Consider the following 57,043-nt stretch of genomic DNA (forward strand, 5'->3'; position numbering starts at 1 on the left):
TTTTCAGGGATCCCACACCTACTATATATAAGTATTTATCCTTAATTTTTCTATATTTTGTGGTTTATAAAAAGATCTGCAAGCAGAGATTCTCACATCTTTGCTTGCAGATTTGTTTTAATTGAATATATGATAGGTACAATTCTGGTCTCACACAAAGCCACGCAGGACCCCTAGAACCATCAGATTTAAGAAATTATGGGTGTATATAAAGGACAGCCATTTACTCGCTTCAATCTGCCGGGTCAGCATCAGGCCCCACTCGGTTCCGGAGAACGCAGTGACCAGCAGACAGGCAATCCAAAGGAATACAAGTCCTTCCAAACCACCAAGCAGAGCGCCTGCTATCTTATTGATTCCTGATATAATAGGAAGTCTTGAGATAATATCCAGCCACCTCATAACCAGCCTTGAAAACAGATAGATTGCAGCAAACAGAAGAACGAATCCCACAGAATTAAGAATTACATCTGCAAGATAGTTACCAACATAGTCTGTAAAAGCCTGAACTCCAAGCATTTGATACACTTCACTGTTGTTATTTTCAATGAGTGCGTTCTTGACGCTTTGGGGCAGCTTAAGATTTTCAATAATCATACGCTGGGCAGATGGAGCTTCCAAGACTTCCCCGGAAGGATTTTCTTCCTGTTCCAAACCTACGGATTTTTTCATGCTCTCTGAAATAGTCTGCTGAAGACCTGTATTTTCCTTTAAATACCCCGTTACCGAAGGTAAAGCAACCCGGACAATGGTCAAAGACAGGACCACCGCCAGCATTGATACAATCAACCGTATAAATCCTCTGTGATGTCCATAAAGGACCATTCCCAAAAGATAAACTCCGGCTGCTACAGATAACCAGTTTTCCATATATAGCTTTGTCATAATTTGTCTCCTAATGAATCAACTGGATATGTGGACATATCCAGTTGATTCATAAACTCAAAGTTGAAGGATATCTTTCTTTCAACCTTTTGCTCCGAATATTAAACGGTTAATAGCTGATGCCACTCCATTTTCATCATTCGTATCCGTTATATAGTCAGCAGCCTCATGGAGCTCTTTGCTTCCATTTTTCATAGCCACTCCGATTCCTGCCTTTTGGATCATGGAAAAGTCATTTTCCCCATCTCCAATTGCCATTGTCTGATTTCCATTGAGCCCTAAATGAGAAGCGAGTCTTAAGATCGCCTCACCTTTTGTAGCTCCGATTGCATTGATCTCCAGATTGTTTGGTATGGAGGAGGTGACCAGAATATCCTCTCTTTTCTCCAATTCAGCCCTTAGTCTGGCGCGTTCTTCCATTTCAGGGAAAAACAGGTTGATTTTCTCTACTGGCTTATGACCCTTTTCCACAAACTCTATGATATTGGGATGGACATCCCTGGTCTGAAAGACCATTTCCTGTAATTCAGTCGACAGACCGTATTCTGATAAGTGTTCATAAAAGCGTGGTTCTGTTATCCCGCGTCTGTCTATGTAGGGATCGTACATAACATAGTAGGATTCCACCAGGTGCAAAAGCTCCAACGCTAATTCCCGGGATAACATCCGGGTGTCAATAACCGTTTTTTCTTCCATGTTCTCAATGACAGCTCCATTGGTGGTAATTGCATAACGGATTCCGGAAATGCCTTTTATTTCTTCAGGTATTCCATGCACGGTTCGTCCGGTACACGGAACAACCCATATTCCTTTTTGAACACATTGGATGAGGGCCTGACGGTTGACATCGGAAAGTCGCTTCTTACTGTCTAACAGGGTTCCATCCAAATCTATTGCAATGAGTTTAATATCCACTTTTAATACTCCAATTTAATAAATGAAATGTTCTTCTTTTAAAACAAGAAGGCCGTCTTTGTCATATTTTGAGGAAAACAGACCTTTAATCCGTTTTCCAATGGAAGGCTTTTCCGCACGGTCAGCCGCCTCTTCAATCAGACTTTCTGCATTGGCTCTGTTTAAAGGAAGTCCATCCTCTTCCATGATCTCAATTCTCTCATAGAGTGCCAGCATGCTTTTTCCGGTAATGCTGCAGTCGATCTCATTGGCATAACGACAGGCATATTGGGCGAATTCGTCAATATCCATTTCTTCTCCCTGAAAACCAGGGCCTTCCTCATCCCGGACAGATGAGTGGAATTCTTCACTCTCTTCATAGAAATCATTGTCTTCATAGACACCGTCTTCATAAGCATCGTTTCCATAGGAGCCATTTTCATAGGAGCCGTTTTCAAAGGTTCCATTTACATAGGCCCCGGTATGCCCATATTCATTCTCCTGCAAGGAATCAGATTCATAACTATATTCCTGATCTCCATAATCTTCGTAGGATTCTTCTCTTAAGTCTTTCTTATTAAAAGCAGGAGTCAAAGGTTTAAAAGCAGGCTTCTGAACGACTCTAACCGGTCTTTCCTTCTTCACCGTTTCTCTCACACAGAAAACCGGGGGTTCTTCCCCGCTTCCAATGCACTCAAATTTACTTGCAAGTGCCGGATGCTCCTGGTGAAGGGTTTCCATTTGCTTTGGGTTATCAATAAGAACCACGATCATCCCGCTTGTATCCTGGTCCATCAATTCATTTAATTCTTCCAACGCTTCTCTGGTAAGATCACCGGCTTCCTCGATGACCAGATCTTTTCCGGCCAGCCTGTCTGCGGATGCCAGTACTCCCCGGCTGGACAACTTGGACCCGGTGATTTTGGCCACCGGATTCTTTACGTTATTTTCATTGTGAATCTGTTTTAAGGCTTCAACAGCCATTTGAAGTCCTTTTTCAGGAGTCCTTGCCTCTATCATGAGGTGGTTTTGAACCGGTGTTTCCTCCAGTTCCTCTTCCTCTTCCTCATATAAGTCCTCGAACTCCAGATTATCATCATAGCCGTAAGGAGCGTTTTCCTCTTCTAAGGTTGAATTTAATGATCCATCAGGCTGGTTATAATCATTTTCTTCATATCCAAAATCTTCCTCCGGCTGATCACCGGATTCCTGAAAATCATCTTCTGCAGCGGCGAACTGTCCTCTGGCATCATCAGGCGCTTCATATTCAGCCTCTCCGTCATAGTATCCGCCGATGTCAGTCTCTTCCATTCCAGGACCTTCTGGTTCCTCTTCCTCAATAACCGGTTCCGAATGATACAAAAGAGACTCCTCTTCTACAGGTGCATAGATATTCCCTGGCCTTGGTATGGCAGTAACAGGGCGGCCCACTCTCCGGATGTCCTCCAGCACTCTGGTGCGTTCCATCTTAGGTTCATCCCGCATAACGGGTTCTTCATAGGAGATTTTTGACATTTCTCTTGCCAGCGTCTCCTGAACCGCAGCTTCCTGAAGCCTCGCCTCCAGATTATCCACTCCAGGATTCTCTTCAAATTCTATGACCGGCTCCTGGTAAAACTCCTGCTCTTCTTCATAGTATTCCTCTTCTGGTTCTGATTCTGGTACTGGCTCTGGTTCTGAGTTCGGTCTTCTTCCGATGCTGTATTCCTGTTCAACTGCCCGCAGCTTTGCTTCGTATTTATCCCGATTCTCTACAAGATCCATCTGGTAGTTGGTAAGCGGTGCATACTGTATTTTTAAGTCCATGGCCTTGTCCACATATTTTCCAAGGCCAAACATCAGCATGATCCTGTCGCATGTATCCACGCAGCGATCAGGCATGCCCGCAAGGCTATAAAGTTCAGCAAGCTCATACAGCCATTTCTCATCCAGCTCCACACTGGTATAGGATTCCAGGGAGTGAATGAGCTGCTGGGCCGGTGCTCCTTTTGCTTTTAAAATCATAAAGCGCAGAAGCTGCTGCCTGGGATCATCAGAGGCCAGATCACCAAATTCTTTATAATAGGCTTCTGCCTCTTCGATATTTCCTTCCTTGATCGCAAGCTCTGCAAGCTTATACAGCAGACGTTTTCCAATGGGAGCACGTTCAAAAGCCTGGAGAAGGATCTCCTTGGCTTCCTGATAATCTTCATTTTTCTCATAAATTGTGGCTACCATGGAAAGCAGATTGGTGTTGCGGACTCTCTTCCAGTCTATTGTGTCGGCTATTTTCATAGCCGTATCATAGTCGTTTTTGCCGACCAATTTTTTAATCTGTTCAACCTTTATATTAAACTCGTACTTATCCATTATTTGTCTCCTAATGAATCAGGCGGATATGCTTGCCTGTCCCGTTGATGCCCGGTAAAGCGGGGCATGCTATTCGTAAACTTAAGGCCAAAGGATGTTTTTCTTTCAACCTTATATCTCTAACAAGGCAAATGATCTACAATTCGACCCGGCCTTCCAGGGCCCGTAACAACGTTACCTCATCTATGTACTCTAAGTCTCCTCCAACGGGAACCCCGCTGGCTATACGGGTAACCCTGATTCCTGTCGGTTTGATCAGCTTGCTGATATACATGGCTGTCGTCTCTCCCTCAAGACTGGAATTGGTGGCAATGATCACCTCTTCCACATCCCCCTGCAGTCTCTGCATCAGCTCTTTCAACTTTATGTCACCAGGTCCAATTCCCAGCATGGGAGAGATAGCTCCATGCAGGACATGATAAACGCCATCGAATTTTCCTGTTTTCTCATAAGCAGCCAAGTCCCTGGTGTCTTCCACTACCATAATCATCTTATGATTGCGTTTTTCACTCTGGCAGATGGGGCATTTTTCCTGATCCGTCAGGGTAAAGCATTCCTTGCAATAACGTACATTCCGTTTTGCTTCTGTAATGGATGAAGCAAGACCTGCCACTTGTTCCTCCGGCATATTGATGATATGAAATGCCAGGCGCTGCGCAGATTTACTGCCGATACCCGGAAGCCTGGACAGTTCTTCTATTAATCTGGTTATCTGACTGCTATAGTAATTCATAATTTGTCTCCTAATGAATCAAACGGATATGCTTTCATATCCAGTTGGTTCACAAATTCATGGCTGAAAAATGCTTATTTTTCAACCTTTAGAACGGAAAACCGCCGCCTAAACCGCCAAGACCGCCGGTCAGCTTAGCCATGGCAGAGCTGTTGTCTTCTTCCATCTGGCGGAATGCTTCATTGGTAGCAGCCATGATCAGATCCTCAAGCATCTCGATATCATCTGGATCTACTACTTCCTGGGATAATTTAACCCCAGTCACTTCCTTTTTTCCTGAAACAGTGACTGACACGGCTCCGCCGCCTGCTGCAGCTGTATATTCCTTTTCCTCCAGCGCCTTTGTTGTCTCTTCCATCTGGCGCTGCATCTTCTGAGCCTGCTTCATTAAATTATTCATATTGCCAGGCATTGCGCCTGGAAAACCGCCACGTTTTGCCATGGTGTATGTCCTCCTGCTATTTTGATTATTTTTTAATCTTCTATTGTTATATCCATTAAAATATTTGCTTTTATTTCTTCATCGCTGACATAAACGGTATTAAGCCGTTCTCCTCCGCCCAGAAGCCTGGTCTTAAAGGTAATGGACTTTTGGTAATGGTCTTCCACATACCGCTCAATCGCCGCAACTGTTGTATCCCTGCTTCCGATCATGTAATTGCTTTGATCGGAAAAGACAACGCAAAGACAGCTCTCTCCTGCTGGTTCTACAACCGTATCCCGGAAGCTGGCCCGGATAGGCCCTCCCAGTTCCCGAATGATCTTTCCCCATTCACTTCGGATCAGATTTAAATCCTCCAGCTGGCCTTTGGGAAGAGCCACCCGCTCTGCAGGGGTTAATTCTGGGACAGTGGCATTACTGCCACCTTTTCCTTCCCCCGCGTTTAAGGTATCTGGGGAAGTATTTACTACAATACCGCTTTCCAGCTGTTTTTCTATATTGCTGATCCGCTGAAGTATGGAATCGAGATTCTGTTCCATCTGAGGGCGGGTCAGCTTGATTAAGGCTACCTCAATCAGAACTCTTTTCTGGAAAGCATAGCGAAGCTGATTGGAAAGATCTGAAAACACCCGGATATACCGCAAAAGTGTATCGTTGTCCGTAAGCTTGCTGTCCTCTTTTAACAGATTTTGGTTCTCTGTTGACATATCGAGCAGATTTTCTGCATTATCAACGGATTTTAATATTAAAAGGTTTCTTAAGTACCAGATAAAGTCAATAACAAACTGGCCCAGCTCTCTTCCCTGGATCACCAGCTCTTCAAGACTGGTTATACAGTCTTTTGTCCGGCTTTCCACGATTGCGCGGAACATCGTTCCAAACACGGTGATGTCTACGGCTCCCAGGACATCAAGGACATTGTCATAGGTAAGAAGCTCTCCGTAATGAAAAGCAATACACTGGTCCAGAAGACTTAAGGCATCACGCAACGCCCCGTCAGCTGCCTTGGCGATATAAGTAAGGGCCCGGTCTTCTACCTGGATATGTTCTGCGACGGTCAGCTCTTTTAAATGCTCTACAATGGTTTCCACCGTAATTCGTTTAAAATCATACCGCTGGCACCGTGACAGGACCGTCACCGGGATCTTCTGGACTTCCGTAGTCGCAAGAATAAATATAACATAGGATGGAGGTTCTTCCAATGTCTTTAACAGTGCATTAAATGCTCCTGTAGAAAGCATATGAACCTCATCGATGATATAAACCCGATATTTGCCTTCCGTGGGAGGATACTGGACTTCATCCCTTATCTCCCTGATATTCTCCACGCCATTGTTTGACGCAGCATCAATTTCAACCACGTTAAGGGATGCGCCGGCTGCGATGTTCTTACAGGTCTGGCATTCCCCGCAGGGACTTCCGTCTGCAGGATGTTCACAGTTAACCGCTTTTGCAAAGATCTTTGCAATACTGGTCTTACCGGTTCCTCTTGTTCCGCAAAACAGATACGCATGCCCGATACGCCCGGATACTATCTGGTTTTTCAATGTTTGTACGATATGGTCCTGACCCTTTACATCCGAGAAGGAAGGAGGGCGCCATTTCCGATACAATGCCGTATATGACATGCCTGTTAACTCCTTATTCGTCGCCGAAGCTAATGCCTATCATCTTGGCCTCCTTAACGATAGAGCCTTCCGGATCGACGGTTTTTAATTTTCCGGCTACATCGGCTAACGGAATCTTAACAATCTCATTGTTTTTCACCGCTACCATATATCCGTATTCTTTGTTATTTATGAGCTTTGCTGCCTCAGCCCCAAGGCGGGTGGAAAGCACTCTGTCGTAGGGGCATGGGTCGCCGCCTCTCTGCATATGACCCGGTACGGTAACCCGCACTTCCTGTCCGGTACGCTCCGTGATCTGAGCCCCGATTTCATATGCCACAGAGGGATATACCACTCCATTTTTCTTTTTTTCTTTTAATTCCTTTTTCGTCAGGCAGGCATCTTCCTTGGAAATTGCCCCTTCCGCCACAGCAAGAATGGAAAATTTCTTACCATTTTGGGCCCTGCTCTTTAATGCCTTTATTACGTTATCCAGATCATACGGGATCTCCGGCAGTAGGATGATGTCAGCCCCGCCTGCAATCCCTGCATGCAGGGTAAGCCATCCAACCTTGTGTCCCATGACCTCCACGATGAAGACTCGTCCATGGGAAGCTGCCGTTGTATGGATGCAATCAATGGCATTGGTAGCCACATTGACAGCGCTCTGGAAACCAAAGGTAATATCGGTTCCCCATAAATCATTATCAATGGTTTTGGGGAGGGATACTACATTCAGCCCCTCTTCCCGAAGGAGATTGGCTGTTTTCTGACTTCCATTGCCGCCTAATACCACCAGGCATTCCAGTTTCAGCTTTCTATAGGTGTGCTTCATAGCTTCTACTTTATTAAGACCATTCTCATCAGGTGTCCGCATAAGTTTAAATGGCTGTCTGGAAGTACCAAGGATTGTCCCACCCGTTGTAAGAATCCCTGAAAAATTTTCCGGTTTCATTACACGATACTCCTCATAAATCAACCCTTTGTAGCCATCCTCAAATCCAACAATCTCAATATCGCCGGGCATCCGGTACAGTGCCTTTGCTACGCCTCGCATGGTAGCGTTTAAGCTCTGGCAGTCGCCTCCGCTTGTAAGCATTCCAATTCTTATCATAAAAGCACACCTCTTTTTTTGATTAGATTTGTCATTAGGAAATAGGTAGTATTATACCCATTTTATAATTATAATACAAAGGGGAATATGGGGCAAGGGAAAACTTTATTTCATAAGAAATGTAAGAAAATATTAAAAATGGTAATCAAACATTGCAAAAGACACCGCAAAACAGTTTCCTGTTCTCCGGCGTCTGATAATTCTTTATATTTTTAATCCGTGCGTCTCACTTTGAACCGCTATCACAGGCGTTACCCTGGCAGTTAACTCGGTCCAGGCACCCTCACGGCACACAGAAGGTTTCACTTAGTGCTGCTGCATTCCTGCCCTGACACGGTTCATGAAGATCTGTTGCGTAAGACCCAAACGTCATCGCCACTTACCAGGGGCAGCCCTGCAATAGGCAGCCCGGGGTGAGACATCACCCCTGCTAGAGCGGATTGCAGGTACAGGGCACCGCTATCTCCCCGGCTGCACGGAAACTTTATGACATGTATTGGTTTAATCGCACTTTAGTATACATGGAAACGGGCAGGTTGTCAAGGAGTTGAGGGGGATTTGCATTTTATTGGAATTAGTTTGTTGGGAAGTTAACCTTGTACTACTCTTGGCCTATTGTTTCTAGCAATACACCTGCTGACATTATAAGCATCAAAGCCCAGACTTTCTGGGTCGAAAATAGAGCAGGAGATTTTACCATGGCTGGATTTTTTTGAAAAGAGGGGTTCAGCTTGTATCAGCAGAATTTTTCCTTGCTTTTCTGTGACAATTTTAAATGTCCTCTCCAAGTAATTTTCTAACCTGACCACATCTTCTTTCAGCCATTCATTCTCCTTAGCCCGTGTACGCTCGTGTCGCCCCAGTATGCCCTCAAAAAGACAGAGGTGGCATAGTTTCTCATATATAGGGACAAAGGCAAATGTGAGCCGATTTGTAGAAAGAATTGATAACAGTTTTGCTGATATGTTTTCCGTCAAAGAACATCGGACACCACTATGTGCATCATTTTCAGAATCCACTTTTCAGGAAAATTCCAAGCTTATTGACTGGGTCGAAAAAAGAACAGGATAAAGCCGGGTGGTCAAAAGCCCAGCAGTGCTGGGCATTTGATCTCCTTTGCGATAGGTGGTCGGATTTGTGGTTTGGCACGGTCGAGGTGGTCGTAATCTTGAGAATTGAGCATAAATTAAGGCTTTATTCCGTACCCCTAAACAGTTATTATTAGGCATAAAGGGATTTCACCACCAGGCTGGAGCCTTGTCTTCGTAATCTTTCCAAGAGCATCATACTCATACCTGCTCTCCAGTAGTGTTCAAACTATCAATTACTACTTTAAAAAATATACAAATCAAAATCAAATTCTGCACCTACAAAATCCGCAAATTCAATCACTCTCTTATCTAAATAAATAGCAGGTTTAATATTATCTTCAATTTTTATAACAACAAAAAATTTGCAAATTAAATCCATTTCCTTTTCTATTTCTAAAATTAGTTCCTTCTTGCTTGCCAATTTGTCTAACAATATATCTAGTACTTCACTAACAAACAAAGTTTCCAAATATCCTGTGTTAATACTCCAGCAAGATTCCTTCCTTTCAATATTTCGAGCATTTCTGCTACCTTTTAAGTACTGTTCACTGGGCTCAATCAACAATTTTGAAGTTATTTCTTCAGGGTTAAATTCGTCACCTAAGATACAAAATTCAACCATTATATTAGTTTTTTCCATTTTATTTAAACTCCTATTAAAATCCGGTAATTAATGTTTAAAATCCCATAATTTCAGTATTATTTATTCACATACATGTAGATAAGTAAGACCCTTTTTTTCTTAAAATCATATTTTCTACACTGGAGATTACAAGGATGTACGTGCACGGTTATCGTAACTACATCCTTGGTAATCTCCAGTTAGCCAAATAATCAAGAACAGACATTATAGAACGTGTGTTATATCATTGATAAACTTACTGTATCTCCTTAAAACAGTCCTCTAACTTCCTTTTTCTCTTGTTCAATTCCCATGGATACTATTAATTTTTATTTCAGATTATCTTACTTTATGTATTCTCCCGTAGGAATTGGGGGCTCTCCTGCCTTGTTATATTGTGGTTTTCTTTGGGTGTATAATTCTCCAGTTTTCTTATCTACATAAATATCATATTCTGCTACTTTTGCCTTTTTCCCATAAATATCTTTCTTAAGTTGATGTGCATCAACTCCTTTCTTTTTCAGGTATGAATCATCCACTTTATCCAAATCTAATTTAGCGTTTGAATCCCCCTTACCTCCAGTCATTCCCAGTATTGCTGCTCCAGCTCCCAGTTCTCCTGAAATACCACCCTCAATCACTGCCTGCGGAACCATCACGGAATAGGTATTTCCATATTGATCCATTACTAAGACACTCTTGTAATCTCCTCCACTTACAGATTGTTTTCCTTTAGAACTGAGAAATGACAAGAGCATTGTAAGCCCTAGTCCATATCCCACGTCAATCCCTGCTTCATATATCTTACGGAGTTTTTTTAGTTCATTTGCATCTTGAGTTCCCGGCCCATATATTTTTTCTATTATGTTCTTCCAAATTCTATCGCTGTCTTCCCAGAATTGTTTATCCGTATAATTATAACGGGATGTGTTTCCGAACAATACATATATTTTCCCTATCGTCTCTCTATCCAGGGTCTTCCAGAAAGTTGATCCCCCTAATTGCTTTCCTGCATTAAATATCTGACAATATTTTGCCATACTCGAATTCTTTGCAAGATTCATCAATCGGGTAAGATTATCTACCGCCTCCTCTTGCATACGGTTTATGTCTTTTAAAGTCGCATATTTTACACCCGTTGCTGCGTATTCACTCCCTACCTTTTGATTTCCATAAGTATCTTCTTTTTTCGAATCATAGGCCGCTGCTGATTTCGGCACCGAATACATTCCGCTTGGATCTACATAATTAGGCGCACTGCCTTTTACATAATTATAACGATTCAGGCTCAGTGGGTCTGTGATCTGTCCAAGGTAAGTATCTTCCGTCAAGAAATCTCCACGTTCCACATCATAGTAACGGCTTCTTAAATACTGGAACTCCAGATTCGGGTTGTAATCCTCTGCATTGTAGCTGTAAACATTATTATACTGCGGCTTTCCAAAGGTAATATCTCCGGTAGGGCTGTAGCGGTAGGACTTCCATAAGGTTCCCTCGCTGTCGGTTACTCCGGTGACGCTTCCTCTGGGATCGTTGGTATAATAACCTGTGAAACGCTCTAAGGGCCAGACGCTCATTTCCATAAGTATAAGCCGTATCCATTTCTCCGTCAATGTTCACTTCCATTAACACTTCTGTGTAATCCCGGTTGACATCATTGACATATTCAATCAGCTCATAGTTCTTATGCTTTCCTGTCGTTTTAATGAGATCAATTAGTCCTTGTTCCACATCGGAAATTGGCTTTTGGGGCATCAGGATTCCGCTTTGGTTCTGGCTTCCTCCTGTATTGTTGGTGTTTCCATTTCCGTTATTCCCGTTATTTCCGTTATTCCCACTAGAATTGTCTTTTCCGTTGCCATTCCCTTTTCCATTATTAGTGGCGTTCCCGTCATTGCCTTTGTCCTTGTTCTTATTCCCGTTGGACTTTGCTTCTGTCTCTGGCTCCGTTGCGGTTTCTACAGCTGATCCAGTAAAGAAATCCACAACGGAAGAAAGCGCTTCACTGATCACTCCGCTTATTCCACTGTTTCCATTATTCCTGCTTCCAGTGTTGTCCTTGTTATTTCCGTTTCCATTGCCAGAGTTTCCTTTCCAGTCATCATCCGTATGAAGGTTATAGTTTAACTGGAACAGGCGGTTTCCGTCTCCGTCATAGGCTGCCGCCACCAAAAGCTCATCTTGTACCGCTTGCATTCCCATCGGTATCTGCCGGACTGGTTTCCTCTTCATCCGTCCCTGCCGGGCTGGTTTCTGCCTCATGGCTCTCTTCCACTTCCGGCGTTTCTGCCGTGTTGGTTTCGTCCGAAGGATCTGTGGCAGCGGTCTCACTGGCGTCATCTTCCGCCACCGCCGCTTCTGTCTCATTCTGGTCAAACCCAAGTTCTTCCAGCGTCAATGCTTCCGGGCTTGCAAAGTCTACATACCTCGGCCTGTTGTTAATGTACTCCGCACCGAATGATACAATCGGTGTCATGCCCGGCGCTACCATACTCACACAAAGCAGATAGCTAAACACTTGTTTAACAAATCGTCTTTTTTTGCCCCTCATACTCATCTTTCTCCTTTAATTCATATTTTTACAGCATAGAGCCTGCAAGAATAATATATAATAAAAAGAAAATGTTGTATGATATCAGAAACGGCCATTTTTATGGCATAAACAGTTACTTAGGCAATAATCATCGCTTCAGTATCCTGAGGTTGGGAGCAATTTTAATTGTTTTTACATTTTCATCTATGCTTCTGATATTTTTAACTGTTGAAATCACGGTCTTAAATTACCTTATAGATATCCAGACAAAGCATCATTTTTATAACTCACTTCTTATTCCCCGAAAGAAATCCAGAAATTAAAAAAGCCTCCAAACTGAGATTTATTACTCAATTCAGAGACTTGAATGAAATCACTGTTCTGTTATAGAGGATTTGTCTTCCTGTTTTTTCTTGTTCCTTTCCCGCAGCTCTCTAAAAAAATCTTTCATCATTTGAGAACATTCTTCTCCCAAAACTCCTGTTTCTGTTAAAACCTGATGGTTAAAGCCCTCCTCATGAAGCATATCAAGCACCGATCCTGCACAACCGGCCTTTGCATTCATGCAGCCGATAACAACTCTGGGGATCCTGGCCTGAACAATAGCTCCGGCACACATGGGACAGGGTTCCAGGGTCACATACATGGTGCAGCCCTCAAGCCTCCAATCCCCTATTTTTCTGCACGCTTTGCGGATGGCATTGATCTCCGCATGGGACAGGACATTTTTATCAATGGTGCGGCGGTTATATCCACGTGCAATGATCTTATCTTCATAAACAATAATGCAGCCGATGGGGACTTCACCAATGGCGCCTGCCTTTTCAGCCTGTTTTATTGCTGTACGCATATATTTCTCATCTGTTGTCATATTTGTTCCTCTTTGCTATTAATATTACAGCCCATGTTTTCGGGGCATATTGGGACACCTTAAGGCATTTCAATATTACTGTACCCTCCAAGTGTTTAAATGTGATATACTTGGATAAGTATATCACGAAACAAAGGAATGGTGAAGGTATGAAACTATGCGGTCTTCAAAAAACAACGCTACTGGATTTTCCCGGCCACGTGGCAGCCACAATCTTTCTTGGCGGCTGCAATTTCCGCTGCCCCTACTGCCATAACAGCGGGCTGATCGGCAATGAGGCAGAATCCCTGCTCAGTGAAGAGGAGATTTTGGATTTTTTAAAGAAAAGAAAAGGGATTTTAGAGGGGGTCTGCATTACTGGGGGAGAACCCACCCTGTCAGAGGATTTAGAATCCTTTATCCGGAAAATTCGGGATCTGGGCTATCTTATTAAACTGGATACCAACGGCTATCGGCCTGAGGTCTTAAAAAAGCTGGCTTTTGACGGACTTTTGGATTATGTGGCAATGGATATTAAAGCTGGCAGGGAAAATTATCCCAAGGCAGCGGGAATCAGGGGGCTAAGGATGAAGGACATTGAGGAAAGTGCTGCATTTCTCCTTCATGGAACCATTCCTTTTGAATTCCGCACAACTGCGGTAAAAGGAATCCATAGCCTCCTTGATTTTATAGATATCGGTGAATGGCTGACGGGCTGTCCTAATTATTATCTGCAGAACTATGTGGACTCGGATCAGGTCCTGTGTCCCGGCTTCCAGCCTTTTTCCAGGGAAGAGCTGAATCAATTCTTAAACATCCTAAAGCCCCTGATTTCCAATGCCGTGCTTCGAGGTGTTGAGGACTAATCAGGGCAAGCCGATAAGGGGGCTTAAATTAGCCCCCTAAATTTACATCGGTATACCAGAACCCAAACCTGCCGTCTTCCATTGGCTGCTCTTTTGACAGAACGAAATTAGGAAAGCCGAACATGGAAGCCATGTATCGCTCATTGCTGTAATAATGCCCTGGAATTCCTAGAAGGTAACGGGGCATCCCGTTTGGGTTCAATAGTTTTGCCAGAATTAAGTAACGGTAATTGTAGTATCCATGCAGAAGGAAGCTGTTATTGCCATAAACCCAGGTATCCCTTGGAAGGACACCGATATCCTGGGGCTTAATGGTCAGTATTTCACAGCCATCCTCATAATCAAATGCAAGAATCCTTGTATGTTCACGTTTCAACTTTTCCCATATCATATGATGGGTATTATCTTCCTGGACCTCATTTTGGCGAAGGCGCTCTAATTCATCAGGATTTCCCAGCTTTGGCCGTACTTCCTGATTGCCCATGCTTTCTTTTTTCACTGCATCTGCCCGGAAGCAAGTGGTTTCACCAATTCCATCCTGGGCGCTGAAGGGATAAGGCTCACTGAATACAGCTTCCCTCTCCTGGACATCCACTGCTTTCGCGGCCTCTTGCTCATCTTCCTTCTCCTGCATCCCACTTGGTATGTCTTCCTGTCCGTCATTTTGCCAATCTCCGGATATTTGCTCCGAAGTCTGCATGGCACTCTGCCGGGGTTCCGGCTTCGGCTCCTCTGCTTTGGTCCAGGCTCCCTGCTGCTGTGATTCCACTGATGCAAACCATTCCGGTTCTCCGGCCACTACCGGTTCTCCGGCCACTACCGGCTCTCCATCCGGCTCTCCGATTTTAGCCGGCTCTACACCCGGTTCCTCCGTGTACTGGAGGTCTTCTTCTGATTCCTCCGTGTACTGGAGGTCTTCTTCTGATTCCTCCGTATACTGGAGGTCTTCTTCCGATTCCTCCATGTACGGAAGACCTTCTTCCGATTTTTCTATGTACGAATGGTCTTTTTCCGATTCCTCTGTGTACTGTAAGCCGTCTTCTTCCGCAACCGACTCGTCAGACATGATCCATTCCCGTTCACCATCTTCTGATTCTGCATTTACTGGTTCCTCATCGTCAGATACGACAACATCCATATCTGCACTAACTGATCTTTGATCATCTTCATCAAGGTGTTCTGCCTGCAAATCCTCCTCTTCCGGCAGTTCCTGTTCTTCGGCAACCAAAACATCCTCTTCTACCATTTGGTCATTAGAGGAAGCCTTAATCGTTTCATCCTGTAAATTCTCTGCCCGGGAAATCTCTCTGGGGGCATCAGGCTCCAGCGGGAATTCTTCCTCGATCTCACGTACCGCCCGTTTTATCTGTTCTTCTGAAATATCGGCCTGTTCCTTTTCCAAAACAACTTTGGCCGCATTCTCCAGATCGACTTCCGCCGCATGGGCAACAGCATCTTCCCAAATGGTCGTATAGGAACGCCATGTATTTTTCACATCATGGATGGTCAGTCCGTAGCACTGATCCATGTTAATTCCGGAGTGTTCTATATCGCTTGCCGATACCACAGTCCTGAATTCACCGGAACCACCGCGTATAAAAATATTTCCCAGGAATATTTCCTGGTCAGCAGCTAATAAGTATACTCCGATATCATTGCCGCCCACATATATTCTTTTGACACTGACCGTAATCTTGCACTGGACCCCTCTCGTCTCTATTTTGGCAAATCCGATGTTTTTTCCTTTGACTGCGCCTTCATAGGCGTAAATATATGAGATTAGTCTTCGATAATTAGGCATGCCATCACTCCTTTATAATTATTTTATGCAAAATGCCATTGCATCTATGACACAAAAATGATATCCTTATGAAAAGAATGTATAAAATTTTTTTTAAACGTATGGAGGGATAGAGAAATGAAGCTTTATCGCGCAAAGGACTACAATGATATGAGCCGTAAAGCGGCCAATATTATATCTGCCCAGATTATTATGAAACCGAGCTGTGTTCTTGGACTGGCTACCGGTTCCTCACCTATAGGCACCTACAAGCAGCTGATCGAGTGGTATAACAAAGGGGATTTGGATTTCTCCCAAGTTAAAACCGCAAACCTTGATGAATACAAGGGACTCACCAGGGATAATGATCAAAGCTATTACTATTTTATGCGTGAGAATCTGTTTCGCCACGTAAACATTGACGAAGCAAATACCAACATCCCCGATGGGATGGAAAGTGACGCCAACAAAGAAGCTGCCCGCTACGAGGAAATTATCAAAGGCCTGGGCGGTGTTGATTTACAGCTCTTAGGACTTGGGCACAATGGCCACATTGGCTTCAACGAGCCATCCGACATCTTCCCAAAGGATACGCACATTGTAGACCTTCAGGAAAGCACCATCGAAGCCAACAAGCGTTTCTTCGCATCAATTGACGAAGTTCCGCGCCAGGCCTATACCATGGGAATAGGCACTATAATGAGAGCCAGAAAGATCCTGCTGATCGTCAGCGGAGCTGAGAAAGCGGACATCCTTCATGATGTAATCTGCGGACCAGTTACATCTAAAGTTCCGGCTTCTATTTTACAGCTTCATCCGGATGTCACCATCGTTGCAGATGAAGCGGCTCTTTCCAGGATGGGAAATATTTAAATCCGGCTGCTTAATCTTCCGTTTCCAAATTTTATGATAGTATCTGCCCGGCTGCTCCTGCGCCGGGCTTTTTTATGCCCATTTTAAGGGTGAATATTACGAATAGGAAAACCAGGGTTCCCCCTGATGAGGCAGGAAAATAACGGTTGGAATTTATCTGGAAATAGTGTAGAATGAGTTTAAAACTTAAGATAAGGAGACAGTAATATGGCATATACATTTTCAAAGGATTTGGAAACCGGAAACCAGTTAATTGATTCTGAACATCGCCAGCTGATCGATGCAGTCAATAACCTGCTCACTGCCTGCTCCACAGGGAAAGGACGTGCGGAACTGGCCAATACCACCAAGTTTCTGCAGGACTATACTGCAAAGCATTTCGGCAATGAAGAAAAGCTCCAGATCCAGAATCAGTATCCAGATTATGTAAACCACAAACGTTATCACGAGGAATTTAAAAAGGTGGTGGCTGGAATCTGTGCCAAGCTGGAAAAGGAAGGCCCGACCATCATTCTGGTAGGGGAAGTCAACAGTGCCATTGCGGGCTGGCTGATCAACCATATAAAAAAAGAGGATGCCAAGGTAGCCGCTCATATTAGAAGCAGGGCTTAATCTTCCAGAGTGAAGTGTATCTCATGGAACCAATACTATGACAGAACAGCCGGAAAACTAAAACAAACTCCGGCAAAAGGAAGGAACATGATTATGAAAGATCCAAATTGCGCATACTGCATGAAGGGAGATCTTGTTGCAAAATTCGGCTATCCTATTTGCGAAATGGAGACAGGATTTTTATATTTATTTAAAGAGCAAAGTAAAAAGGGCAGAGTGATTCTGGCTTATAAGGATCACGTAAGTGAGCTGGTTGATATTGAGGATGAGGAAAGAAATGCCTTTTTTGCTGATGTAGCCAGAGTTTCTAAGGCTGTCCATAAAGTATTTAACCCGGATAAAGTAAATTACGGCGCTTATGGCGACACCGGATGCCACCTTCATATGCATATTGTTCCAAAATATAACGGCATGGACGAATGGGGCAGTACCTTTACCATGAATCCGGACAAGATATATCTGTCGGATAAAGAATATGAGGAAATGGCGGCTGCCATCCGTGCAGCATTATAAAAGAGAAAAAAGACTCATGAGGAGGATGCTGGATTATGTTGGATGAAATCAGAGTGCAGGCCGCAATGGCTGCAAAAGAACTGCTGGAAGTGGCACACTTAAATGAGAAGGACCTGGTCGTAATCGGATGCTCCTCCAGCGAGATATCCGACCACCGGATCGGTTCCCATTCCAGTGCGGAGATCGGACAGACTGTGTTTTCTGCTATTTATGAGGTTTTTAACGAGCAGGGGATTTATGTTGCAGCCCAGTGCTGTGAACATTTAAACCGGGCTTTGATTCTGGAAAAGGAGGCCGCCATACGCTATGGCTACGAACCGGTCAATGTGGTCCCGCAGTTAAAAGCCGGCAGTTCTTTTGCCACTGCGGCTTACCATACCCTGCAATGCCCTGTGGCGGTAGAATCTATTAAAGCCAATGCCGGAATTGATATCGGCGACACGTTAATCGGCATGCACTTAAAGGCCGTAGCCGTTCCAGTCCGCATTAAGACCAGGTATATCGGTGCCGCCCACGTGGTCACCGCCCGTACCAGGCCGAAATACATTGGCGGAGCCCGCGCCTGCTATGACGAATCCTTAGGTTAAACAGGGATCATAGAACCAGGTATCTGGGACAGCAGCTTGTATTACGTAAAAAGCGCGTCTTGAAGCTGTATTTACAGCCAGTCAAGACGCGTTTTTTTGCATTTTTTTATTATACTAATTTATAAGTTGCTTTAGCTCCAGTCATTATTCCATGGTAGCATGGGTAAAGAACCAGAAGCCATATGGAGAATGCCATGTACCCTTTAATTCCGGCTTCTGCAGATAGAAATCGCTGGAGTATACAAGCGGAGCAACCGCTGCATCTTCCATGATCAGCTTTTCTGCTGCATGAAGCTTCTCATAATGCTCTGTCTTATCAGCTGTATCACGGGCCTGCTTTAATAAGCTGTCCACCTCAGGATTGGAATACTTTCCGTCGTTGTTTCCGCTTTCAGTCGTGAATAAGTTCAGCATATTGGAAGGATCATCATAATCATATACCCAGCCTCCGCGGGCAATCTGGAAATCACCAGCACGTCGGGTTGGTGCGAAGGTAGACCATTCAACAATCTTAATATCCATTCTGATACCCAGTTCGCTCCAGGCGCTCTGTAAATATTCTGCAATGGCCTTATTGTAACCGGCATCATTGGTCATATATTCGATCACCGGGAATCCTTTTCCGTCCGGATAGCCTGCTTCTGCCAGAAGTTCTTTAGCCTTTATAAGATCTTCTTCGTAATTGTCTACATTAAAGTAATCACCGCCATTGTTTTTTCTTGTTACTTCTTCAAAGGAAGAACCACCTTCCACATCAGAAATACCAGGGCCAACGAAGTTGGTAGCCGGTAAAACGGTTCCAGCCATTACGGTACTGGCAACATATTCCCGGTCCGTTGCAAGGGACAATGCACGGCGTACCAGCGCATTGTCAAAAGGCGCTTTGTTAACGTTGAAAATCGTATAGGAAGTCGCCATACGTGGATCCAGGTGGTAATCAGGCGTGCCCTCAAGGCTTGGGATCTCGTCAGTAGGAACATCCTTGATCATGGAAACTTCTCCTGTCTGATATGCACTGTAAGCTGCGTTGGAATCTTCCATAAGGACAAATTTTAAGGTATTTAAGGTCACAGTATCTCCGGCCCAGTAATTTTCATTCTTTGCAAAGGTGATATGGGAACCTGGTACCCATTCGATCATCTTTAACGGTCCGTTGGATATATAAGAATCAGGAGTTAAGGACCACTGGTCACCCTTTGCCTCAACTACATCCTTTTTTACAGGAGCCATGCTGGCATGGGTCGTAATTTTGTCAAAATAAACGCAGGGAGACGCAAGCTCTACTACAAAGGTTTTCGCATCAGGTGCGGATACAGCCAGGGCATCAACATTTCCTGCTGTTGCCTCATCATAACCTTTTACCATAGAAAGCATGTCTGCTGCATAAGGGGCTGCTGTTGCAGGATCTGCCAGACGCTTCCAGGAATATACAAAGTCTTCTGATGTAAGCTCAGAGCCATCGCTCCATTTCAAACCCTCCCTTAAATGAAAGGTATAAGTGAGTCCGTCATCACTCACATCATAGGTTTCTGCCTGTCCGGGAATAATATTATTATCCTTATCAAAGGTCAAAAGTGTCTCAAACGCATGCAGGATCATATTGGCTGCATCAGCTGATGAATTTAAGGCAGGGTCAATGGTTTCCGGATCCGGACCAATCTGAACTGCCAGATCAAGACCCCCTGCAGTATTTCCTTCTGCTTCTGTTTTTTGTGTTTCATTGCCGGCCGTACCGGATTTTCCGGAACCCCCGCATGCTGTCAGGATCATCCCTGAAGCAAGGACTGCCGCTAATACAAGCGCCATTTTCTTCATATCTGTTCCTCCATATCTGCTATTTTTGCGTCCGCCCTTCAAAGACAGCGCAGGTTTTAGCATACCACAGAAAGATGGTTCTTGCAACGAGGAAATTTATGACACCCGCGTGTTAACACGGTAATTTGGTAAAGGGCCAGACATTTCCGAAAACGAAAGTGTCTGGCCCATAAAGACATTTTTATATTTTATTAACGGTATGAGGTCTGTACTGCCTTCATTAAAACCTTTGGATCCTTCACATAAGGGGTGACCGGACAAACCTTTTTATTTGATCCCATCAGCGTGTAAACTGCGATTCTGGCGGCCCTGACCGAATATTCCTCTGTAAATACCATGTCGTCCGGAATCTCCACAAACTGACTTATCATAGCGAAGTTGGTAGAGCCGGCCGGAACTACCTTCGGGCGGTCAGTCATTTTGCGTGGCTGGAACTGGGCATCTACATAAGGCATCATGCAGGGAATGACGTTGACCACATCTGCCAGGATTTCATCCTTACGATTTTCCATATGAAGATGATGAAGAAGCTCGATGAGCATTTCCTCTCCGGTACAATCTTTCATCGGTTTCTTTATGAAGTCTCCTTCACGGTCCGTATAAAGACCGTATCCCCAGAAGATCGTCTGGTCCATAGGCTGATTGATAAAATGTGGCTGGGCAGCTACAACAATGCTCATCAGCCAGTTGGAATCCTTAAAGGTCATAAGTGCCCCGCTTCCAGGTACATTGCCGGAGTAATCCTCAATCAATTTAAGAAGCTTATTTCCACGGCTTGTTACGGTAAAGCTTTCCCAATTGGTCTCATGAACATCGCCAAAGAATGGGTAAGGATTTCCAAGCCCAGGCTTCTTTGCAGATACCTTGGTCCATAATTCCCCTGAAATTGGCCTTAACACAGGCTCCGGAGCCGGAGTGTGGAGATCTCCCAGGGTTGCGCTGTCGGTCATACAGGCATTGGTCATGATACAGATATCGCCATCCTGAAGCTCTATCTGCCTTTCTATACCGTTATCCTTTAAGTGAAGCACCTTAGCCGTGATTCCGTCTCCATCTGCGAAATCAATATCAGTAACTGTACAGTTTTCCGCAAAGACAACTCCCTGCTTTCTTAAATAGTTTTCCAAAGGACGAATTACACTGTCATACTGGTTTAATGGGGTTCTTGTTACCCCTTCCAAAGTTTCAATCCTTGAAAATTCCAGGATCATCCGGCGCATGTAGCGGCGGAACTCAAAAAGGCTGCTCCATTTCTGGAATGCAAAGGTGGTCTGCCACATATACCAGAAATTTGTTGTAAAGAAATGAGGCATGTCAGCGAACCATTCCTCAATGGTCATATCATCAAGCTTTTCTTCCGATGTATTCATAAGCTTTAACATTGCCATACGTTCCTGCTGGGTAAATCCCATGCTCTTCACATCAAGAATGGTTCCATTCTTGTCCACAAGCCTGGCCTTTGCATGGGTTGGGTGTGCATGGTCAAAGCTTAAGATCTCTTCCGTTACGCTTCTGGCAGGGTTATTTAAAGACGGGATGGTACGGAACAGTTCCCAGAAGTTTTCATACGTCTCTTCATTAAGCATACGTCCGCCCCGGCATACAAAGCCTTTTTCCGGGGTTCCGATCCCATCGTTACTTCCTCCGAGAATATGCATTCCTTCAAAAATCGTGATCTGGTCTCCCGGCATGTTGCAGTCGCGTATGAGGTAAGCCGCTCCTGCCATGCTTCCAAGACCGCCGCCTACAAAATACGCTTTTCCAGGGGCCTGCCCATTTTCCATATGCCTTATGTTTTCTTCATTTTTTAAATCCATCTGTTTTTTTGAATAATCATAGGCTTTTTTTGCGGCTACTCCCGCCGCAGTTGCCGCAGCTCCCCATGCAAGCACTTTTCCAAAATTACTTTTTCCTTTCATATGCAACGCTCCATTCTATGAATTGTGTTAACTGATATGCTTATATTATCATACTTCATTTTATCCGTCACCATACATGGTTTTTCAGTTGTATAAAAAAACGACATCAGGGAAATGATGTCGTAAAACCAGACAAATTTACGTTTTTGTCTATAGAAGATTTTTTTACCTTATTTTAAAATTAATATAATGATAAAGGAGGACTTTTTATGTCGACCACTATACACAAACATATCCGGGAGTCCGTCCTTAAAACGGCGCTGCTCCACCAGCTAAGAAATGGGCAGAAATCTCCGGAGCGGACCGCCCGGAACTTAGAAGAGCTGTTGGAAAAATTCAGCCCTATAGCTGCAGAGCTTTTTTCTTATTCTGATCTGGTTGCGCTCATTAAAAGCTGTACCAGGGAAGAATGTCTGGATATCATCATGCATAAGCTTTCTTAAAGCCCTGCCTGGCTCCGGAGATATCCGGCCCGCTCCGAAGCCTTGGCCAGGCTTTTTAAGCGTTCCGCCACGAGACGCGGTTCTGTTCTCATTCCCTTCTCCACCCAGTCAACGATAATCCCGCAAATGCCATATGCATAAAATCCTGCGTCAAAATCTCTCTCCTCATCGGTGAGTTTCTTCTTTTCATCCAGTTTTATAATTGCTTCGGAAAACAGGGCCTTTGCCATATCAAACAGATAACTCTCAAAGGTATGTTCCTGTTCTTTAATGGTATTGATATAAAAGGCTTTTTCTTCTTTCATATTCTGAAGCAGTTCATAAATCTTCTGGTCCCAGTTCTCAAGGGTAATGTCTTCTGCTATTTTAGCAAAATTCTCATTGTAATAGATCCAGCTTAAAAGCTCATATTTATCCTGAAAATGATAATAGAAGGTCTGCCGGTTTAATCCCCATACAGATGTGATATTGGATATGGATATCTTATCAAAAGGTTTTTCCCTGCATACCTGTTTTAGGGCTTCCGCTATTGCGCGTTTTGTAATCAGCGAATCCGACATAATCCCTCCTGGTCTTATCCTTTCATTCCTGTAAAATAGTTGCTGAGGGAAGAAAACTGCTCCAGAGTCAATGCCTCTCCCCGTACGGATGGCCCAAGCCCCAGGCTTTCAACCGCTTCCGTGATCTGTTCCTTTGCAAAGGGTATTTCCGGCGAATTGTTTAATCCGTTTTGAAGCGTCTTTCTTCTCTGGTTAAATGAAGCACGGATCAGCTTGAACATAAGCCCTGGATCCACTGCTTTTACCGGCGGTTCCTTGTGGCGGGTCAGGCGGATGACCGCAGACCCTACGTTAGGACGGGGCATGAAGCAGTTAGGCGGGACGTTTGCCACAATATAGGGCTCCGCATAATATTGGACGGCCAGGGAAAGAGCACCGTAATCCTTGGAACCAGGCCCTACCTGCATGCGGTCTGCCACCTCCTTCTGAACCATGACCGTAATATTGTCGATTGGAACCATGTTTTCAAAAAGACCCATAATGATAGGGGTTGTGATGTAATACGGAAGATTTGCAACTACTTTGATGGGACGTCCGCCGTTATATTGTTCCGTTATCTGATTGATGTCAACTTTAAGAATATCCGCATGGATAATGGTCACATTCTCATAGTCTGCCAGGGTCTCGTTGAGAATGGGGATCAGGTTTGAATCGATCTCCACTGCCACTACATGTCTGGCATTTTCAGCCAGGTACTGGGTCATCGTACCGATCCCCGGCCCGATTTCCAGAACGCAATCATCCTTTGTTACGCCTGCCGCGGCTATGATCTTATCTAATACGTGAGTATCTATCAAAAAATTCTGACCGAATTTCTTCTGGAATGCGAATTCGTATTTCTTTATGATCTCGATTGTTTTTTGGGGATTTCCCAGTGTTGCCATGCCTGTCCTCCGTTTTCTTTTATGGCTGTTCCTTAAGCCTGTATAGCCTTTTGGCATTCTGATTGGTAATATCAATAACTGTTTCTTCCGGGATTCCCTTAATGGCACTGATCTCCTGCACCACATAAGGAAGATTTAAGGAGGAATTACGCTTTCCCCTGTTGGGAGCGGGAGCCAGATAAGGGCAGTCAGTCTCAAGGACCAGCTGTTCTATCGGCATATACTCCACTACTTCTTTAAGTTTTTTAGCATTCTTAAAGGTGAGGACGCCTCCGATCCCAAGATAATACCCCATAGTTAAGTATTCCCTGGCGATCTCCTTTCCATAAGAAAAGCAGTGAATCACTCCTCCAATGTCCTTTGCCCCCTCTGCCTTCATGATATCCAGAGTATCCTTTGCCGCGTCCCGGCTGTGGATGACCACAGGAAGCTTCACTTCCCTGGCCAGGCTAAGCTGGCGGACAAACCACTTCTTCTGGGTTTCATGATCCGGCTCATCCCAGTAATAATCAAGACCGATCTCACCGATTGCCACGACTTTTTTATGGGCGGAATGTTTCTTCAGCCAGGCTAAGTCCTCCTCGTTCAGTTCTCCGGTTTCATTGGGGTGAACACCGATGGCGCCATATATATATGGATATTTCTCTGCCAATTCCAAGGTATGTCTGGAAGTATCCATGCTGGCACCCACATTGGTGACAGCCTCAATTCCATGGTTAAAAAGGCTTGCCAGCAATTCCTCCCTGTCTTCATCAAATGCCTCATCATCATAATGGGCGTGTGTATCAAAAATCATAGAAATCTCCTTTAAAAAGCTGTTTCTTACTTTATAATAATCAAACGCAGGATATAAAGCAAAACTAAGTGAGCGGGATAAAACCAATAAAAAAAGTATTTTAAATTCCTTTTCCCCCTTGCCCCGCTGTACATTCGGATGGGGATGAAGGCCAGGATGGCGGCTCCAAAGCAGCTAAGGCTTTCAAAGGCAGCCAGGATTCCTGCAAATATGGTCTGTCTTTTCTTATCTTTATAGAACACATAAAAAAGCAGGATCATGGTAATCCCAATGATATCATAATCACATTTCAAAAAAACTGCCGCACCGCATCCGGCCAAAAATACCAGGGTCTGTCTGATTGGATTACCCAAAGCCCTATCATACCAGTAAAGGACCCATAGGCCAATGAACAGGGTAACATATACATTCTGATAGCCAGGATAAAACCATTGGTCAAAGAGAGCCAGATCAAAAGGAATTTCGGAAATAAGGGCGAATAATAAAAGTCTGGCACCATATTTCTTAATATCCCTGGTGTGGAAAAATCCTTCTACCAGCAGAAAACAAAAGATAGGGAATGCAATTCTTCCAATGGTGCGGAGCACCAGGTCCGCTATATTCCACATGCTTCCGCCCGAAAGGCTAAACATCCCCCAGGCCGGAAGGTTGTCCTGATATTTTAATATACCGTTTTCAACGACAGCCACTCCGATATGATCTATGAGCATGGTAATAATGGCGATCATCTTTAAGGTGTTTCCTGTTATTCCTCTCGTTCGGGCGCTCATTGATTCCTTCATGGAATCCTCCTTCTTAAAACAATAAGGCCGGATCTAATTACCCGGCCTTTCGTTGTTTCCATTTAAGTGTCTTCAGACATTCCCCTGTATCAGCAGATTTCCGCTCCAGCCGGCATTGCTTTCTCCGGTATCATAAGGGACAGATTGCCTTCTGCATCTTCCGCGCAGAGAAGCATGCCTTCAGACATGACTCCAGCCAGTTTTGCTGGTTTTAAGTTTACCACAACCATCACCTTTTTGCCAACCATTTCTTCTGGTGAATAGTGGGCTTTGATTCCGCTGACAATCTGTTTTACCTGGCTTCCGATCCTTACCTGGGAGCACAGAAGCTTCTTTGACTTTGGAACCACCTCGCAGGCGATGATCTCGCCTACCTGGAACTGCAGCTTGGCAAAATCGTCATATTCGATCTCTGCCTTTGCTTCTATATCAATTACAGCAGAAGAATCTGCTTTTTCAGTCTCTTTATTTTCTTCCTCTTTCGGCCCAAACATGACTTCCACCTTCTCCATGACTTCCTTGATATCCATACGGGCAAACAAGATCTCCGGCTTATCAGTTACTTTATCTCCAGAGGGATATAATCCGAATTCATTCATCTGGGACAAGTCTCTTTTGGTTGTATTAAGCTGGTTAAGAATCTTCTTGGATGTTTCAGGCATAAAGGAATCAAGGAGGGAGGCTCCGATAGCAATGGCTTCCGTCAGATTATAAAGAACGGTTTCCAGCCGGCTTTTTGAATCTTCATCCTTAGCAAGGGTCCACGGAGCCGTTTCATCAATGTATTTGTTGCTCCTTCTGAAAATATTAAAGATTGCTGTCATGGCATCAGCAACACGGAGCTTCTCCATCTTCTCCTGGACCTTTTTCACTTCTTCCAGCACCACTGCCTTTAAGTCCTCATCAACAGCCTCTGCTGCCTTCCCGTCAGATACGATTCCTCCAAAGTATTTATTGGACATGGAAATGGTACGGTTCACCAGATTGCCCAGGATGTTGGCGAGGTCAGAGTTCATGCGCTCTACCATAAGCTCCCAGGAGATAACTCCGTCATTGTCAAAAGGCATTTCATGAAGGACGAAATAGCGGACTGCATCCACGCCAAAGAAATCCACAAGCGTATCTGCATAGAGGACATTTCCCTTGGATTTGCTCATCTTGCCGTCCCCCTGGAGCAGCCATGGATGGCCAAATACCTGCTTGGGAAGGGGAATATCAAGAGCCATCAGGAAAATAGGCCAGTAAATCGTATGGAAGCGGATAATATCCTTTCCGATGAGGTGAAGGTCTGCCGGCCATAATCTGGCAAACTGCTCACTGCTATTGCCGTCACAATCGTAACCGATGCCGGTAATATAATTGGTCAGCGCATCAAGCCAGACATAGGTGACATGCTTCGGGTCAAAGGACACCGGAATTCCCCATTTAAAAGTAGTCCTGGATACACAAAGATCCTGAAGCCCCGGAAGGAGAAAATTGTTCATCATTTCATTTTTTCTGGACACAGGCTGGATAAAGTCTGGGTTCTCATTGATGTGGTTTATCAAACGGTCCGCATATTTGCTCATGCGGAAGAAATATGCCTCTTCTTTTGCCGGCTTCACCTCACGTCCGCAGTCAGGACATTTACCGTCTACAAGCTGGGATTCTGTGAAAAAGGATTCACATGGAGTACAATATAAGCCTTCATAATGTCCCTTATAGATATCACCCTGATCATAGAGCTTCTTAAAGATCTTCTGGACCTGTTCTTCGTGGTCTTTGTCTGTAGTACGGATGAATTTATCGTAAGAGGTATTCATTAAATCCCAGATGTTCTTAATTTCACCGGCCGCCCTGTCTACGAATTCCTTCGGTGTGATTCCTGCAGCCTCTGCCTTTTCCTCAATCTTCTGGCCGTGTTCATCAGTTCCTGTCTGGAAAAATACGTCATAGCCTTCCGCTCTTTTATAGCGGGCAATAGCATCCGCCAATACTGCCTCATAGGTATTGCCGATATGAGGCTTTCCTGATGCATAGGCAATGGCTGTAGTGATATAGTATGGTTTCTTGTTAGAATCTTTACACATTCTGTTTTCCTCCTGTTTATGAAATGGGATAGGTTGAAGGGACTTTTCCCTTCCCCCAAAGAAAAACCCGCCTAAAAAAATCCTTTCGGAAATTTAAAGACGGGGAACTGTCCCGTGTTACCACTTTAATTTATCCGTACCTTTCAGTACAGACCTTACCGGCTGCTTTTGTTCCATAAAATCTCCTTAAGATCTTATGGTCACTTAATAACAGTCTGACACGATAACGGGTGTAACCGTCGAAATTTAAAGGCGCGGCTTCGCCAATTCAATTCCGCTGCTCCAAGGCCATGTTGGGAAATACACTCAAGCTTCCTTTTCAGCTTCCGGAAGTCTCTGCACATGAGGTTGATTTCTTACTCTTCTTTTCTCAGCATTCTTTTATAAATAGATTGTTAGTAACCCTAGTTTAATGGTTTCAGTAAAGTTTGTCAAGCGGGTATGTTGGTACATCAGCGCTTTTGTCATGACTTTTTTAATATCATCATATAAATAATAATAGTGAATCACGGAGGAAGCAAATATGAAAAACATCGTTTTGAAACAGGGCCGCCGATTTCTATCTTTCATCCTGGCTGTTTCCCTGCTTTGTGCTTGTGCACCCCCCGATAAATCGCCCGCCACGCCGTCAGGGGCCGGGTATGAACAATTCCATGCAAAGGATTTGTCCTCACAAAACAAGTTTGATCAATTTACAAACGACCTGTTTCTTGAGGAGATCAGCGATTCCGGAATCAGCTTTCATTTTAGTATAGCAAATCCTGCTTCCCGGGGGCTTGATAAAGTTCCTTTGACCCTGGGAGATTTTTCTCTGGATAAAATGAAACAGGGATCTAATGACCTTAGGGAGTTAAAAAAGAAGCTTGAAGGTTTTAACCCCCGCCAGCTAACCGATGAGCAGCGGCTTACCTGGCAGATTCTCCGCTCCTACATAAATACAGAATTAAAATCTGACGGTCTGGAGCTTTACGCCCAGCCTTTAACAACCACCATAGGAATCCAGGCACAGCTACCCATCTTGTTTTCAGAATACGCCTTTTACACCCGGGATGATGTGGACCACTATCTTGCTCTGCTTTCTACCATAGATGATTATTATGGGCAGATTATGGAGTTTGAAAAGAAAAAATCAGAAGCCGGCCTGTTTATGTCTGATGCTACCGCAGATCATGTATTAAAATCCTGCGAAGCATATTTAATCCAGCCTGACCACAGCTTCCTTGCCGACACATTCAACACCCGTATCGATGCACTTACGGACTTAACCGATGAAGAAAAAGCTTCTTATAAAGAGAAGAATTTAAAAATCCTGGAAGAACATTTCATACCTGCCTATAAAAATCTTGTAAATGGTATCACCGCTCTAATGGGGACTGGGACCAATGATAAGGGCTTATCCTTCTATCCCAAGGGGAAAGAATATTTTGAATACCTGGTCAATTCCAACACCGGAACCTCCTATGATTCCATCCGAAGCCTGACAAAAGCAATCGAAAAACAGTTAAACTCCGATATCCAGGCCATAGGAGCGATCACAAAGGAGCATCCGGAAGTGCTGGACCACCTTGACAACTATTCCTTCCATTATACCAAACCGGACGATATCCTGAACTCTCTAAAAACCCAGATATCCACAGATTTTCCTGAGCTTCCACCCTGCACCCATACCGTAAAATACGTTCCAAGTTCCCTGGAAGCCTCCTTAAGCCCTGCCTTCTACTTAGTCCCTCCTCTGGACCGTTATGAAGATAATGTCATTTACATCAACGGCAATCCGCGTTTTCAAAATGATGACCTTTTCACCACCCTGGCTCATGAAGGTTATCCCGGACATTTGTATCAGAACGTTTATTTTTTAAGCAGGAAACCAAATGACTTAAGAAGCATCCTCTCCTTCCCCAGTTATTCGGAAGGCTGGGCTACCTATGTGGAGTTCTACTCCTACACCTTGGATAACGGGCTGCCTCCTGGGCTTGGAGAGCTTCTGGCGCATAACACGGCTGTTACCTTGGGCATCTATGCCTATCTGGATATTTGCATCAATTATGAGGGCTGGGATAAAGAGCAGACAGCCAAATATCTTGGCACGTTTTATAATATTGAGAAAACAGATATTGTTGATTCCATTTACTCCAGCCTGATCGAAAATCCCACCAATTACATGGAATACTACGTGGGATATATGGAGATTATGGAAATGCTTGGCACTGCCAAGAGGATCTTAAAGGATGATTTTAATTTAAAGGACTTCCACGCTTTTATACTTGATATAGGTCCTGCTCCGTTTTCAGTTATCCAGCCTGCGTTCCGCACCTGGCTGTCCAAACAATTAAGAAGCCAATAAATCAAAAAGGGCAGAAGCTTGTAATATGCCGCTTCTGCCCTGCTTTTTTATCTTATTTTATTTTCTTATAATTCTTAACATATTCCAGGTAATCACTATCTCCCTGCTTGATCTGATCATTGGAATAGTTCTTACCATTAACAAGAATTTGTAATTTGTCCAATTCAAAATTTTCTATAAAGGTATTGCCAACCGCGGTCAGTGTAAGTACATCTTCTGTTGTACCCTTTTCCGGCATCTGGGATAAATCAAGAGTGGCCGTACCATCATCTTTCTTATCAAACTTCAGAACCTTTGTACCATCCTCTAATACGCTGTATTCAATCAGCTTGTCCACCATAGCGTCAGCCGTCAGCTCAGATACCGCATCCATCGCCTGATTTAATCCGGTGGAGTCATCATTCCTGCTATATACCGAAATAATCTCCATAGGCTCTGCGTTAGGATCAGGAACTTTATCACTGGCGCCTCCCGTTGAAGCTATTGCCCCAGGGCCAGGTGCTGTGGTCTCCATCTTAGGCTGCGTTGGTGCACATGCCACCAGGGACATCATCATCATAGCGCTCATTAAAAACACGATGAGTTTTTTCATAATTGAGTATTGCCTCCTTAAATTCTCTTAAAGGCTCCGAAACCACTGGTTTAACTTGGTCAGAGCTTTGATCAAAACTTCTATTTCATTCTCACTTAAACCTGCAACTATGCCGGCGATCATCTCCTGATGAAATCTGGCATGGTGTTCATAGGCTTCTTTCCCTTTTTCTGAAAGAGAGATGTATACAACACGTCGGTCCTCTTTTCCTCTCTGACGGGTCACATACCCCTTCTTTACAAGACTGTTCATGGCTATGGTCAGCGTACCGACCGTAACAGACAATTCCCTGGCTATGGCCGACATGTTTTTGGGTTCTCCAATGCCAATGGCCTCGATTACATGCATATCATTATTTGTAATATTGGTAAATTCCTGTGTAATGATAGCCTGTTGCTCTATATCCATAACATCTCGAAACAGTCTTACCAAAACTTCGTTAAGAGTCCCGTAAGTATCCACGTTTATCCCCTTCACTTATGACAATAAAAGCTTCTTCGTAATTATACATGATTATGTATCCCAAGACAACCACCTGAATTCTTATGAAATTCTTAAAATAGGATCAAATAAATACCTTTTATACCAAAAAACGGGATATGATAACACTTGCGGCTACGCCTGCAGCCGTGGCAACCAATGCACCGCCCAGGGTATAACGGGTCTTTTTGATTTTTACGGTACCAAAATAAATGCTCAGGCAATAGAAAACGGTTTCCGTACAGCTCATAATCACTGACGTCAGCATGCCTATATAGGAGTCTGTTCCATATTTCTTAAAAATATCAAGCACAAGACCTGTGGCTGCTGAGTTTGATACCAGACGCACTAAAATCACCGGAACGACCGGTGCGGGTAGAAACAAGAGGGCAGCCGGCTTTGTCAGGCATTTTGCCAGAAAGTCTAAAAAACCGGAAGCACGGAGCACCCCCACTGCGGTCATAAGACCGATGAGCGTAGGCATGATCCCTGCCACTGTTTTCATCCCTTCCTTGGCCCCGTCTATAAAATCATCAAAAACCGGACGTTTGGACAATATGCCAAAGCCTACCATGTAAAAAATGATAAGCGGCACTGCCGCCTCAGACAGAAATAATAGAAATTTCATACCTTCACCTAAAAAACCTTAATTGTTATAGTTTATTCCAAATCCTCCCTTTTCATTCAAGTCGTTTTGAGGTAAACTATCAGCGAAAGCAATGAACAGTGCGAGACAGGTCAGGCCAGAATCCACTGGCTGCTCTGCGTACTTACGCGATAAACAAAAAGGAGATGTACCAATATGAGTATTTTATTTTTACAGTATCCCCCCTGCAGTACCTGCAAAAATGCAAAAAAGTGGCTAGATGCCCATGAAGTAGCATATGACTCCAGAAATATCAAAGAAGAAAATCCAAACTCTATAGAGCTCGCAGACTGGATTCAAAAAAGCGGTCTTCCCATAAAGCGTTTTTTCAACACCAGCGGAATCATCTACAAGGAAAAAAATTTAAAAGAGCTTTTGCCCGGCATGAGCGAAAAAGAACAGATCGATCTCCTGGCGACCGATGGAATGCTGGTCAAGCGTCCCTTAATCATTGGCGATGATTTCGTCCTGGTCGGCTTTAAGGAGAAGGAATGGGAGACGTACCTGCTCCGGTAAATGCTTATCAAAACAACAACGCTTTTCCATGTCTGAACAAGCGAAATACCCGGCGGATTTAAGAGTTGTATCCTCTCTCTTCCGCCGGGTATTCTGCCATAAACTTTACTGGCCTATTATATGGGACATGCTGTTAATCATTAACAGTTCGATCCCCAGATGCTCTTTTATTTCTTCATACGCATTTGACATCTTATCCGCTTTGAGTACCTCATTACTGCTCTTACCGGCCTCCTGCTCTTTCAAGCGATAAGCAAGAGCTTTCTTTGCCGATGCCCCGATTGCGGAAGCAGCCAATATAATCAGGACCACCATTACGATGAGGAAGGGCTTTTGTATGGTATTCACTAATCTGTGGCCGTAATATAATACCTTCAGCTGTTTTCCTATTACTGTTTCTGTCCCTCTCCGGTTAAGCTCCGCCATGATCGTTTGAAATTCACCGGGCGGAGGGGACGGGGGCTCAGGTGTTAATTCTGGATGCTCCTGCATATAATCAAGCAGATGGGCTTCTAATTTTTCCTGATACGACAAATGATATTTTATCCGTTTTAAAATTGAATATTTTTTTCCATGGTTTCTCTCCTTCTCCACGTACACACCTCTTAAATACAAGTTATCCTTAAGTTCCCACAAGCTTTGGGGTTGACTTTTTATCGCTAACGTTTACTATTATAAGTATATCGAATTTGGGAGGCAACGCTTTATGAAAAAAATCATCTTAACCGGCGGTGGTACTGCCGGTCATGTTACCCCGAACCTGGCCTTAGTTCCCTCGTTAAAAGAGCGGAATTACGATATTCACTATATAGGATCATACCAGGGAATCGAACGCAAGCTCATTGAGGGAGCCGGCATCCCCTATGACGGCATTTCTTCCGGTAAATTCCGTCGGTATTTTGACTTGAAAAACTTCTCTGATCCCTTCCGGGTATTAAAAGGATATTGGGAAGCTTTGAGATTGATAAAAAACTATAAGCCGGATGTGGTTTTCTCAAAAGGAGGTTTTGTAGCCGTTCCCGTAGTGTTGGCTGCAAAACACTGCAAGGTACCTGTTATCATTCACGAATCAGATATGACTCCAGGGCTAGCCAACAGGCTCAGTATTTCGTCTGCAGCAAAAATCTGCTGCAATTTTCCGGAAACCCTTCCTTATCTTCCAAAGGAAAAAGCCGTACTCACTGGCTCTCCTATAAGGAAAGAGCTTTTAATGGGCGATCGTCAGACAGGTTTAAAATATGCACGTTTGTCTGCAAACCGGCCTGTTATCTTGATCATCGGCGGAAGTCTTGGTTCCGTAACGGTCAATACCGCATTACGGGGCATTCTCCCAAAACTGCTTAAAAATTACCAGGTGATACATATCTGCGGAAAAGGCAATCTGGACGAAAGCCTGATCGGAATGGAAGGATATGTACAATATGAATATGTTGACGCCCCTTTAAAACATCTTTTTGCTGCTGCTGACCTGATGATCTCAAGGGCCGGAGCAAATTCCATCTGTGAAATACTCGCACTTAGAAAGCCAAATATCCTGATTCCTCTTTCCGCTGCCGCCAGCAGGGGGGATCAGATTTTAAATGCAAGATCCTTTGCAAAACAAGGCTTCAGCTCCCTTCTGGAAGAAGAAAACCTTACCGGAGATTCCCTTTTGCAGGCAATCAGCGAAACATTTGCCAACCGGCAGGCTTTTATCTCTAAAATGGAGAAAAGTGAATTACACAATGCGGTCGATACCATTATTGATATGATTGAATCCCAGGTTCAAAATTAACCTTTACAAATGAAAATTAGGACCGAGGATCTTTTTCAAGCAAACTCTTGTACGATATATCCGGGAACGGCAGACCGTTCCCGGAATTTTTAGGATTTCGCAAATTTCAGGAATGGTAAGCTGTTCCAGAAAATAAAGAATAGCCATTTCCTTCCATTCCTCTCTCATATTGGAAATCTCCCAGGTTATCTTTAAAAGAGCTTCCTCTCCAAGGATCACATCCAGGGGATCAGTGACCACATATCTCGTAAGCATCGCCACCTCATTAACTGCATCTCCCTCATCCAGGCTCACCTTTTCATAATGGCCGTTCTTACGGAGGCAGTCAATGGATTTACGTTTTAAAATCTTAATCAACATGCCTTTCTTTCGTGTATCGGTCCATGATAATGAATAATTCTCAAAATATGCAATAAAAGTTTCCTGCACCACATCATCCAGTTCCATGTCCGGCACATTGAGTGTTTTCGCTATCCTGCGGAGCAATCCCTGATATTCCCCATATATAGACTGCAGTAACAAATTTTCATCTTCATGTATGCTCATTGATTGTGTCCCTCTGATTGTAGGGCGCTCCTTATAGCGTCTCCTGTCTGTATTAATTCTCCTGGATCTGCCTCGCCCGGCACCCATGAAACCATAACAGGGCCTTCCTCATAACGAGGAATCAAATGTACATGAAAATGAAAAACCGTCTGGCCTGCTGCTTTCCCATTATTCTGCACAACATTAAATCCGGCACAGCCTAATGAGTTTTTCATGGCGTTTCCTATTTTAGCCGCTAACGGGAGAACCTTTTTTGCTGTTTCCTCTTCCAGCTCACAGATATCTTTGTAATGCTGTTTAGGAAGTATCAGGGCATGCCCCCTGGAAGCTGGTCCTAAATCCAGGATCACACGAAACATGTCATCCTCGTAGATCGTTTCAGAAGGTATCACGCCATTTGCAATTTTGCAGAAAATGCAATTATCGTCCCTCACTTACTCACCTCCTTCCAAATAGATTATCCCCATATCTCCATATTCTGGTGCCTTCTTGGCTTGCGGTACAGAAGTATCCCCATAACAATGCCAACAATGAGCCCACCAATATGGGCTGCATTATCTACGCCTGTGCTGGTAAAGCCAAAATACAAGGAACACGCAATCACAACTGCCAGCTGTCTGACACTTAAGTCTTCCAGCCGGCCGCGATTAACTAATACCGCATATAAAAGGCCTCCGATCACGCCAAAAATTGCGCCTGACGCTCCTGCCGAGACTACGGTCCTGTATTCTCCAAGGTTCACTGCCATAGACACCACATTGGCGCCCAATCCGCAAAGCAAATAGAAGAGCAGGTATTTTATATGGCCCAAGGCCCTCTCCAGATTATCTCCCAATATAAATAAAATGAGCATGTTATTCATAATATGGTTAATGCCAAAATGCATAAAAACAGAAGTGAGAAGCCGGTAATACTCTCCTCCCTCCAATACAAGCGGAGCGTACATCGCTCCATGTGCCACCATAAACTGCGTATTTTCCGTGGAGCCTGTCACCTCCAGATATAGGAAATAGATGACATTTATTGCGATCAAACCAATGTTTACAAATGCCTTCTTACGCCTGTATAAATCCTTCATTGCAGCTCTCCTTGATAAATATTATGCCTATTTTAACACAAGTTGACATATTATGTAAATATAAACCCGAAATTTGCGGTAAAAACTTCACCATTTCAGCCTAATCCTTCTTATATCCGGACGGCTGTTTCAAAAGGCATCCGGGGAACTTTTCCTGCCCGGCAAAGGGCTTTAAAGAAGGTAATTTGCGAAACATTCGCAAATTATCTTGACAACATTTCAATTCCGCAGTACACTTATTTGCGAACAAATCGCAAATTAGGAAGTGAACCCTTTTGGCCAACTATATGACAGCACAAAGAAAACTGCTTTTTGCCTTTTTGCAGGAAAATCCTGACAGGCAATTCTCCGCAAAACAAATTGCAGACAGCCTTTCCGATTCATCCGTCAGTTTAAGTGCAGTGTACCGTAATCTCACTTATCTGGAGGAGAAAGGGCTGATTAACCGCTTTACGAAAGAAGGTAGCCGGGAGCTTTTTTATCAGTATATTCATTCAGAGTATTGCCGTAATTGTATTCATATGAACTGCATAAAATGCGGAAGAACATTTCATATGGATGCCCACATTGCCGACAGGATGCTGGAGGACATTTTAAAAGTAGACGGTTTTCAGATCAGAAAAGAGAAATCCGTTCTTTACGGAATCTGCAAAAACTGTATCTGATGTTTTCATCGTTTTTTAAAAGGAGGAAGAGACATGGCAAAAAACAAAAAGCTGCTTGCCGGGTTTATCACCCTGGCGATTCTTTTTATGCTGCTCTTTTCCGTATTTTATATCACTGCTGAAGCCCGCCATCAATGCATAGGCGAGGACTGCCCCATCTGTCTTGAAGTTCAGGCCTGTGTCCAGGCCCTGAATACTCTTGGAACAGGCTTTGCGCCTGCTATTGCCGTTTTCGCGGCAGCCCACTTTTTTGTGATCTGCGTGATCCCGGTCTTTCACCGCAATCCTTCTCACACTTTGGTTTCTCTTAAGGTAAAGCTTACGAATTGAATATTGATTGTAACAAGGGAGAATTCTGCCCATTTTAGGCAGAGACCGATTTCAGTCGACGCTCCCTTATATTCTTATGCCCATTTTTAATGATCTATATTTATTCGGAGGTTCTAATAATGAAAAAATTAATTTCCTGCCTGTTAGCAGGACTTATGATTATAGGAGCACTAACTGCTTGCTCCAATACAAATGCAACGACAACGGCCAGCGATAACAATAAACTAAGCGTAGTATGCACAATTTTCCCGGAATACGATTGGGTCATGGAAATTCTTGGCAGCCATGGGGAAAATGGAGAGGTCACCATGCTTTTAGATAACGGTGTGGATCTGCACAGCTATCAGCCGACAGCAGATGATATCATCAAAATTTCAACCTGCGATATGTTCATCTATGTGGGCGGCGAATCCGACCAATGGGTGAAGGATGCCTTAAAGGAAGCTAAAAACAAAGATATGGTCGTAATCAATCTCCTTGAAGTTCTGGGCGACACCGTCAAAGAGGAAGAGGTCGTTGAAGGAATGGAGTCAGAGGAGGAGGAAGCCCACGAGGACAGTGAAGACGGCCCGGAATATGACGAGCACGTTTGGCTGTCACTGGAAAATGCCAAAACGTATTGCAATTATATTGCTGAAAAGCTGGGTGAAATCGACAGTGCAAATGCCGCGTACTATTCTGCAAACGCAGATGCCTATGGAAAAAAGCTGGATCAATTGGATGAAAGCTATCAGCAGGCGGTGGACTCTGCCAAACAGAATACCGTGCTGTTTGGGGACCGCTTTCCCTTCCGCTACCTGGCAGACGATTACGGCCTTACCTATTATGCCGCATTTGTGGGCTGCTCAGCAGAAACGGAGGCCAGCTTTGAAACCATCGCCTTTCTTTCAAAAAAAGTTGATGAATTGGGGCTTGGCACTGTGCTGACGATTGAAGGCGCCAAGCATAAAATCGCCGAAACCATCGTTCAAAACACGAAGGATAAAAATCAGGCAGTCCGTACCATGGATTCCATGCAGTCTACCACTTCCAAGGATGCAGAAAGTGGTACCACCTATCTTTCCATTATGCAGACGAATCTGGAAGTATTGAAAGATGCATTAAATTAAGAGGAGGAATCAATGTGGCACAGCTAACATGTAACAACCTTACCATCGGGTATGACGGTAAAACGGTCCTTAAGGGACTTAACTTTTCCGTAAACAGCGGTGATTATCTCTGTATCGTGGGAGAAAACGGTTCCGGGAAAAGTACTCTCATGAAAACCATTCTGCACCTTCTGGCGCCGCTTGAAGGAAGCATTGTTATAGAAAACAAGCAGCAGCCAGGAGGGATCGGGTATCTGCCTCAGCAGACAGTGGTACAAAAGGATTTTCCGGCATCTGTTTGGGAAATTGTTTTATCGGGCTGTCTGAACCGCTGTGGGATGCGTCCCTATTACAGCCGTGAAGAAAAACAGCTTTCCCGTGAAAATATGGAGAAAATGGGGATCTCTCATTTGTCCAAACGGTGTTACAGAGAATTGTCCGGAGGCCAGCAGCAGCGGGTTCTGCTGGCACGGGCGCTGTGCGCTGCCGGAAAAATGCTTCTGCTTGACGAGCCTGTTTCAGGGCTTGATCCAAAGGCCGCTGCTGAGATGTATGAGTTGATCCAAAAGCTGAATGAGGAGGGAATCACCATTATTATGATATCTCATGATATCGGCGCTGCCGTTAACTATGCAAGCCATATCCTGCACATGGGAAATCCCCTCTTTTTCGGAACAAGAGTTGAGTATTTGGACAGCAGCATCGGCAAAGCTTATTCTTCTCAGAACGGGGGCACAGAAGCATGAATATATTGATTGAAAAATTAACCTTATATTTTGAATATCCCTTTGTACGCTATGCACTGATTGTTGGGATATTAATAGCTCTCTGTTCCTCCCTTTTGGGTGTTACGCTGGTATTAAAGCGTTTTTCTTTTATTGGCGACGGACTTTCCCATGTTGCTTTTGGCGGCATGGCAATCGCTACGGTAATGAAACTGTCCAATCAGATGCTGCTCATTCTGCCGGTTACCGTCATCTGCGCAATTCTTCTGCTGCGCACCGGTCAAAATGCCAAAATCAAGGGCGATGCGGCTATCGCTATGATTTCCGTGGGTGCGCTGGCCCTGGGCTACCTGCTTATGAATATATTTTCTGCTTCAGCCAACCTGGCAGGAGACGTATGCAGCACGCTGTTTGGTTCAACCTCCATTCTGACACTGACAAAGACGGAAGTATGGCTTTGTGTTGCCCTTTCGGTGGTCGTTATCGCCGTATTTCTTCTATTTTACCATAAGATATTTGCAGTCACCTTTGATGAAGACTTTGCAAGGGCAACCGGCACAAAAGCGGAACAATACAACCTGATGATCGCGGTCATCATAGCCATTATCATCGTACTTGCCATGAATCTGGTAGGCTCACTGCTGATCTCTGCATTGGTCATTTTTCCGGCGCTCTCAGCAATGCGTTTATTTAAAAACTTTAAGTCTGTAATCCTTTGTTCGGCAATTCTTTCCGTATTCTGCGCCGTACTGGGAATTCTGACATCCATTCTGGCAGGAACGCCGGTCGGCTCTACCATTGTAGCCGTTGATATCGCCGCGTTCGCCATATGCTCACTCATTGGGTGGATCTGGGGAGGTGTCAAAGGATGAAACGTATCTTTGGAATGGTTCTGATGCTTTTCATGGTAAACCTTGCATTAACAGGCTGCGGAAAAGACGCAGTGACCGCCCCCGGTCCGTCGTTAGCGCAAGGGGATCGGGCAGAGTCCGGACAATATGAGGCTGCAGGCTCTGAACAATACGATTCTGAGAGTACAGAAGAATTTGACATAAATTCCTATCCTTCGGATTCCTTCGAACCAACTACGGAGCAATTTCAGGATGATCCGGCGGGCTCCGCAAATAACACCGGATTTGATATTGACCTGACGAAATTAAGCAGCACTATGGTTTTTTCCGAGGTATACAATATGATGATATCTCCGGAAGAATATATGGGAAAAACCATTAAAGCCGAAGGGATATTCCAGGTTTACCAGGATTCGAATAATATCAATTTTTATGCTTTGGTCATTGCGGATGCCACTGCCTGCTGCCAGCAAGGATTGGAATTAATCTGGGACGGAGATCCCGCCTATCCCGATGACTATCCGGTTGAAAATAGCGAAATAGAAATAACAGGTGTGTATCAAAGTTATATAGAGGAAGGCAACACGTATTATTATGTACAGGTAAACGATGTTAAGGCGGTATAGAATTTCATTCCCATACCGCCAGTACACCGGTCTGAAAAAGGCCGGTGTATTTTTATATAAATTAATATATATGACATTATGTAAATATAAACGGGTAATTTGCAATAAAAACTTCATCTCCTGTTTTCAGCAATACCGTCTCATTTGTTTCTAATACCCGCCCGTTCACAACGGTTCCATTGGTAGAATTTAAGTCACTGATCCGGTATTCTTCGCCTTCTCTGTCTATCCTGGCATGAATCCTGCTGATGGCTTCTCCCGCGAGAACACAATCGACCATACCTTCCTGCTTTCCAATTAAATAAGGGACATAAGTGATTGCGATATCTTCCCCATCAGCACCAACTGCTCGTAAGTACCGGATACTTTTATCGGCCTTTGTATCGTTTAACAAAACCGTTTGAAAAACTTCCTCATCTCCTGTATCAGGTTTTGGTGTCTTTTCCTCTATATCTTCTTCAAATGTCAACTTCCAGTCATAGCCTTCCGCCGGTTGACGCCCTCGCTCTTCCTTTTTCACCATCATCTCTTTTGGCTGCCTGGAATCTTTTCTCCATATGGCCAAAGCTGCAAAAGCTGATACCCCCCCGGTGACGGGCACCCCATACCAGAATTTCCGAATCCCTTCCATGCCAAAAACCAACCATAAAGCTGCGGCAATACCAAACATGGCTAAAATCGGGATAATGAAAACAGCACCATTCTCCTTACCATCTAAAAAGCGATTTCTTTCTTCGATCTCCTCATTAAATGAATACGAAAGGTGAGAGCTATGATTTTCTTCCGTCTTATTATCTCTTTCCGTCTGATGGCTGCTCTCATTACTTTCTTTTTCGCTGGAACAATTCTTTCCGGCAATTTCAAGAAGGTCCTTCACCCCGTAATTTTCCTTAAGGCTTTCCTGATACAGGCCATACGCCATAACTACACATTCCTTATCCTGATGATTGACCTTACCCAGAAGATACCGCAGCAACTCGGTCATCTCCTCCGGAAACCCCACCTGCCTTCCGGGGACAAGGCAAAGAGAAACCGTAAACTGCTCCGGCTCAACATAAATATATTCTGGCTCCAGAAGGATTTGTTTTTCCTTAAGCAGGTAAGCCTCCAGCCGCTCCAGAGTCCGTCCAATATCCTCTATTAACTTCTTAAGCTCCTCCCGGCCCAGACTATGATATTCAAGAACCCTGTTTAAGGGCTGCTTTGAGGTGATCTCATAATAATATAACTTCTGGTTATCCACCTGCTTTACATGGAACTTCAGCAGTCCTCCGATTCTGTTTGCAGCCATCATATGTACCTCATAACTGTCATATACGGTCTCTTCCGGCTCCAGGATCAAATAATTGTGCTTCATTTCCCGCCTGTATACAGCCTTCATCTCATTCCTCCTGATTGATGAGCGTCAACATCCTTAAAAAATTCTCCGGATCAAATACGCCCTGTTCCATTTCCAGCTTCCAGGTCCCCGCACTTCCATAAGCTTCCACCCTCCTGCCTGTTAAAGGGTTTCCTGACATCTTGATCTGGAAATCATATTTTTTCCAGGAAAAAGGATTGCCGGCCCTTCTGGCTGCCCACAACGCAGCCTCATCAGACGGCTCTGTTTCATTATGGCGCAGTCTTTGCACCGTCTCCCCCAATGCCACTGATCCCACAACTTCATCCCTCAACCGGTAAGCTGCTTGTACAGAAACAATCAGCGCCCATAATACAATTGCCATAATAAAAGCCGCCTCAACAGTATAGCTTCCATGCAGCCTTTTCTTCATATCATCACCAGTCCAATCCACACAGGAACCAGAAATGGCAGAAACGGTATCGTTTTCTTTTTATAATCCCGTCCCCGCAGACAGCCCAAGAGATAAATTCCGCCGCATACAACGCCATTTAAAAAAGCTCCATAGATCAATAATTTCAGATTCAAAAATGTTCTTAAAAACAGGCCGCTGACTACAAAAAACCAACCATCTCCCATTCCGATTGCCTCACCTGTTAACCGGCTTAAAAGAAGGAGTCCAACTCCTATCATACAGCTTAACAGCCGTTCTATGCCAATATCTCCCTGTAATAGAGCCAGAATCAGTCCCGCAATGCCTGCCGCCTGAAAAAGCCACACGCTGACTGCCTTTTCTCTTCCGTCTTCCCAGGCAGCCGCCAATAAAAACAATCCAAATATAATTTTATTCACGCTATCCACCATAGTGGTACCTCCCTATTGAGAACAGTAAGAGCACGGTCCCAGATGGCGCACCTGGGATAAAGGGACAGCCTCCACATATGCCATGATAGAGTTACAATTCCTGTCACTATGATACCGCTCTCCTGACGGCATGATGTATACACTGCCGCTTTCCTCTGCAAACCCGCCGCATCTGCTGCAGGGCTTATATTTACCGCCGGATAAATTACGAACAGTTTTTACTTCCTTAAAAGATATCTGTTCTATATCATTGTATAAGTAATGGCAGGTTCTCTGGCGGTGATACCTTGTACTCGCCTTTCCAATGTATACAAGCTCATCCTCCCGTCCGTTCTTTCTGCTGCTGCCCTCCTGGCCGATCCAGGCCCTCCGGCAGCTTCTGGCGGTCATGGGTATACTGCTTAACCCAAAAACAGAAAAAGGAATTCTTATCCGGTAGTCCATAATTAAATCAATGGTCTCTCCGTCTGTTAATACAGAGGAACGAACAAAGGAAACTGATTCAAGCCGTTCAACCCCCGCCCGTCCTCCTACCCGCTTTCTGACATAGAGAAGGATACCTTCCTCTGTGAGCCCGTCTATAAACTCCTCTGAAAAGCCATCGATTCCTGTGCCCTCCAGCTCTTCTCCAAGTTTAAGCTGATGCAATACATAAGCATACTGGCTGACTTCTTCTCCTGCCGCTTCCAGAGCGGTTTGTATGCGCCTCCCTTCCTTCATAATCCCCATAGGAAGCATGAGAATCACCATAAAGAACAGGAAAAGGGGCAGGACCAGGGCAGTCTCTATGGTCAGGCTCCCCTTGTTTCGATGGCAGGAGGCAGATGATAATACCCTTTTTACAAGGAATCCTTGTTTCATGAAGGGGATTTGTACCTGGAGAGTAACAATTTTTTTCTTATTTTTTCTTTGGAACTCCTTGAAAAAGGGCATGATCAGCCACCTCCTAACCCTTTTTTACATTTCTCTGGCATAATGGGATACCTGCAGGCAGCCCTTAATATGCTTTTTCTGTCCGGACTTCTACCGGATAGGAGGGATTATTTCCTCCGAAAAACATATGCCTTGATCTCACAGTTCCCATTACTTCCGCCTGGTAAATGCAGTTTGCCATGCGAAAGTCCGCATGTTTCTCACATAAATTCATCTGGATCACATCCATAAGACGGTAATGCTGCTGCCGGGATTCTCCCGGAAAAAGAAGAAGCTTCAAATAGCCGGTATAATCAATTCCGTTTTCATCCTCTTTCCCACCTTCCCATGTTCCCGTTCTTCCTAATTCAAGTAAGGCATCAAGGGACAGCTTCCATGTGTTTCCTGACTTAAGAAAGACTACCTTTTTCCCCTCTAAAAGCATTCTCACATCCACAATCGCCTCTCCAAGCGCCCAGATGCTCATCACAAAAAATGCAACGATTCCGGTTAGAGGAGCCATGCCTACTGCTCCGGTAATTAGGCCGGCAAGAGACATTGCCTCCTCCCGTTTCTGGTCGTCTGAAAGAATATGGACTAAGTTCATGCCTTCCCTTATCATGAGTACATCTAAAACTGTCTGCTTTAAGTTTTCCTCATCTGTTTTCTTTCCAGAAACCAGATACTCCAATTCGTACACTACCTCCTTATCCTCCTCTGAGAGAACGTTTGTGAGAAAACGGCCGCAATACTCTCCAAAGAGAATCCGGTCCAAAAGGCCTGACTCCAGCGCCTGGCCATCCCCGCAGGTAGCAGAAGGAAAAGAATCGTCTGATATAATGCCTTTGGATATTTCTTTTCCATCAGGCAGAACCAGAGATAAAAGCCCTGTCTGTATGAAACCTTCTAACTGTTCCAAAAGTCTCTGCTTTTCCGGGTCCTTCACCCCATTGGAATAAGAAAGAGTGGGGATGTCTGCCTTTGCCCATAGTTCCCCTACAGACCCCCATAGTCCGGACAGATCGGGGCCGTCATCCTCTTCATCATCACGGTCCCAGTTATCAATGATCTGCTCTACCTCAGAGGAACGATATCTTGCCTGTCCCATAACCTGTTTAATCTGTTCCATCTGCCCCGGCAGGGCCTCAATTTCCCGCCTTCGCTCTCCATCCTGATTTACATAGGATCCATAGCAAGAGGTATCCCCGATTAAGGCCTCACGTACTTCTTTGCTTAATTTGTACTGAGCCGCAGTTAAGTCATTATTAGTTCCACTTAAGCTGTTTTTTAAATCATCTGCTTTCTTCCCATAGGCCTTTACAAGGGAAGGAATCCGGTTTATTTCCCGCTCCAAAAGATCCGCCTCTCTGCGAAATCCCGAACCGTCATAATCTCTGATTCTTTCATAAGCAGACCGCCAGTAAGTCTTCTGCTGCTTTAATGAATCATTGATATCCTCCAAAGCCCTTTCCAACCGGACAGCTTCCCGTTCATGGTCACGGAACGAACCGGATAACTCTTTCACTGCGTTCGCTTCCGTTAAGTTCCTAAGCAGGGCTTCTGCACCCTTATCATCTGTCATATCTTCAAATATTCCATACTTCATATAGTCCAAAATCTCCTGCTTCAAATACTGTCCTTCCCCATCAGTGATACGAAAAAGCTGCATCGTATCCGCCTTTTCCATATCCATGGAATACCAACCGGAGCTATCCATATAAGGCTCCATAAATCCCTTCCATGCTTTTTCCAGTTCCTCGCCATTCTCACATTCCAGAAGAAATAGACGATATTTATCCCAGGCTTCTCTGTGAAACCTGCTGAATACAGAGTCCATGGAAGAATCAGCCGCCAGCTTTAGATAATACCTGGTTCCGGCAGTCCGTGCGGACTCTAAAAGTCCGCACATCAGGCTGAATATGCATAAAAGAGCTAAACTGAAAAATACTGTTACCTGTCCGCTTTTGCGCATCAATACACCTCTTTAGACTGGCTGTTGATTTCCTTGAATATGTTATCAAGAAGAGTCGTTATCTGCTTTTTAAAAATAATGACAAGCCCAATTAAAACAACCAGAATCAGCACCACTTCAATTACGCCTACTCCGTCTTCTTCCTTAAAAAAATCCAGGATCTGTCTGTTTACCGATGTCAGCATCATATCACCTCCCTTCTAATAAAATGCCAGGAACGCAGGAACTACGATCATGACCATGACCACTCCCAGCATCATAAACAGGGGCAGCAAAAGTTTGGTTCCTGCTTCTTCCCCCAGCTTTTTCGCCAAGTTCTTCCTTTGCTCAAAGGCTGAAGCCATCTCAAGCTCCAAAGCCGGGCGAAGCTGCCTGCTTCCGTTTTTCTGGCTCTGTTCCAGAAGGGTAGAAAGCTTTATGTAGGCCTGTAAGCCGCAACGCCTTCCAAAATCACTGTACGCCCGTCCTTCCGACAGCCCGCTGCTAATCTGCCCTGCTGTTTTCACCATCTCCTCATACGCCGGACGAACGCTCCTTTTCCCCTGCTTTACCGCCTCCTTATAGCCAGCTGCAATCCTCTCCCAGGCTCCACGGACGGTAAGACCTGCTCCGATATAGACTACCAGCTTGGAAACCAACTCAGAATAATCAAACAGCAATTGCTGCTCACGGATCTTCGCCTGACTTTTCCTGTCAAACTCTTCTTTCACGTGCAGGAGAGCTGCTAGTAAGAACCCCAGTACCGGCAATATCCGGTGATCCGCCTCCTCAGGCTTGAAATACGTCAGCCGGCTCCCCTCATAAACTGATGGCAGTAACAGGCGATCCTCCGTCTGCTGTTTCATATCCATCTGGCCAATCCACTGAAGAAAGTCTGCTGCTGCTTTTTCTTCCTTGGTAAGGGAGGCTGGGTAAACCGTCACTTTAAACTCAAATCGGTCTTCATGATGCCCATCCGTCACTCTGGCCCTTAACCAGACCTGCTCTCCCTCTTCTGGTATTTCTTCATTATGAACAACTCCAAAGGAATCGATCACCTGGGGATTATCAGACTCCCAGCTGATTCTAAGCCCATACTCTCCCAGGCTGTTTTTTAAATTTAAGCTTTCTCTCACCTCCTCAAGGGACTCATTTTCCCCCAGCATCTGCCGGGTCAGTTCAGGCCCGATCCTTTGAAACAGCTCCTTTGCCTCTTCCTCCCCATACTGCCGCTCCCTGACAGGGATTCTCACCGGTATCTTCCTATCCCCATTCTCTCCGTCAAGCCCGGATACCAGGATATCATATGTAATCTCTCCGTGCCCCGGACCTGCCCGTTTAAGCCCTCCCCCTTCCGATACCGCCTTTCCGCCTGCTGCATAAAACAGCTCCAAAGCAACATATAAGGCAATTCCGGAAACAGCGCATGCCGTCTGTATCTTTGTAAAGGGAAATCTCCATGTTCTTTTCATATCTCAATCCTCATAATCCACTTAGCAATCCCCAGTGCAGCAATGTAAATGATCATGCAAAGGGTCATGAGAATCCTTCCGATTCCTGTACTGTACATGATGTTAAAAAAGCCTGGAGAAGTCAGATCAATATAAAGGACAATAAAAAAGGGGATCATGCTCATAATTTTTTGTTCAAACTGTTTTGAGGCTGTCATCGTTAAAATCTCCTGTCTTACCTGTACTTTGTCCCTTATTACATCCGCCGTCTGGCTTATGATCAAAACCAGTTCTCCTCCACTTCGCTTTGCCGAGGCAAATACCTCCGCAAAGTTCTTAACATCATCAAGGCCGCTGCGGCCTGCAAAATCGGAAAGCGCCAGCTCCACCGAACGGTTCATCCGGATCTGGCTCTCAATATGCTTAAATTCCCTGGAAACCATCCCCTCCTCCCCGAAAAGCAAACCCAATTCCTTTACAGAAGCAGAAAACGCATTCTCCACAGAGTAACCGGCACTTAAGAAGGAGGCTAAAAGCAGGATGCCCTCCTTAAATTCCAGATTTAACTGCTGAAGCCGGCTTTCCTTCAGCTCTCCTTTTTTAATCATTGGGAATATAAAAACCATTGGGACAAATAACAGAAGAGACGTAGCGCTGCGGTAAAAGATGTAAGCAAAAAGCCCTGCAATTGCCAGGCCCTGAAATCCATACAGGCACCACTGAACGGGTGTCAGATCATAGGTTTCATATCTCAATGCCTGCTGCTTTAAGTTTTTCGGCGTTTTGAATAGTTCCAACTTTTTTAAGGCTTCCGTGAACAGCCTGTCCTTCTTCCAGATTCCCACAATCTTCCTCAAACCTGTATAATGGATTAAGCCTGATTTCTCCGTTCTCATAACCAATTACCTCCACAATGGACAGGACCCTCCTGCTTTTATCTCTGAGCCGTCCCAAATGAATTAAGATATCAATTGCTGCCGCAACCTGGCTTCTGACTGCTGCCAATGGAATATCCGCTCCCATAAGCACCATAGTCTCCAGCCTGGAAAGCATGTCCCTGGGACTGTTACCATGGCCGGTGCTAAGGCTTCCGTCATGGCCGGTGTTCATGGCTGATATCATGTCCAAAGCCTCCTTTCCTCTTACTTCTCCGACGATTATTCTGCTGGGATTCATTCTAAGTGCAGCCCGGATCAGATCACCAATGGACACCTCCCCAGCCCCCTCTCCATTAGCCTCTCTTGTTTCAAGCCGCACCAGATTGGGAATATGAGCAATCTTCAATTCCGCAGAATCTTCAATGGTCACAATCCGCTCATCCCTGGGGATGTAGGCGGACAGGGCATTAAGGAACGTACTTTTTCCTGAATTGGTCCCTCCGCTGATAAAAATATTGTATCCTGCTTCTACAATGCATTTTAGAAAATTCGCAGCCTCTTCCGTAACCGAGCCCAGTCTTAACAGTCTTGTCATGGTAATGGGCTTTGGAAACTTACGGATGGTCACTGCAGGACCGTCTAAGGCAATGGGCGGCAGCACGACATGGACCCTGGAACCATCAGACAACCGGGCATCCGCTATGGGCCTTGATACATTTACCGTTCGGTTTACTCTGCTGACGATCTGCTGGATGGTATCCTCCAGCTGCTCCTGGCTGTCAAAGGATCTGCCCCACTGCTCCATACGCCCGTTTTTCTCCACAAAGACATGATCTGCCCCATTTACCATGATCTCCGTCACATCCTCATCATCTACCAGCTCCTGAAGGGACCCAAGCCTCCGGAAGGAATCGAAAAGCCTGCCACGAAGCTCCTTCTTATCTTTTAGGGGAAGAAAACTGCCCTGCCCATATTCCAAAATTCTACGGTCTATGATGCTATAAAGCTCCTCATCAGTTACCTGCTGCCGTTCATCCAGCTCTATTATGATTTCTTCCCGAAGCCTTCTTCTCTCCTTATCGTCCATGGTTGTTCCTCCTTGCACAATTCTTATGCAGCTTATGGCTGCTTCCTTAAAAGCTGTCTTGTATAATCTCCCAATTCTCCCCATAAGAGCTGTTCCAGATAGTTATCTTTTCGTCCAAAGCTGCAGTGATAGGGAGGCTTTATTTTCTGTATCCGGTTTTTCAGAGACTCATGACCGGATGATACCAGATATTCCTCAAACTCTTCTATTTTTGCTGCAGATACGCAGTCATCCTTTACCGGCATATATACTACATCGCATATCTCCAGTACCTCCGCAGCTTTCTTGCCAAATTGGCCTAAATCCAGAATAATGGATTCATAAACACTTTCCCTGGCAATGTGGGATACCAGCTCCGCCATCATCTGTCCGGTCGCCTGGCAAAGGTCCTCAGGATATTGCACAGGCGGCACATAATCCAGCTCTCCCCAGGTATAGACGACGGATCCAAGGCGTACCCAGCGAAAACCTTCCTGGCTGTAATAATATAAAAGATCAGACAAACCTCCCCTGTACTCTTCTCCGATCAGCCGCCGAAATCCTGAGCAATCCTCAAAGTTTAAATAAAGAACCTTTAAATCCCGGGCCAGAAGCTGTCCTATGGTAAGGGAGAAAGAGGTCTTTAAACACCGGTTGATGGGAGAATAGATTCCTATGATCCTCCCCGTCTTTGAAACCATGGCATAACCCGGATCTCCGGGATCGTCACAGTAGTAATCCAACACCTCACGCATCAGGCTGTCAGCCGCCTGATATTTATAAACACCTGGATACTGTCCTCCCGGAGGGACTGCTTCACCGTCAGCCAGCATGATCACAACGGCTGCGCCTATTTTCTCTATTTCCTCCCTGGGAACGGAGGAACTAATGAGCAAAAGCTCTATCTTATGGTCTTCCCCATAGGACTTCAGCCGTTCCAGGGCTGTAAATGCCATAACCAAGAACCCGACCTGCTCCTTTTGGTTTACAAATTCCGTGAACCTCTCCGTATACAAAGGGTCCGTATCATAAACCGCCATCACTTTTTTTGCCAAATTCAAACCTCCTTATTTTGTATACTGTAAAATCAAGCGGAAATGTTTTCATATCCCGTCGTTCAAAATAACACAGAACCCAGTGTCCCTAAAAACAGGCACAGACCTAGAGGTATCACCATATCATATCCATCCCGGACAGGATCATAGTAGGTTGTAAGTTTCCCTGTTTGAAATACGTGCCTGATATAGGCAAGAAGACAAGAAAGGCGGACGAAAAAGCTGCCACTCCCTGCCATTTTGAAAAAGGACCAGAAAGCCCCTATAAGAAAACCAAGTCCAACTGCCAAAGCGCCTGCTTTAAGCCCAAGAAAGCCGCATATAAGTGCAGTCAGCTTGATATCTCCCGCACCGATCATCCGGCACAGGAACAGTAAAAAGAATATCCCTGTCACAATTATTAGTCTAAGTAAGAACAGAAGACCTCCAAAAGGATTCTTTGATCCAGGGATTTCAAGCAGAATGCCAAGGACAATCCCTGAAAGCACCAGCCAGTTAGGGATACGGTGTTCCCGGACATCATAAAAAGCTCCTGCTCCTAAAATAAGCAGCAAAATAACATACCGAACGATACAATCCCCCCTTTTTACAAATAATTTTAACATTGGAATTCATGCTGGAAAATCAGCTATGGATTATAAAAAACTTTTGAAATGCAGTATGCGGAACGCATATAAGAATGTGCCTTTATTATGCACAAGGGAAAATGAAATGTCAACTGTTTTTTATAAGAAATATTGTATACATTCATTTATGTGGTTTTCTGGAAGCGAAGGCTCTTCCGTTAATTTATTGTCATATTTCAACAAATTTTTTCAATATTCCTCATTTATCGCAGCATAAATAACAAAATTTCAGCTACAAAACATTGACGTTATCCTTCAGGGATGATAAAATAAAATTAGTTTAATTTTTTAAACCAAAGGGGGAATCCACCGATGCATGCCGAGGATTTTAATGAACTTTTCCAGAATTGCATGCCGATTTTTATCGCTCTCGGGGACGAAGTGCGGCTGACCATTATTAAGGTTCTGGCCAATGCAGGTATTTATGATGACCCGGGAAACGACGTTTCAAACATCAAAGATGACCTAAGCATAAGACCCAGGCAGGGAATGAATGTAAAGGAAATCACGGAAATGACCCGGTTGTCCCGCCCTGCCATTTCCCATCATTTAAAGATTTTAAAAACAGCAGGTCTTGTGAATGTCCGCCAGGAAGGGACAGCTAATTATTACTACCTGACCATTGGCGACAGCACAAAAAAGCTTTGTTCTCTGGGACTGTATTTACAGGAACTGATGAATCAAGTTACATAAGTATTAAAGATATACAGGTAATATATGAATAAAGTGCCATTTTCCAGACATACTGAAATTATAGCATTCGGTAAAAATTATAAAATCTGGAGATGATAAAATGAAACATGGTCTTTTAAAAAAACATCTGGTCCTGTCAGAGGAAGAGCGGAATTTAAGGCGTGAGATCGAACGTTCCAAAACCGCCATTGATTCCGCCAGAAATCACTTTGAACAGGTGGTTGACCCAACGCTTATTGATTGTTATATCTACGAACTTAACGCAGCACAGCTGCGTTACCAGTTCCTTCTGCGACGCTTTAAAAGCCGGGAGGTATAAACTACTATAATCTGGAGGATAAGTATATGAGCAAGTGGTATGAAAGGGGAGTTTTTTATCACATATATCCCCTGGGGCTTGTGGGCGCTCCGAAAGAGAACAGGGAATCTTCTGCTGTGAACCGGTTTGGGGAACTTAGTGAGTGGATTTCCCATATCCGTTCTCTGGGGTGCAATGCGATCTACATCGGGCCACTGTTTGAATCCTCTACCCATGGGTACGATACGCGTGATTACCAGATGGTGGACCGCCGTCTTGGTGACAGAGAAGGCTTTCAGGAGTTTGTATCCCGTTCCCATGAAGCTGGTATCAAAGTGGTTGTTGACGGCGTCTTTAACCATACGGGGCGGGAGTTTTTTGCATTTCAGGATATTTTAAACCATGGGGAGAATTCTCCCTACAGGGACTGGTACCGTGGAATCAACTTTGCCGGCGGCAGTCCTCTGGGAGATTCCTTTGGTTACGAAGCGTGGCAGGGACACTTTGAGCTTCCTTGCCTTAATCTTTTTAATCCGGCAGTCAGGCAGTATTTATTTGACACCGTACAGTTTTGGATCAGCACCTTTGATATTGACGGAATACGCCTTGACTGTGCCAATGTGCTGGACTTTGGATTTATGAGGGAGCTGCGGCAGCATACGACGGAAATGAAAGAAGATTTCTGGCTCATGGGGGAAGTTATCCATGGAGAGTACGGCAGATGGGTCAGTCCCGGTATGCTTCATTCCGTCACAAATTACGAATTACATAAAAGCATTTACTCGGGTCACAATGACCACAATTATTTTGAGATTGCACACAATGTAAAAAGGCTGGAATCCATCGGATCACAGCTTTATACCTTTGTGGATAATCATGACGAAAACCGGATCGCAAGCAAGCTGTGCAATACCCAGCACCTCTATCCGGTTTACATCCTGTTATTTACCCTTCCCGGAATCCCCTCCGTCTACTATGGCAGCGAGTTTGGGATGGAGGGCAGACGGACCAATACGGATGACTCCATGCTGCGTCCCTTGGTTTCCATTTCTAAAGTAAAGAAGTTATCCTGTCCGCTTGAGGACTTTATCAGCAAGCTGGGGCATATCCATGAACAAAACCCGGAGTTTCATGGAGGCCGGTACCAGGAGCTTCTTCTCACCAACCGTCAGTATGCATTTGCACGGTTTCATGAAAGGCAGGTCATCATTACTGCAGTAAACAATGATGATTCCGATGCATTTACCGGAATTCCCTGTCCTTGTGAGGAAAGCACTGCTGTTAATCTTCTGAACGGAGAAGTTTTTCCAGTGATTGACCATAGAATCGGATTGACCATACCCGCAAACCGGGGTGTAATCTTAAAGATCATGGAGGGATGAGCGAATGGAAAGTGGCAGAAATGAAATCGGAATGGGTTTTATCACAGAGGTGGACCGATACCTTTATAACAATGGAAGGCATTACGAAATTTACGAAAAACTGGGCGCCCATCCGGAAAACTACGAAGGCTACGATGGAATGTATTTTGCAGTCTGGGCACCTCATGGCAGTCAGGTCAGCGTGGTTGGTGATTTTAACGGCTGGGATCCGGAAGCAAATCCCATGGAATCCCTTGCTGATTCCGGAATCTGGGAAGCTTTTGTCCCGGATCTAAGCGTCGGGGAGCTATATAAATATGCAATCACCACAAAGAGCGGAAAGATCCTATTCAAGGCGGATCCTTACGCGTTTCAGGCAGAATATCGTCCCCAGACTGCCTCAGTTACCGCAGACCTTTCAGGATTTCAGTGGAAGGATCTGGCCTGGATGGAAAAGCGGAAGGCCAAAGACCCATTAAATGGACCTCTCAGCATTTATGAGGTACATTTAGGCTCCTGGCGGAAGAAGAGCAGGGATGAAAAGGATGGCTTTTATACTTATATCGAAGCGGCTCATGAACTGGCTGATTATATTCTGGAAATGGGTTATACCCATGTGGAGCTGATGGGAATTGCAGAGCATCCCTATGACGGGTCCTGGGGATATCAGGTGACAGGGTATTTTGCCCCCACTTCCCGGTTTGGGACTCCAAGGGAGTTTATGTATTTTGTTGATTACATGCACAAAAAAGGAATCGGGGTCATCCTTGACTGGGTTCCGGCCCATTTTCCAAAGGATGCTCATGGCCTGGCGGATTTTGACGGAGAAGCCTGCTACGAATATGCAGACCCCAGGAAGGGGGAACATCCTGATTGGGGAACAAAAGTATTTGATTACAGCAAATATGAGGTGGATAATTTCCTTATTGCCAATGCCCTTTACTGGGTGGATAAATTCCATGTAGATGGGCTTCGGGTCGACGCGGTCGCTTCCATGCTTTATCTGGATTATGGAAGAAATAACGGGGACTGGGTACCAAACCAGTACGGCGGAAACGAGAATCTGGAAGCCATTGAGTTTTTCAAGCATTTAAACAGTGCCATAAAAAAACGGGGAAACGGAGCAATGGTCATTGCCGAGGAATCTACCGTCTGGCCAAAGGTCACCGGAAATCAGGAAGAGGGGGGCCTTGGCTTTACCTTTAAATGGAATATGGGCTGGATGCATGATTTTCTGGAATATATGAAGCTGGATCCTTACTTCCGGAAATACAACCACCACAAAATGACATTTGGCCTTACATATTTCACCAGTGAAAATTATATACTGGTATTATCCCATGATGAAGTGGTGCATTTGAAATGTTCCATGATCAACAAAATGCCGGGACTTCTGGAAGATAAATTTGCTAACCTAAAATTGGGATATACGTTTATGCTGGGTCATCCCGGTAAAAAACTGCTGTTTATGGGACAGGACTTCGGACAGTTTCATGAATGGGATGAAAAAACCTCCCTGGACTGGTATCTGTCTGAGGAGCCTTTCGGTAAAAGCCTTAAGGATTATGTAAGAGATCTTCTGCACCTGTATAAAAAATATCCTGCTCTTTATGAGAAGGACTATGACTGGGAAGGCTTCTTCTGGGTCAATGCCAATGACAAGGAACGAAGCATCTTCAGCTTTGTCAGGTATAGTACGGATAAAAAGCGCAGCCTGCTGTTTGTGTTAAACTTCACTCCCGTAGCCCGTCCAGATTACCGGGTAGGAGTTCCCAAACGGGGAACTTATACTCTTGTTTTAGACCAGGATCACGGACTGTACAAGCGGGGAGAGAAAGCACCTTCTTTCCGCTCTGAAAAGATGGAATGGGATGAGCAGGAATACTCCTTCCCTTACCAGCTTCCGGCTTACGGTGCGGCTGTTTTCCGCTTTTAAATTACAGAATTATTCAGTAATTTTATCCTGATAAATCTCAAAACAAGCTATACTTTTTATGGATTTTGTAGTAAAATATAAGTACAGAATCACTACATAACGGTTCAGACTAATGGTTGGATGGAAGGAGAGATTCGTATGGCAGCACAATTAATTGCTACAACTGCAACAAAAAAGGTCTTTCGTGATGGAGATAAAGCGATCAAGGTTTTTAACGCTGATTTCCCAAAGGCAGATGTATTGAATGAAGCATTGATTACGGCCCGCGTGGAAGAAGTCGGCGGAATCAATGTTCCTAAGGTTTTAGAGGTTGGTGTTTTCGAGGGAAAGTGGTCCATTACCTTTGATTTCATTGAAGGCAAGACTCTCCAACAGCTCATGGATGAAAATCCTGATAAATTACCGGAATACATGGAGAATATGGTAGATCTTCATTTGAGTATTCTGTCAAAGCAGTGCCCGCTTCTTAATAAGCTGAAAGATAAGATGTCACGGCAGATTCTGGATACGGAAGAATTAGAGGATGTAACCAGATACGATATGCGGACGCAGCTGGACAGTATGCCTAAGCATACAAAATTATGCCATGGAGATTTTAATCCCAGCAATATTGTGGTAACAGATGACGGAACCATGTTTGTTCTGGACTGGGTACACGCGACTCAGGGAAATGCCAGCGCGGATGTGGCAAGAACTTATCTGCTGTTCTGTCTGCAGGACCAGAATAAGGCAGACATGTATATGAATCTGTTTTGTAAGAAGACCGGTACTGCAAAGAAATATGTGCAGACCTGGCTTCCCATGGTTGCTGCTGCCCAGCTTTCAAAGAGAAGACCGGAAGAGGCGGAATTGCTGCAGCAGTGGGCCACCGTTTGTGATTATCAGTAAATTCGCAGCATAAAACAAAAACGCGTCCTGAGAGGGTTTACACCTTGATCAAGACGCGTTTTTACGTACTATTTTCCAAATTTTCAATATATCAAACTTACATTCTGTCCGACACTTTAAACCGTTTCTGTTTCGTTCGCTTCCGCGTCCTTCGAGTCTGTCTCAATCGTTCCTGACATGGTATCATGTTCTTTCTTAAGCTCCAGATACAGGTCATAGAAATTCCATTTACAATTGGTATCGGTGATTACCGCTTTTAAGTCGATTTTAGGAACTCCGGCCCGCCTTAAGTTTAAGAGCAGTTCGTCAATCCGGCGGTTTGAAAAATTTTTCATTACCAGGATCTCCTCTTCCACACCAGGGCAGCCCTCCTGCTCCTTTTCTTCAAAGCCGTCTAAGCCTGCCAGATATCCTACGGTCTGATTCACCTGTTCCGGGGAAATGTTTTTAATCCGTATCCCCATACGGACAAGAACTGCTTTAAGCTTCGCGGCCTTTGTATCATTTCCGCTCTGCCTGTCCTTCTCAGGCTGATAATACAGGACCATTTCTTTTCTCGCCGTCATTCTCTATTCCTCCTGCCTCTGAATTATAACAGACGTCCTCTCAACTCTTTTCCGCTGAAAGCACTTAAATATGCCGGAGCAATATCAAGCACGGTTTTACATCCGCTCTGGCCTTCTTGATTCAAACGATAAGCGGCTCTTGCATAAGCCGTCAGTACGGAAGCCGTAAATTCCGGATTGGAATCCAGCTTTAGGCTGTATTCGATCACATGTCTGTTCTCATCCTCCCAGCCTGTCTTTCCGGTACTTATAACAAACCCTCCATGGGGAATTCCCCCGTGGTCCCTAATAAGGTCCTCTTCGCTGATAAAATGAACCGTAGTATCATAATCTGCAAAATAATTTGGCATTGTTACGATTTCTTCCCTGATCCGGTCTAAATCTGCGTTATCTTCCGCCACTACAAAACACTCGCGGGTGTGCTTCTCTCTGGTGGACAATTCTGGGTTTTTCCCGCTCCGGACTGCTTCAAGGGCTCCTTCAACCGGAATGGTATACTGTCTGGCATCCCGGACACCTTCTATCCTGCGGATCGCATCGGAATGGCCCTGGCTTACGCCCCTGCCCCAGAACGTATAATCATGTCCGCCTGGTAAAATGGACTCTCCATACAGGCGGTTTAAGGAAAACATACCCGGATCCCAGCCAACGGATATGATCCCAACCTTATTTCCTTCCTTTGCCGACCCATCCACTGCTTCAAAATGCTGGGGAATCCGTGCATGGGTGTCAAAGCTGTCCACTACATTAAAATGTCTGGCAAGAAGGGGAGTCTGTACCGGAAGATCTACCGCGCTTCCACCGCAGAGGATCATCACATCAATGGAGTCCTTTTTTGAAATAGCGTCCTCCATGGAATACACCTTTACACCCGGAGTAAGAAGGGTTAATGATGCCGGATCTCTTCTGGTAAATACGGCAGAAAGCTCAAGATCCGGATTATGGCGGATGGCACATTCCACTCCTTTTCCCAGATTTCCATATCCTGCAATACCTATTTTTATCGTCATGTTTTCATCTACCTTTCCAAAATTATTACTTTTTATTATAACCCCAAAAAGAGCCCCGTGTAAATCCTGTATTTAAGGAGAGTCTCAATACAAAAATCCGCAGGCAGAGTCACCCCTGCCTGCGGATTAAAAGACTTATTAAGCAAATGCCGTCACCTCCGGCATCTCTAATGCCGTGGTCTCATACTTATCCAGAATGACCCTCTGGATCATATCACGGGTGTCGGAATTTATGGGATGTGCAATATCCCGGTATTCCCCATCAGCAG

General features: G+C 44.6%; 61 protein-coding genes and 1 other RNA gene (1 of these 62 cut by a window edge). 20 read left to right on the forward strand and 42 right to left on the reverse strand.

What is annotated here, in order from left to right; translation table 11 throughout:
- Nucleotides 1-150 precede the first annotated feature (150 nt).
- The 13 genes from H171_RS18520 to tadA form a co-directional block, all read right to left on the reverse strand.
- Nucleotides 151-885: a CvpA family protein gene (locus tag H171_RS18520; RefSeq protein ID WP_242977000.1), complete on the reverse strand. Its 735-nt coding sequence runs from the start codon at nt 883-885 to the stop codon at nt 151-153.
- Between the two features lie 81 nt (nt 886-966).
- Nucleotides 967-1,800 (reverse strand): Cof-type HAD-IIB family hydrolase, encoded by an 834-nt coding sequence (locus tag H171_RS18525; protein ID WP_100306445.1) that lies wholly within the window; start codon nt 1,798-1,800, stop codon nt 967-969.
- Between the two features lie 15 nt (nt 1,801-1,815).
- The gene (locus H171_RS18530) at nt 1,816-4,128 is read right to left on the reverse strand and encodes a tetratricopeptide repeat protein (RefSeq protein ID WP_100306446.1); all 2,313 of its coding nucleotides are present in this window, start codon (nt 4,126-4,128) and stop codon (nt 1,816-1,818) included.
- A gap of 136 nt (nt 4,129-4,264) precedes the next feature.
- A complete protein-coding gene (recR, locus tag H171_RS18535; RefSeq protein WP_092241212.1) occupies nt 4,265-4,861 on the reverse strand; it encodes a recombination mediator RecR in 597 nt (198 codons plus the stop codon).
- An 88-nt stretch (nt 4,862-4,949) separates the two neighbouring features.
- Nucleotides 4,950-5,303 (reverse strand): YbaB/EbfC family nucleoid-associated protein, encoded by a 354-nt coding sequence (locus H171_RS18540; protein WP_025230831.1) that lies wholly within the window; start codon nt 5,301-5,303, stop codon nt 4,950-4,952.
- A gap of 32 nt (nt 5,304-5,335) precedes the next feature.
- The gene (gene dnaX, locus H171_RS18545; RefSeq protein WP_100306447.1) at nt 5,336-6,931 is read right to left on the reverse strand and encodes a DNA polymerase III subunit gamma/tau; all 1,596 of its coding nucleotides are present in this window, start codon (nt 6,929-6,931) and stop codon (nt 5,336-5,338) included.
- Nucleotides 6,932-6,944: 13 nt separating this feature from the next.
- Complete coding sequence (locus H171_RS18550) at nt 6,945-8,024, reverse strand: 6-phosphofructokinase (RefSeq protein ID WP_100306448.1); 1,080 nt, start codon at nt 8,022-8,024, stop codon at nt 6,945-6,947.
- Nucleotides 8,025-8,241: 217 nt separating this feature from the next.
- Nucleotides 8,242-8,503, reverse strand: an RNA gene (ffs, locus tag H171_RS18555) — signal recognition particle sRNA large type.
- A gap of 853 nt (nt 8,504-9,356) precedes the next feature.
- On the reverse strand, nt 9,357-9,755 hold the full coding sequence (locus H171_RS18565) for a DUF4279 domain-containing protein (protein WP_100306450.1): 399 nt from the start codon (nt 9,753-9,755) through the stop codon (nt 9,357-9,359).
- A 326-nt stretch (nt 9,756-10,081) separates the two neighbouring features.
- Complete coding sequence (locus H171_RS24640) at nt 10,082-11,188, reverse strand: polymorphic toxin type 33 domain-containing protein (protein ID WP_242977103.1); 1,107 nt, start codon at nt 11,186-11,188, stop codon at nt 10,082-10,084.
- Complete coding sequence (locus H171_RS18570) at nt 11,163-11,969, reverse strand: hypothetical protein (protein WP_242977001.1); 807 nt, start codon at nt 11,967-11,969, stop codon at nt 11,163-11,165. The genes H171_RS24640 and H171_RS18570 overlap by 26 nt, the downstream gene beginning before the upstream one ends.
- Nucleotides 11,914-12,288: a hypothetical protein gene (locus H171_RS24220; protein WP_157803193.1), complete on the reverse strand. Its 375-nt coding sequence runs from the start codon at nt 12,286-12,288 to the stop codon at nt 11,914-11,916. The genes H171_RS18570 and H171_RS24220 overlap by 56 nt, the downstream gene beginning before the upstream one ends.
- 355 nt (nt 12,289-12,643) lie before the next feature.
- The gene (tadA, locus tag H171_RS18580; protein ID WP_100306452.1) at nt 12,644-13,141 is read right to left on the reverse strand and encodes a tRNA adenosine(34) deaminase TadA; all 498 of its coding nucleotides are present in this window, start codon (nt 13,139-13,141) and stop codon (nt 12,644-12,646) included.
- Nucleotides 13,142-13,290: 149 nt separating this feature from the next.
- On the opposite strand from tadA, the gene H171_RS18585 reads away from it, so the two are divergent.
- The gene (locus H171_RS18585) at nt 13,291-13,986 is read left to right on the forward strand and encodes an anaerobic ribonucleoside-triphosphate reductase activating protein (protein WP_100306453.1); all 696 of its coding nucleotides are present in this window, start codon (nt 13,291-13,293) and stop codon (nt 13,984-13,986) included.
- A gap of 28 nt (nt 13,987-14,014) precedes the next feature.
- Here H171_RS18585 and H171_RS18590 read toward each other — a convergent pair whose 3' ends face one another.
- A complete protein-coding gene (locus tag H171_RS18590; protein ID WP_100306454.1) occupies nt 14,015-15,787 on the reverse strand; it encodes a hypothetical protein in 1,773 nt (590 codons plus the stop codon).
- Nucleotides 15,788-15,904: 117 nt separating this feature from the next.
- Between H171_RS18590 and nagB the strand changes: the two genes are divergently transcribed.
- The 4 genes from nagB to H171_RS18610 all read left to right on the forward strand — a co-directional run bounded on the left by nagB (nt 15,905) and on the right by H171_RS18610 (nt 18,351).
- Nucleotides 15,905-16,639 carry a glucosamine-6-phosphate deaminase gene (nagB, locus tag H171_RS18595; RefSeq protein ID WP_100306455.1) on the forward strand — a complete coding sequence of 245 codons (735 nt, stop codon included), beginning with the start codon at nt 15,905-15,907 and terminating at the stop codon, nt 16,637-16,639.
- Between the two features lie 207 nt (nt 16,640-16,846).
- Nucleotides 16,847-17,251 (forward strand): bacteriohemerythrin, encoded by a 405-nt coding sequence (locus H171_RS18600; RefSeq protein ID WP_100306456.1) that lies wholly within the window; start codon nt 16,847-16,849, stop codon nt 17,249-17,251.
- A gap of 93 nt (nt 17,252-17,344) precedes the next feature.
- A complete protein-coding gene (locus H171_RS18605) occupies nt 17,345-17,764 on the forward strand; it encodes an HIT family protein (protein ID WP_100307583.1) in 420 nt (139 codons plus the stop codon).
- Between the two features lie 35 nt (nt 17,765-17,799).
- A complete protein-coding gene (locus tag H171_RS18610) occupies nt 17,800-18,351 on the forward strand; it encodes a TIGR01440 family protein (protein ID WP_100306457.1) in 552 nt (183 codons plus the stop codon).
- A gap of 144 nt (nt 18,352-18,495) precedes the next feature.
- Here the strand turns inward: H171_RS18610 and H171_RS18615 are convergent, their stop codons facing one another.
- Both H171_RS18615 and H171_RS18620 read right to left on the reverse strand, forming a co-directional pair.
- Nucleotides 18,496-20,166 (reverse strand): peptide ABC transporter substrate-binding protein, encoded by a 1,671-nt coding sequence (locus tag H171_RS18615; protein ID WP_100306458.1) that lies wholly within the window; start codon nt 20,164-20,166, stop codon nt 18,496-18,498.
- 191 nt (nt 20,167-20,357) lie between these two features.
- On the reverse strand, nt 20,358-22,085 hold the full coding sequence (locus H171_RS18620; protein WP_100306459.1) for an oleate hydratase: 1,728 nt from the start codon (nt 22,083-22,085) through the stop codon (nt 20,358-20,360).
- Between the two features lie 209 nt (nt 22,086-22,294).
- On the opposite strand from H171_RS18620, the gene H171_RS18625 reads away from it, so the two are divergent.
- Entirely contained in the window at nt 22,295-22,528 is a 234-nt protein-coding gene (locus H171_RS18625; protein WP_100306460.1) for a hypothetical protein, read from the forward strand.
- Here H171_RS18625 and dhaS read toward each other — a convergent pair.
- The 5 genes from dhaS to metG form a co-directional block, all read right to left on the reverse strand.
- On the reverse strand, nt 22,525-23,088 hold the full coding sequence (gene dhaS, locus H171_RS18630) for a dihydroxyacetone kinase transcriptional activator DhaS (protein WP_100306461.1): 564 nt from the start codon (nt 23,086-23,088) through the stop codon (nt 22,525-22,527). The two genes, H171_RS18625 and dhaS, sit on opposite strands and share 4 nt — an antisense overlap.
- A 14-nt stretch (nt 23,089-23,102) precedes the next feature.
- Nucleotides 23,103-23,972: a 16S rRNA (adenine(1518)-N(6)/adenine(1519)-N(6))-dimethyltransferase RsmA gene (gene rsmA, locus H171_RS18635; RefSeq protein ID WP_100306462.1), complete on the reverse strand. Its 870-nt coding sequence runs from the start codon at nt 23,970-23,972 to the stop codon at nt 23,103-23,105.
- Nucleotides 23,973-23,991: 19 nt separating this feature from the next.
- Nucleotides 23,992-24,768: a TatD family hydrolase gene (locus H171_RS18640; protein ID WP_100306463.1), complete on the reverse strand. Its 777-nt coding sequence runs from the start codon at nt 24,766-24,768 to the stop codon at nt 23,992-23,994.
- A gap of 26 nt (nt 24,769-24,794) precedes the next feature.
- Nucleotides 24,795-25,550, reverse strand: coding sequence for a TraX family protein (locus H171_RS18645; RefSeq protein ID WP_100306464.1), 756 nt, complete (start codon nt 25,548-25,550; stop codon nt 24,795-24,797).
- Between the two features lie 89 nt (nt 25,551-25,639).
- On the reverse strand, nt 25,640-27,619 hold the full coding sequence (metG, locus tag H171_RS18650) for a methionine--tRNA ligase (protein ID WP_100306465.1): 1,980 nt from the start codon (nt 27,617-27,619) through the stop codon (nt 25,640-25,642).
- A 523-nt stretch (nt 27,620-28,142) separates the two neighbouring features.
- Between metG and H171_RS18655 the strand changes: the two genes are divergently transcribed.
- Entirely contained in the window at nt 28,143-29,963 is a 1,821-nt protein-coding gene (locus H171_RS18655; protein WP_100306466.1) for a DUF885 domain-containing protein, read from the forward strand.
- Between the two features lie 52 nt (nt 29,964-30,015).
- Here the strand turns inward: H171_RS18655 and H171_RS18660 are convergent, their stop codons facing one another.
- The 3 genes from H171_RS18660 to H171_RS18670 all read right to left on the reverse strand — a co-directional run bounded on the left by H171_RS18660 (nt 30,016) and on the right by H171_RS18670 (nt 31,663).
- The gene (locus H171_RS18660) at nt 30,016-30,555 is read right to left on the reverse strand and encodes a GerMN domain-containing protein (protein WP_100306467.1); all 540 of its coding nucleotides are present in this window, start codon (nt 30,553-30,555) and stop codon (nt 30,016-30,018) included.
- Between the two features lie 27 nt (nt 30,556-30,582).
- Nucleotides 30,583-31,032 carry a MarR family winged helix-turn-helix transcriptional regulator gene (locus tag H171_RS18665; RefSeq protein WP_100306468.1) on the reverse strand — a complete coding sequence of 150 codons (450 nt, stop codon included), beginning with the start codon at nt 31,030-31,032 and terminating at the stop codon, nt 30,583-30,585.
- Nucleotides 31,033-31,135: 103 nt separating this feature from the next.
- Complete coding sequence (locus H171_RS18670) at nt 31,136-31,663, reverse strand: spore maturation protein (protein WP_100306469.1); 528 nt, start codon at nt 31,661-31,663, stop codon at nt 31,136-31,138.
- 174 nt (nt 31,664-31,837) lie between these two features.
- On the opposite strand from H171_RS18670, the gene H171_RS18675 reads away from it, so the two are divergent.
- Nucleotides 31,838-32,197, forward strand: coding sequence for an arsenate reductase family protein (locus H171_RS18675; protein WP_100306470.1), 360 nt, complete (start codon nt 31,838-31,840; stop codon nt 32,195-32,197).
- 105 nt (nt 32,198-32,302) lie between these two features.
- Here the strand turns inward: H171_RS18675 and H171_RS24465 are convergent, their stop codons facing one another.
- Nucleotides 32,303-32,791, reverse strand: a complete 489-nt coding sequence (locus H171_RS24465; RefSeq protein ID WP_186802564.1) for a hypothetical protein — start codon at nt 32,789-32,791, stop codon at nt 32,303-32,305.
- Between the two features lie 112 nt (nt 32,792-32,903).
- Here H171_RS24465 and H171_RS18685 point away from each other — a divergent pair, with 112 nt between their 5' ends.
- A complete protein-coding gene (locus H171_RS18685; protein ID WP_100306471.1) occupies nt 32,904-33,971 on the forward strand; it encodes an undecaprenyldiphospho-muramoylpentapeptide beta-N-acetylglucosaminyltransferase in 1,068 nt (355 codons plus the stop codon).
- Nucleotides 33,972-33,974: 3 nt separating this feature from the next.
- Here H171_RS18685 and H171_RS18690 read toward each other — a convergent pair whose 3' ends face one another.
- Genes H171_RS18690 through H171_RS18700 form a run of 3 tightly spaced genes read right to left on the reverse strand, consistent with a single transcriptional unit; the run spans nt 33,975 to nt 35,595 of the window.
- Nucleotides 33,975-34,517, reverse strand: a complete 543-nt coding sequence (locus H171_RS18690) for an RNA polymerase sigma factor (RefSeq protein ID WP_100306472.1) — start codon at nt 34,515-34,517, stop codon at nt 33,975-33,977.
- Entirely contained in the window at nt 34,514-34,951 is a 438-nt protein-coding gene (locus tag H171_RS18695; RefSeq protein WP_100306473.1) for an HIT family protein, read from the reverse strand. Before H171_RS18695 ends, H171_RS18690 begins: the two co-directional genes overlap by 4 nt.
- A 23-nt stretch (nt 34,952-34,974) precedes the next feature.
- Nucleotides 34,975-35,595, reverse strand: coding sequence for a rhomboid family intramembrane serine protease (locus tag H171_RS18700; RefSeq protein ID WP_100306474.1), 621 nt, complete (start codon nt 35,593-35,595; stop codon nt 34,975-34,977).
- 275 nt (nt 35,596-35,870) lie between these two features.
- Between H171_RS18700 and H171_RS18705 the strand changes: the two genes are divergently transcribed.
- From H171_RS18705 to H171_RS18730, 6 genes are all read left to right on the forward strand, one after another.
- Nucleotides 35,871-36,260, forward strand: coding sequence for a Fur family transcriptional regulator (locus tag H171_RS18705; RefSeq protein WP_100306475.1), 390 nt, complete (start codon nt 35,871-35,873; stop codon nt 36,258-36,260).
- Between the two features lie 33 nt (nt 36,261-36,293).
- Nucleotides 36,294-36,590, forward strand: coding sequence for a hypothetical protein (locus H171_RS18710; RefSeq protein WP_100306476.1), 297 nt, complete (start codon nt 36,294-36,296; stop codon nt 36,588-36,590).
- 119 nt (nt 36,591-36,709) lie between these two features.
- Nucleotides 36,710-37,699 (forward strand): metal ABC transporter substrate-binding protein, encoded by a 990-nt coding sequence (locus H171_RS18715; RefSeq protein ID WP_100306477.1) that lies wholly within the window; start codon nt 36,710-36,712, stop codon nt 37,697-37,699.
- A gap of 14 nt (nt 37,700-37,713) precedes the next feature.
- On the forward strand, nt 37,714-38,424 hold the full coding sequence (locus tag H171_RS18720; protein ID WP_100306478.1) for a metal ABC transporter ATP-binding protein: 711 nt from the start codon (nt 37,714-37,716) through the stop codon (nt 38,422-38,424).
- Complete coding sequence (locus H171_RS18725; protein ID WP_207655205.1) at nt 38,421-39,275, forward strand: metal ABC transporter permease; 855 nt, start codon at nt 38,421-38,423, stop codon at nt 39,273-39,275. The genes H171_RS18720 and H171_RS18725 overlap by 4 nt, the downstream gene beginning before the upstream one ends.
- The gene (locus tag H171_RS18730; protein WP_100306479.1) at nt 39,272-39,880 is read left to right on the forward strand and encodes a hypothetical protein; all 609 of its coding nucleotides are present in this window, start codon (nt 39,272-39,274) and stop codon (nt 39,878-39,880) included. The genes H171_RS18725 and H171_RS18730 overlap by 4 nt, the downstream gene beginning before the upstream one ends.
- A gap of 76 nt (nt 39,881-39,956) precedes the next feature.
- On the opposite strand, the gene H171_RS18735 is transcribed toward H171_RS18730, so the two are convergent.
- The 11 genes from H171_RS18735 to H171_RS18785 form a co-directional block, all read right to left on the reverse strand.
- Entirely contained in the window at nt 39,957-41,261 is a 1,305-nt protein-coding gene (locus H171_RS18735) for a DUF6382 domain-containing protein (protein ID WP_100306480.1), read from the reverse strand.
- A 1-nt stretch (nt 41,262) separates the two neighbouring features.
- Complete coding sequence (locus tag H171_RS18740; protein ID WP_242977003.1) at nt 41,263-41,604, reverse strand: hypothetical protein; 342 nt, start codon at nt 41,602-41,604, stop codon at nt 41,263-41,265.
- A 44-nt stretch (nt 41,605-41,648) separates the two neighbouring features.
- A complete protein-coding gene (locus H171_RS18745; RefSeq protein ID WP_100306482.1) occupies nt 41,649-42,083 on the reverse strand; it encodes a prepilin peptidase in 435 nt (144 codons plus the stop codon).
- Between the two features lie 12 nt (nt 42,084-42,095).
- Nucleotides 42,096-43,016: a TadE/TadG family type IV pilus assembly protein gene (locus H171_RS18750; protein ID WP_100306483.1), complete on the reverse strand. Its 921-nt coding sequence runs from the start codon at nt 43,014-43,016 to the stop codon at nt 42,096-42,098.
- Nucleotides 43,017-43,080: 64 nt separating this feature from the next.
- Nucleotides 43,081-44,967, reverse strand: a complete 1,887-nt coding sequence (locus tag H171_RS18755) for a DUF5702 domain-containing protein (protein ID WP_100306484.1) — start codon at nt 44,965-44,967, stop codon at nt 43,081-43,083.
- Nucleotides 44,967-45,152 (reverse strand): Flp1 family type IVb pilin, encoded by a 186-nt coding sequence (locus H171_RS18760; protein WP_100306485.1) that lies wholly within the window; start codon nt 45,150-45,152, stop codon nt 44,967-44,969. The genes H171_RS18755 and H171_RS18760 overlap by 1 nt, the downstream gene beginning before the upstream one ends.
- 15 nt (nt 45,153-45,167) lie before the next feature.
- Nucleotides 45,168-46,418 (reverse strand): immunoglobulin-like domain-containing protein, encoded by a 1,251-nt coding sequence (locus H171_RS18765; protein WP_100306486.1) that lies wholly within the window; start codon nt 46,416-46,418, stop codon nt 45,168-45,170.
- Nucleotides 46,415-47,194 (reverse strand): type II secretion system F family protein, encoded by a 780-nt coding sequence (locus H171_RS18770; RefSeq protein WP_242977004.1) that lies wholly within the window; start codon nt 47,192-47,194, stop codon nt 46,415-46,417. Before H171_RS18770 ends, H171_RS18765 begins: the two co-directional genes overlap by 4 nt.
- A complete protein-coding gene (locus H171_RS18775; RefSeq protein WP_242977005.1) occupies nt 47,142-48,362 on the reverse strand; it encodes a CpaF family protein in 1,221 nt (406 codons plus the stop codon). Before H171_RS18775 ends, H171_RS18770 begins: the two co-directional genes overlap by 53 nt.
- 32 nt (nt 48,363-48,394) lie before the next feature.
- Nucleotides 48,395-49,396: a P-loop NTPase family protein gene (locus tag H171_RS18780; protein WP_242977006.1), complete on the reverse strand. Its 1,002-nt coding sequence runs from the start codon at nt 49,394-49,396 to the stop codon at nt 48,395-48,397.
- Nucleotides 49,397-49,458: 62 nt separating this feature from the next.
- Complete coding sequence (locus tag H171_RS18785; RefSeq protein WP_242977008.1) at nt 49,459-50,001, reverse strand: prepilin peptidase; 543 nt, start codon at nt 49,999-50,001, stop codon at nt 49,459-49,461.
- 333 nt (nt 50,002-50,334) lie between these two features.
- Between H171_RS18785 and H171_RS18795 the strand changes: the two genes are divergently transcribed.
- The 5 genes from H171_RS18795 to H171_RS18815 all read left to right on the forward strand — a co-directional run bounded on the left by H171_RS18795 (nt 50,335) and on the right by H171_RS18815 (nt 55,198).
- A complete protein-coding gene (locus H171_RS18795) occupies nt 50,335-50,715 on the forward strand; it encodes an ArsR/SmtB family transcription factor (protein WP_242977010.1) in 381 nt (126 codons plus the stop codon).
- A 100-nt stretch (nt 50,716-50,815) separates the two neighbouring features.
- Nucleotides 50,816-51,034 (forward strand): YaaL family protein, encoded by a 219-nt coding sequence (locus tag H171_RS18800; protein WP_054739741.1) that lies wholly within the window; start codon nt 50,816-50,818, stop codon nt 51,032-51,034.
- A gap of 26 nt (nt 51,035-51,060) precedes the next feature.
- Nucleotides 51,061-52,395: an alpha-amylase family glycosyl hydrolase gene (locus H171_RS18805; protein ID WP_100306490.1), complete on the forward strand. Its 1,335-nt coding sequence runs from the start codon at nt 51,061-51,063 to the stop codon at nt 52,393-52,395.
- A gap of 4 nt (nt 52,396-52,399) precedes the next feature.
- Nucleotides 52,400-54,310, forward strand: coding sequence for a 1,4-alpha-glucan branching protein GlgB (glgB, locus tag H171_RS18810; RefSeq protein ID WP_100306491.1), 1,911 nt, complete (start codon nt 52,400-52,402; stop codon nt 54,308-54,310).
- A 138-nt stretch (nt 54,311-54,448) separates the two neighbouring features.
- The gene (locus tag H171_RS18815) at nt 54,449-55,198 is read left to right on the forward strand and encodes a phosphotransferase family protein (RefSeq protein WP_100306492.1); all 750 of its coding nucleotides are present in this window, start codon (nt 54,449-54,451) and stop codon (nt 55,196-55,198) included.
- Nucleotides 55,199-55,314: 116 nt separating this feature from the next.
- On the opposite strand, the gene H171_RS18820 is transcribed toward H171_RS18815, so the two are convergent.
- The 3 genes from H171_RS18820 to spoVG form a co-directional block, all read right to left on the reverse strand.
- Nucleotides 55,315-55,764, reverse strand: coding sequence for a DUF3783 domain-containing protein (locus tag H171_RS18820; RefSeq protein ID WP_100306493.1), 450 nt, complete (start codon nt 55,762-55,764; stop codon nt 55,315-55,317).
- A 23-nt stretch (nt 55,765-55,787) separates the two neighbouring features.
- Nucleotides 55,788-56,774 carry a diaminopimelate dehydrogenase gene (locus H171_RS18825; protein WP_100306494.1) on the reverse strand — a complete coding sequence of 329 codons (987 nt, stop codon included), beginning with the start codon at nt 56,772-56,774 and terminating at the stop codon, nt 55,788-55,790.
- A 138-nt stretch (nt 56,775-56,912) separates the two neighbouring features.
- Nucleotides 56,913-57,043 carry the 3' portion of a septation regulator SpoVG gene (gene spoVG, locus H171_RS18830; RefSeq protein WP_054791292.1) on the reverse strand. It continues 154 nt past the right edge of the window, so only the last 131 of its 285 coding nucleotides appear in the window; the start codon falls outside the window, past its right edge — the gene reads right to left on this strand; its stop codon occupies nt 56,913-56,915.

This window comes from [Clostridium] celerecrescens 18A (assembly GCF_002797975.1).
GTDB lineage: Bacteria > Bacillota > Clostridia > Lachnospirales > Lachnospiraceae > Lacrimispora > Lacrimispora celerecrescens.

Bases quoted from the DNA above. Each gene is read 5' to 3' on its own strand.
- H171_RS18520 (WP_242977000.1), bottom strand. From the start codon at position 885: ATGACAAAGCTATATATGGAAAACTGGTTATCTGTAGCAGCCGGAGTT.
- H171_RS18530 (WP_100306446.1), bottom strand. From the start codon at position 4,128: ATGGATAAGTACGAGTTTAATATAAAGGTTGAACAGATTAAAAAATTG.
- recR (WP_092241212.1), bottom strand. From the start codon at position 4,861: ATGAATTACTATAGCAGTCAGATAACCAGATTAATAGAAGAACTGTCC.
- H171_RS18540 (WP_025230831.1), bottom strand. From the start codon at position 5,303: ATGGCAAAACGTGGCGGTTTTCCAGGCGCAATGCCTGGCAATATGAAT.
- dnaX (WP_100306447.1), bottom strand. From the start codon at position 6,931: ATGTCATATACGGCATTGTATCGGAAATGGCGCCCTCCTTCCTTCTCG.
- H171_RS18550 (WP_100306448.1), bottom strand. From the start codon at position 8,024: ATGATAAGAATTGGAATGCTTACAAGCGGAGGCGACTGCCAGAGCTTA.
- H171_RS18565 (WP_100306450.1), bottom strand. From the start codon at position 9,755: ATGGAAAAAACTAATATAATGGTTGAATTTTGTATCTTAGGTGACGAA.
- H171_RS18570 (WP_242977001.1), bottom strand. From the start codon at position 11,969: ATGAAGAGGAAACCAGTCCGGCAGATACCGATGGGAATGCAAGCGGTA.
- H171_RS24220 (WP_157803193.1), bottom strand. From the start codon at position 12,288: ATGAGGGGCAAAAAAAGACGATTTGTTAAACAAGTGTTTAGCTATCTG.
- tadA (WP_100306452.1), bottom strand. From the start codon at position 13,141: ATGACAACAGATGAGAAATATATGCGTACAGCAATAAAACAGGCTGAA.
- H171_RS18585 (WP_100306453.1), top strand. From the start codon at position 13,291: ATGAAACTATGCGGTCTTCAAAAAACAACGCTACTGGATTTTCCCGGC.
- H171_RS18590 (WP_100306454.1), bottom strand. From the start codon at position 15,787: ATGCCTAATTATCGAAGACTAATCTCATATATTTACGCCTATGAAGGC.
- nagB (WP_100306455.1), top strand. From the start codon at position 15,905: ATGAAGCTTTATCGCGCAAAGGACTACAATGATATGAGCCGTAAAGCG.
- H171_RS18600 (WP_100306456.1), top strand. From the start codon at position 16,847: ATGGCATATACATTTTCAAAGGATTTGGAAACCGGAAACCAGTTAATT.
- H171_RS18605 (WP_100307583.1), top strand. From the start codon at position 17,345: ATGAAAGATCCAAATTGCGCATACTGCATGAAGGGAGATCTTGTTGCA.
- H171_RS18610 (WP_100306457.1), top strand. From the start codon at position 17,800: ATGTTGGATGAAATCAGAGTGCAGGCCGCAATGGCTGCAAAAGAACTG.
- H171_RS18615 (WP_100306458.1), bottom strand. From the start codon at position 20,166: ATGAAGAAAATGGCGCTTGTATTAGCGGCAGTCCTTGCTTCAGGGATG.
- H171_RS18620 (WP_100306459.1), bottom strand. From the start codon at position 22,085: ATGAAAGGAAAAAGTAATTTTGGAAAAGTGCTTGCATGGGGAGCTGCG.
- H171_RS18625 (WP_100306460.1), top strand. From the start codon at position 22,295: ATGTCGACCACTATACACAAACATATCCGGGAGTCCGTCCTTAAAACG.
- dhaS (WP_100306461.1), bottom strand. From the start codon at position 23,088: ATGTCGGATTCGCTGATTACAAAACGCGCAATAGCGGAAGCCCTAAAA.
- rsmA (WP_100306462.1), bottom strand. From the start codon at position 23,972: ATGGCAACACTGGGAAATCCCCAAAAAACAATCGAGATCATAAAGAAA.
- H171_RS18640 (WP_100306463.1), bottom strand. From the start codon at position 24,768: ATGATTTTTGATACACACGCCCATTATGATGATGAGGCATTTGATGAA.
- H171_RS18645 (WP_100306464.1), bottom strand. From the start codon at position 25,550: ATGAAGGAATCAATGAGCGCCCGAACGAGAGGAATAACAGGAAACACC.
- metG (WP_100306465.1), bottom strand. From the start codon at position 27,619: ATGTGTAAAGATTCTAACAAGAAACCATACTATATCACTACAGCCATT.
- H171_RS18655 (WP_100306466.1), top strand. From the start codon at position 28,143: ATGAAAAACATCGTTTTGAAACAGGGCCGCCGATTTCTATCTTTCATC.
- H171_RS18660 (WP_100306467.1), bottom strand. From the start codon at position 30,555: ATGAAAAAACTCATCGTGTTTTTAATGAGCGCTATGATGATGATGTCC.
- H171_RS18670 (WP_100306469.1), bottom strand. From the start codon at position 31,663: ATGAAATTTCTATTATTTCTGTCTGAGGCGGCAGTGCCGCTTATCATT.
- H171_RS18675 (WP_100306470.1), top strand. From the start codon at position 31,838: ATGAGTATTTTATTTTTACAGTATCCCCCCTGCAGTACCTGCAAAAAT.
- H171_RS18685 (WP_100306471.1), top strand. From the start codon at position 32,904: ATGAAAAAAATCATCTTAACCGGCGGTGGTACTGCCGGTCATGTTACC.
- H171_RS18690 (WP_100306472.1), bottom strand. From the start codon at position 34,517: ATGAGCATACATGAAGATGAAAATTTGTTACTGCAGTCTATATATGGG.
- H171_RS18700 (WP_100306474.1), bottom strand. From the start codon at position 35,595: ATGAAGGATTTATACAGGCGTAAGAAGGCATTTGTAAACATTGGTTTG.
- H171_RS18710 (WP_100306476.1), top strand. From the start codon at position 36,294: ATGGCAAAAAACAAAAAGCTGCTTGCCGGGTTTATCACCCTGGCGATT.
- H171_RS18715 (WP_100306477.1), top strand. From the start codon at position 36,710: ATGAAAAAATTAATTTCCTGCCTGTTAGCAGGACTTATGATTATAGGA.
- H171_RS18725 (WP_207655205.1), top strand. From the start codon at position 38,421: ATGAATATATTGATTGAAAAATTAACCTTATATTTTGAATATCCCTTT.
- H171_RS18730 (WP_100306479.1), top strand. From the start codon at position 39,272: ATGAAACGTATCTTTGGAATGGTTCTGATGCTTTTCATGGTAAACCTT.
- H171_RS18735 (WP_100306480.1), bottom strand. From the start codon at position 41,261: ATGAAGGCTGTATACAGGCGGGAAATGAAGCACAATTATTTGATCCTG.
- H171_RS18740 (WP_242977003.1), bottom strand. From the start codon at position 41,604: ATGGCAATTGTATTATGGGCGCTGATTGTTTCTGTACAAGCAGCTTAC.
- H171_RS18745 (WP_100306482.1), bottom strand. From the start codon at position 42,083: ATGGTGGATAGCGTGAATAAAATTATATTTGGATTGTTTTTATTGGCG.
- H171_RS18750 (WP_100306483.1), bottom strand. From the start codon at position 43,016: ATGCCCTTTTTCAAGGAGTTCCAAAGAAAAAATAAGAAAAAAATTGTT.
- H171_RS18755 (WP_100306484.1), bottom strand. From the start codon at position 44,967: ATGCGCAAAAGCGGACAGGTAACAGTATTTTTCAGTTTAGCTCTTTTA.
- H171_RS18760 (WP_100306485.1), bottom strand. From the start codon at position 45,152: ATGCTGACATCGGTAAACAGACAGATCCTGGATTTTTTTAAGGAAGAA.
- H171_RS18765 (WP_100306486.1), bottom strand. From the start codon at position 46,418: ATGAAAAGAACATGGAGATTTCCCTTTACAAAGATACAGACGGCATGC.
- H171_RS18775 (WP_242977005.1), bottom strand. From the start codon at position 48,362: ATGGACGATAAGGAGAGAAGAAGGCTTCGGGAAGAAATCATAATAGAG.
- H171_RS18785 (WP_242977008.1), bottom strand. From the start codon at position 50,001: ATGTTAAAATTATTTGTAAAAAGGGGGGATTGTATCGTTCGGTATGTT.
- H171_RS18795 (WP_242977010.1), top strand. From the start codon at position 50,335: ATGCATGCCGAGGATTTTAATGAACTTTTCCAGAATTGCATGCCGATT.
- H171_RS18800 (WP_054739741.1), top strand. From the start codon at position 50,816: ATGAAACATGGTCTTTTAAAAAAACATCTGGTCCTGTCAGAGGAAGAG.
- H171_RS18805 (WP_100306490.1), top strand. From the start codon at position 51,061: ATGAGCAAGTGGTATGAAAGGGGAGTTTTTTATCACATATATCCCCTG.
- glgB (WP_100306491.1), top strand. From the start codon at position 52,400: ATGGAAAGTGGCAGAAATGAAATCGGAATGGGTTTTATCACAGAGGTG.
- H171_RS18815 (WP_100306492.1), top strand. From the start codon at position 54,449: ATGGCAGCACAATTAATTGCTACAACTGCAACAAAAAAGGTCTTTCGT.
- H171_RS18820 (WP_100306493.1), bottom strand. From the start codon at position 55,764: ATGACGGCGAGAAAAGAAATGGTCCTGTATTATCAGCCTGAGAAGGAC.
- H171_RS18825 (WP_100306494.1), bottom strand. From the start codon at position 56,774: ATGACGATAAAAATAGGTATTGCAGGATATGGAAATCTGGGAAAAGGA.